Genomic DNA, 40,975 nt, shown 5'->3' with positions numbered 1-40,975 from the left:
TCCTCGTCGTACCTCTTCGCCATGATGCGAACAACCTTCCCTCGAAAGAAGGTGTGCATCAAACCCGGGGTGGTTCACCTACCTTCGAGGCGTCGTCGGAAAAGCACCCCGACATCGTCTACGCCAAGGTGGACACCGAAGCCGAGCAGGAGCTGGCCGCTGCCGCTCAGATCCAATCGATCCCGACGTTGATGGCGTTCAAGAAGGGCAAGTTGCTGTTCAACCAGGCGGGGGCCCTGCCGCCGGCGGCTCTGGAGAGCCTGGTGCAGCAGCTCAGGGACTTCGACGTGGACGCCGCGCAACCCAGAGAGGTCTGAGGAGAGGATTCGGAGGACCTTCCGTAACCTTGCAGGGTGAGTTTGGTCCTTCTGGAATACCCACGGCCCGAGATCGCGCTGATCACCCTCAACCGGCCGGAGCGGATGAACTCCATGGCGTTCGACGTCATGGTGCCCCTCAAGGAGACGCTGGAACAGGTCACATACGACAACTCCGTGCGTGTGGTGGTGCTCACCGGAGCCGGTCGCGGCTTCTCCTCGGGCGCAGACCACAAGTCGGCGGGCACGGTGCCACACGTCGAAGACCTGACGCGCCCGACCTACGCGCTGCGCTCCATGGAGTTGCTCGACGACGTCATCCTGGCGCTGCGCCGGCTGCACCAACCGGTGATCGCCGCGGTCAACGGCCCGGCCATCGGTGGCGGGTTGTGCCTGGCGCTCGCTGCCGACATCCGAGTGGCCTCGACCACCGCCTACTTCCGCGCCGCCGGCATCAACAACGGCCTGACGGCCAGCGAGCTGGGGCTCAGCTATTTGCTGCCCCGTGCGATCGGCTCGTCGCGGGCATTCGAGATCATGCTGACCGGCCGCGACGTCAGCGCCGAGGAAGCCGAGCGGATCGGTTTGGTTTCCTGTCAGGTGCCGGAAGCCCAGCTGCTCGACACCTGCTACGCGATCGCCGCACGCATGGCGGCGTTCTCGCGGCCGGGAATCGAGTTGACCAAACGCACTCTGTGGAGTGGACTGGATGCTTCCAGCCTGGAGGGCCACATGCAGGCCGAGGGGTTGGGGCAGCTGTTCGTGCGGTTGCTCACAGCGAACTTCGAAGAAGCCGTGGCGGCCCGCGCCGAGAAGCGGCCGCCGGTCTTCACCGACGACAAGTAATCCGACAAAAGGGGAGCGAATGTGATCACGGCTACGGACCTCGAGGTCCGCGCTGGTGCGCGCATCCTGCTCTCACCTGACGGACCCGACCTGCGGGTGCAACCGGGCGACCGCATTGGGTTGGTCGGACGCAACGGCGCGGGTAAGACGACCACCCTGCGCATCCTGGCGGGGGAGACCCAGCCCTATGCCGGATCGGTGGTCCGCAAGGGCGAGATCGGCTATCTGCCCCAGGATCCCAAAGAGGGCGACCTCGATGTCTTGGCGCGCGACCGGGTGCTGTCGGCCCGCGGCCTCGACACGCTGCTGACCGAATTGGAAAAGCAGCAGGCGTTGATGGCCGAAGTGGCCGACGACGAGGCGCGCGACCGAGCGATCCGCCGCTACGGCCAACTCGAGGAGCGCTTCGTGGCGCTGGGCGGCTACGGCGCCGAAAGCGAGGCGGGCCGGATTTGTGCCAGCCTCGGGTTGCCCGACCGGGTCCTGACGCAGCAGTTGCGCACCCTGTCGGGTGGGCAGCGGCGCCGGGTGGAGCTGGCGCGCATCCTGTTCGCCGCCTCGGACACCGGCGCCGGCTCGTCCACCACCCTGTTGCTTGACGAGCCCACCAACCACCTCGACGCCGACTCGGTCGGTTGGCTGCGGGATTTCCTGCGCGCCCACACCGGCGGGTTGGTGATGATCAGCCACAACGTGGACCTGATATCCGACGTCGTCAATCGCGTGTGGTTCCTCGACGCCGTACGCGGCGAGATGGACGTCTACAACATGGGCTGGCAGAAGTACCTGGACGCCCGGGCCACCGACGAGCAGCGTCGCCGTCGGGAACGCGCCAACGCCGAACGCAAAGCCGCCGCGCTGCGCAGCCAGGCCGCCAAGCTCGGCGCCAAGGCCACCAAAGCCGTTGCGGCGCAGAATATGTTGCGCCGCGCGGATCGGATGATGGCGGCACTCGACGCCGAGCGCGTCGCCGACAAGGTGGCCCGGATCAAATTTCCCACCCCCGCCCCGTGCGGTCGAACACCGTTGGTGGCCAAGGGCTTGACCAAGAATTACGGATCCCTTGAGGTGTTCTCCGGTGTCGATCTGGCCATCGACCGCGGCTCCCGCGTCGTCGTGCTGGGGCTCAACGGCGCCGGCAAGACGACACTGTTGCGACTACTGGCCGGAGTGGAGAAACCCGACGCCGGGGGCCTGGAACCCGGACACGGTTTGCGCATCGGCTATTTCGCGCAGGAGCACGACACGCTCGACAACGACGCGACGGTCTGGGAGAACATCCGCCACGCCGCTCCCGATTCCGGGGAGCAGGAGCTGCGCGGCCTGCTCGGGGCGTTCATGTTCACCGGGCCGCAGCTGGAACAACCCGCGGGGACGCTGTCCGGTGGCGAGAAGACCCGGCTCGCGCTGGCCGGGCTGGTGGCCTCCACCGCCAACGTGTTGCTGCTCGACGAGCCGACCAACAACCTCGACCCGGCCTCACGCGAGCAGGTGCTCGACGCGCTGCGCAGCTACCAGGGCGCGGTGGTGCTGGTGACCCACGACCCGGGTGCCGCCGAGGCGCTGGACCCGCAGCGCGTCGTGCTGCTGCCGGACGGCACCGAGGACCATTGGTCTGACGACTACCGGGATCTGATCGAACTGGCCTGACCATCAACCCGATGTCTGCGGCTGTCTGGCGGCTTCTCGGGCGAGTTGGACGCGCGACGAGAGCCCGAGTTTGGCGTAGACGTGCGTGAGGTGGGTTTCGACGGTACGTGGCGAGATGAAAAGCCTAGTGGCGATGTCCTTGTTGCCCAGGCCCTCGCTGACGAGCCGGACGACGTCAAGTTCGGCTGGGGTCAATGAGCCCCAGCCAGTGGCCGGACGTTTGCGTTCGCCGCGACCGCGCTGGGCGTAGGCGATCGCTTCTGCCGTGGACAGCACAGCGCCCTCGGCCCAAGCTGCCTCGAAGTCGTTCTCGCCCATGGCATCTCGTAGTGCGGCGACCGACTCCGCGTAGTTTGCTTGGTGGACTACGTAGCGCACTTCGCCGGTGCGCTGTCGAATGCCCTCCGCTGCACCGAAGAGGCGGGCCGCTTCAGTGTGGCTCGCCGCTCGGGCGGCCAGGCCGGCGAGACATTCCAAGACGTCGGGCACGCTGAGCTGTGCCCCGATAGCGGCCGCGCAGGCCAGCGCTTCGTGCGCGTAACGCTCGGCCGCTTCAACGCCTTCCGGGCCTTCTGCTTCGGCAAGGGCCACGCGGGCACGAGTAGTCAATGCGAAGGTCCGAAAATATCCAGCGGTTGCCAGCACCCCCTGTTCGGCCCAGAGCCGGGCCGCGGCGACATCTCCTGCCGCGAGCTCGGTTTCGGCTCTCCACATCAGGTTCGTCGCAGCAAACCCGGCGTCCGGTATACGGCCATATGCCTTCGCGAGAGCGTCTCTGGCGCCCGCCACATCTCCCGCAGCCAGGCGTGCCCAACCCAACGCGAGGTAGCCGAGTCCCTCGATCGCCGCGCCGAGTTCGGGGGCAGACTCGAGTGCCATTTCGGCGGCGGCGAGCGCCACGGTCGTCTGGCCATGTCTCCCGTGTACAAAGCTCCGCGCCATCAGGGCGTTGAACCTGGTCAACAAGTCGCCGGCCGCCTCGGCGTCGGCGAGTAAGTCTGCTAACTCGTCCTCGGCGCCTTGGAGTTCGCCGCGAAGCGTCATACCTCCGGCGATACCCCACAGGCGGCACTGACCCGAGGCGACTCGGTCACCGATCGAGTCGGCAAGGTCGCGCCCGTCGGCGGCCGCGCGCTCGGGGATTGCGCCACCGGCGATCGTGGCGGCGTAGGCCTGGAAGCCGAGCAACTGGCTTAATCTCCATTTGTCGCCCAGGGCGCGCGCCAACTCTATGGCCTCGGCGAAATATGTTGCCGCCTGCTCGGGGTCAAACGCGGCCGTACCAAGGCAACCGGTGAGGGCTCGGACCAACAGCGCAGGGTCTTCGAGTTGACGAGCGATTGTCAGCGCTTCGGCTGCTTGTTCCCGTCGCGCCGGCACGCCGAGCCATCCGTCGAATAGGGCTGCGTCGGACAGTGCCCGTGCCAGCACTGCCGGCGCCACGTCGCCATTGGCGGTGTCTTTGACCAGATCAAAGTCGGCCAGTGCCTCATCTATCCAACTCATTCCTTCGCGTACGCGGCCGCGTGTGAGCCACAGCGGCTGAAGCGACGATGCGAGTTGCAATGCCGACTCGATGTCATCGTTTTCTCGGCTCCAAGCGAACGCCGCGCGCAGGTTGTCGATTTCGGCTTCTATTTGCTCGACACGTTGCTGGTGTCCGGTTTCCGCCGGGGCGTCGAGCTGGGCGGCCATCGACTCGTAGTAGTCGCGGTGGCGCGCACGAATGGCATCAGCTTCACCGGACTCGCCGAGCTTTTCCAAGGCGTATTGACGCACCGTCTCCAGTAGCCGATAGCGCATTCGGCCTCCCGTGTCGTCGGCCACCAGCAGCGATTTGTCCACGAGCAGGGTGAGTTGGTCGAGGACCTGGTAGCGCTCGACCTCGGTGCCGCCCGCGACGGCGCGTGCAGCGGCGAGGTCGAATCCGCCCAGGAACGGTGCCAGCCGGCGAAACAGGACCCGCTCGGGCTCGGTCAGCAGTGCATGCGACCAGTCCACGGATGCACGCAATGTTTGCTGGCGCCGCACTGCGGTGCGCCGCCCGCCGGTCAGCAGCCGAAACCGGTCATGCAGACTGTCGACGATCTCTTCGAGCGACAACGCCCGCGCCCGGGCCGCAGCCAGTTCGATGGCGAGCGGCATCCCGTCGAGGCGTCGGCAGATTTCCCGCACCGCCTCGGTGTCGTCGTCGGCCAGCCTGAAGTTGGACCGTGCGCGCCGGGCCCGGTCGACGAACAGCTCGACGGCGTCGTCGTCTACTGAGAGGGACGGCACCCGCCAGGTCACTTCGCCGGCCACGCCGAGCGGCTCACGACTTGTCGTCAACAGTGTCAGTTCCGGGCAGCCGCTCAACAGCGTGGTGCTCAGCGCGGCGGTCGCATCAAGGAGGTGCTCGCAGTTGTCCAGCAGCACCAACATCCGACGGTCTCCCACGAATCGGACGATCGTGTCCATGGTGGAGCGGCTCGGCTGATCCGCCAGGTGCAAAGCGCCCGCCGTCGCCACCGCTACGAGGTCGGGATCGGCGATCGGCGCCAGGTCGACGTACCAGACCCCGTCACCGAAGTCGGCTGCCGCCTGGCCCGCGACTTCTATGGCCAGACGGGTCTTACCGGCCCCGCCAGCGCCGGTCAGGGTGGTAAGGCGGTTGGCGGCGAGGGTATGCCGCAGATCGTCGACCTCCGCGCCGCGGCCGATGAAATTGGTGAGCTGCACCGGCAATTGCGAAGTGGCAACGGATTTCGAAGTCCGAAGCGGCGGGAAATCGTTGCGGATGTCTGGGTGACACAACTGCACCACGCGTTCGGGACGGGCGACACCGCGCAGTTCGTGCCGGCCGAGATCGGTCAGCCACGCGTCGGCCGGGAGGGTATCGGCTACCAAGTCCTCGCTAGTGCCCGAGAGCACCGTCTGGCCACCGTGGGCGAGATCGCGCAACCGCGCCGCCCGATTGATTGCCGGGCCAACGTAATTGCCCTCTCCACCGGTGTTGCTGCGCAACGAAACCTCGCCGGTATGCACACCGATGCGCAACCGGACCGGCGCCAGCGGCGCCCGCTGTAACTCCAAGGCACAGGCAACGGCCTCGGTCGCGCGGGCGAACGCGACCACGAAGCTGTCGCCCTCACCTTGCTCGACGGGCCGTACCCCGCCGTGGGCGGCGAGCAGGTCGGTCAGCGCGTGGTCCAAGCGTTCGATGGCGGCCGTCATCTCCTTCGGCTGGCTTTCCCACAGCCGCGTCGAGCCCTCGATGTCGGCGAGCAGCAGTGTCACCGTCCCTGTCGGTAGCTCGCCCACGCCCAACTCACCCCAGTTCACCGGCGCAAGGTTTGCGCGCGGATCGGTTTCGGTCATGCTAGCCAGCATCTCTGTGCCCGTGACCGCATACATCAGGGAAATCCCGTATGCGGGCCTGGGTGCAGTGCGGGGCAAGCGCGTTCACTCTGCGCTCAGGGCGGCACCTTCTCGTACTTCTCCGCCCTAGCCGCAGAGTCAACGGTGCCTTATTACCGTGTTCTCCCCGATTTTTTGTGGCGTCCGGAAGTCGATAGTCGGTTGGACGAGACCCGACCAAGGAGGACCACCGTGACCGCGACGATCGACTGCCCCAACGTCTTCGAAGCCGGCTTACCGACGATCGACTACGGAAGCGCTCAGCATCCCGACGAAGCTCACGCAATCATCAGACAGGCTCGCGAGAAGGCGCCGATCGCGATCGGGCCGTACGGCCCGGAGCTGCTGACCTACGATCTGGTGCGCACCGCCCTTCGTGACCCGCGATTCCGGGTGCCGCAGGGGATGTTCCTTGCCGCGCAAGGAATCACCGACGGTCCGGTGTGGGACCGTGTGGCCACCCTCATCATCAGCCTTGACGGCGCGGCGCATCACCGGTTGCGCCGGTTGGTGTCGAAAGCCTTTATGCCCAAGGCGGCTACGCGCCTGCGTGCGACGATGATCGATGTCATCACCGGCCTGGTTGACCGGCACAGCGCGCGCGGGCACTGCGACGTCGTCAACGACATCGCGCGCCAGTACCCCATTCCGGTCATCTGCGCGCTCCTCGGTGCCCCGCCCGAAGACTGGGAGTTGTTCTCCGATTGGACGGACGACATCCTGAAGGCCTTCGGCTGGAACGTCGCCAATGACACCCCGACCATCTTGACGGCCTGGGACGCACTCGACACCTACGTCGACGACATGCTCGCGCGCCGACGCCATGCGTTGACCGACGACCTGATCTCCGAGCTGATCCGTGCGGAGGACGACGGCGACAGGTTGAGCGTCGACGAACTCCGCATGCTGGTCATCTCCTTGCTGATGGCGGGCACCGACACCACCCGCCACCAGTTGGGTGCGGCGGTGCACATGCTGTGCGATCACCCCGACCAATGGGCGCTGCTGGGCCGCGAGCCGGAGTTGGCCGGTAATGCGGTCGAGGAGCTCATTCGGCATTCACCGTTGACGTTCGTGACCCTGCGGGTAGCCCTCGAGACGGTCGCGTTGGGCGGCGTCCAAATACCCGCCGGCACAATAGTCGTCGTCAACACCGGAGCGGCCAATCGCGATCCGTCCGTCTACGACGACCCCGACCGCCTCGACATCACGCGCGTGGGCGCCCCGCCGATCCAGACGTTCGGCAGCGGCGTGCACTACTGCCTCGGCGCCAATCTGGCCCGCCTTGAATTGGCCGAAGCCCTGACGGTCATGACACGACGCATGCCCACTGCCCGCCGCACCGGTCCCGCTCCCTGGGGCCCGGTGAACACACTTGGCGGACCGATCACCCTGCCCATCGCATTCGAGCCCAATGTTTTTGTTTGAGCGAAACCCTCGCATCGGTGACGGCGGGTTCTACGCTAAGGGGCGGGGACGCGTTTCATGTGGAGGTACCCATGCGGAAGTCAAAGAAGACCCGCGACCAGTTGTTGAGCGAGTTGCGCGACGCCTACGAGGGCGGAGCCAGTATCCGCAACTTGGCGGCCACGACCGGCCGGTCGTACGGGTCCGTGCACAGCCTGCTGCTCCAGTCGGGTACCACGATGCGCAGTCGGGGCGGCCCCAACCACGTCTCCAAGGCGCGGGCGGCGGCGCGGACGTAACTTCGCGGCGCGCTCGTCGCGCTAACGAGCGTGTCCCGCGCAAATCAGTTGCGGCGCACCGAGTTTTCCACCAAGTCGAGCACGGCGGCCAGCCGTTGCGGGTCTTCGCCGGCCGCCAGCCGCGCGACCAGTCCGTCCAGCACCAACTCGAGGTAGGACTGCAGCACATCACCGGGCACGTCGTCGCGCACCCGGTGTGCCTCCTTCTGTCGCTGCAACCGTTCGTGTGTCGCCGCCGCCAGTTCGGCGGAGCGCTCCGCCCACCCCCGGTTGAACGCGGGATCGTTGCGCAGCTTCCGAGCGATTTCCAACCGGGTTGCCAGCCAGTCGAATTCGTCAGGAGCGGCCAGCATGTCGCGCATCACCTGGATGAGACCCTCGCGCGACGCGACGTCGGCCATGCGTTCGGCGTCCTCATGCGCCAGCGCAAAAAACAGCGCGTCCTTGTCGCGGAAGTGGTGAAAGATCGCACCGCGCGACATCCCGATCGCCTGTTCCAAACGACGAACCGTCGCCCTGTCGTAGCCGTGTTCGGCGAAGCAGCGGCGAGCGCCGTCGAGGATCTGGCGGCGGCGAGCCGCCAGATGGTCCTCGCTGACCTTGGGCACGAGTAGGTGCTAGTTCGACTTCAGCATGTTGCGCAGCACGTACTGCAGGATGCCGCCGTTGCGGTAGTAGTCGGCCTCACCGGGGGTGTCGATGCGCACCACCGCGTCGAACTCGACCGGGTCCGCACCGTCTTTGGTGGCCTTGACCTTCACCGTCTTCGGCGTCTTGCCCTCGTTGAGCACCTCGATGCCGGTGATGTCGAAGGTCTCGGTCCCGTCGAGCCCGAGCGACTCCGCGTTTTCCCCTTCGGGGAACTGCAGTGGGATCACGCCCATGCCGATCAGGTTGGACCGGTGGATGCGCTCGAACGACTCGGTGATCACCGCACGCACACCCAGCAACCGGGTGCCCTTGGCGGCCCAGTCACGTGATGAGCCCGATCCGTACTCCTTGCCGCCCAGCACGACCAGCGGAATGCCTTTCTCCGCATAGTTTTGCGCCGCGTCATAGATGAACGCCTGCGGGGCACCTTCCTGGGTGAAGTCGCGGGTGTAGCCGCCGGAGACGTCGTCCAGCAACTGGTTGCGCAACCGGATGTTGGCGAAGGTGCCGCGAATCATCACCTCGTGGTTGCCGCGTCGGGAACCGAAGGAGTTGTAGTCCTTGCGGGCCACACCGTGCTCGTCAAGGTACTTCGCCGCGGGCGTCTCGGGCTTGATGGCGCCGGCGGGGGAGATGTGGTCGGTGGTCACCGAGTCGCCCAGTAGTGCCAAGACCCGCGCGCCGTGGATGTCGCTGACCGACTCCGGCTCTTTGGACATGCCGTCGAAGTACGGGGGCTTGCGCACGTAGGTCGACTCTTGGTCCCACTCGAAGGTGTCGCCGCTGGGCGTCGGCAGGTTCTGCCAGCGCTCGTCGCCCTTGAACACGTCGGCGTAGTTCTTGGTGAACATCTCCCGGCTGATCGCCGAGGCGATGGTGTCGGCAACGTCCTTCTGCGACGGCCAGATGTCCTTGAGGAAGACGTCGTTGCCGTCTTGGTCCTTGCCGAGTGGGTCGGTCTCGAAGTCAAAGTCCATCGACCCGGCCAGCGCGTAAGCGACCACCAGCGGGGGCGAGGCGAGGTAGTTCATCTTCACGTCGGGGTTGATCCGGCCCTCGAAGTTGCGGTTGCCCGACAGCACGGCCGCGACGGCAAGGTCGTTGTCGTTCACCGCCTTTGAGATTTCCTCCGGCAGCGGCCCGGAGTTGCCGATGCAGGTGGTGCAGCCGTAACCGACCAGGTAGAAGCCGAGCTTCTCCAGATACGGCCACAGGCCGGCCTTCTCGTAGTAGTCGTTGACCACCTGCGAGCCGGGGGCCATCGTGGTCTTCACCCAAGGCTTGGAGGCCAGCCCCTTTTCGACGGCGTTGCGAGCCAGCAGCGCGGCTCCCAGCATCACCTCGGGGTTGGAGGTGTTGGTACACGACGTGATCGCCGCGATCACCACCGCGCCGTGGTCGAGCACGAATTCGCCGTACTCGTCGGACTTGACCGACACCGGGTTGCTAACCCTGCCTTGGGAATTCGTGGCAGCCGAGATCACCTGGGGGACGTCGTCGGCGTGCCCGTTGTCCGGTGACCCCGGATCGCTGGCCGGGAACGACTCGTCGACCGTCTCGTCCAGCTTCGAGTACGGCTGTTCGGGGTGGTCGCCGACGTAGTTGCCGATCTGCTCGCGGAAGGTTTTCTTGGCGTCGGACAACGCAATTCGGTCCTGCGGGCGCTTCGGGCCGGCGATCGACGGCACCACCGTGGACAGGTCGAGCTCGAGGTACTCCGAGAACTTCGGCTCGTGCTCGGGATCGTGCCACAGGCCTTGCTCCTTGGCGTAGGCCTCCACCAGAGCCACCTGCTCCTCGCTGCGCCCGGTGAAGCGCAGGTATGAGATGGTCTCGTCGTCGATCGGGAAAATCGCTGCGGTGGAACCGAATTCTGGGCTCATGTTGCCCAGCGTGGCGCGGTTGGCCAGCGGCACCTCGGCGACCCCCTCGCCGTAGAACTCGACGAACTTGCCGACGACGCCGTGCTTGCGCAGCATCTCGGTGACGGTGAGCACTACGTCGGTGGCGGTGACGCCCGGCTGGATTTCGCCGGTGAGCTTGAACCCGACGACCCGGGGGATCAGCATCGAAACCGGCTGGCCCAGCATGGCCGCCTCGGCCTCGATGCCGCCCACACCCCAGCCCAGCACGCCAAGGCCGTTGACCATGGTGGTGTGTGAGTCGGTGCCCACACAGGTGTCCGGGTAGGCCAGACCGTCACGGGTCATCACCACGTGCGCGAGGTATTCGATGTTGACCTGGTGCACGATGCCGGTGCCCGGTGGAACCACTTTGAAGTCCTGGAACGCGCCCTGGCCCCAGCGCAGGAACTGGTAGCGCTCGCCGTTGCGCTGATATTCGATCTCGACGTTGCGCTCAAAGGCGTCGGCTCGGCCGAACAGGTCGGCAATCACGGAGTGGTCGATCACCAGGTCGGCGGGGGCCAACGGGTTGACCTTCTCGGGGTTGCCGCCCAGATCGGCGATGGCCTCGCGCATGGTGGCCAGGTCGACGATGCACGGCACGCCGGTGAAGTCCTGCATCACGACGCGGGCGGGCGTGTACTGAATCTCGACGCTGGGCTCGGCGTCGGGGTCCCAGTTCGCGATGGCCTCGATGTGGTCCTTGGTGATGTTGCTGCCGTCTTCGTTGCGGAGCAGGTTCTCGGCCAGCACCTTGAGGCTGTAGGGGAGTTTCTTGGTTTGGGGGACGGCATCGAGACGGTAGATCTCGTAACTCTTGTCGCCCACCGTGAGGGTGTTGCGGGCTTCGAACGAATTGACCGAACTCTTGCTAGTCACATCAACTCCCGAGGATTAAGTTCTACCGTCGACGGGCCGTGTCGGCGGTGCGGTGCCACTTTAACAGTACGCTTGTCCTGCAATGAGGGGCCCATCGCTTCCAGTCTTGTCGGGATCGACGCGTGTTGGAAGTCCAATGTCCGAAGTCGCGTACGGTGCTCCTGGTGCAGCACTCGGGAGCTGGGAGAAAGGGGCCACCATGACCGGGCAAGGCATGACCGGGCAAGGACCGCAGACGATCCCGTTCCTGCCGGCCTACATTCCCCAAGACGTCGACATCGACGCTATCAAGACCGAGGTGGCGGCGACGGGTGTCAGTGCGCCACCGGAGGCCAAGCCCGGACTGCTCGAGGTGGTCCATCGCGCCCAGGACGAGCACATCAATCTCAAGATCGTGCTGCTCGACCACAATCCTCCGAACGACACGCCGCTGCGGGACATCTCCACCGTCGTCGGCGCCGACTATCCGGACTCCACCGTGCTGACGCTCAGCCCCAGCTACGTCGGCAGCTACAGTTCCGTGTTTCCACGGGTCACATTGGAAGCCGGGGAGGACCATTCAAAAACCGGCAATCCGGTCCAGTCGGCACAAAATTTCTTGAATGAGCTCAACACGCCCGAGTTTCCTTGGGACGTACTCACCATTGTTTTGCTGATTGGGGTATTCGCGGCGGCCGTCGGAGCCCGGTTCATGCGGCGTCGTAGCCTGCAACCAGCAACGTCAACGGTCACTTCGGAACGGTCGGCCGAAGAGCCCCGGCAGGACGTCTAGCCGCACAAACGCGGCGTCAAACCCGTTGCTGAGTAACGGGTTCATCTCATTTTGGCAAACGCGTCAGGTCACCATTCGGTCACATTAATTCTTCTTACAAGCGTGTAGTTCTAAAGTTTCAATAGCGTCTTGTGTGACGTACGGTGCAAATGATGCTTGTGATGTCTATCCCATTTGCAGCGAAAGCCCTAGTGGCTGGCACCTTGTGTCCGCGTTGAGCCGTAGGAGACCGAAGTCGATGAGACGCACCCCCCGACGCGCTTCGATGCGACCGGCCGCCAGGTTGCTTCGTCCCGTGGTTCCGTCGGTGTTGAGTGCCGTTTTGCTGTTGTGCACGCCCGGGTTGGTCGCCAACGCCGATCCCACGTCGAACACCATCGCGGTTCTGATCGCCAACGTCGCCAAAGCAAACCAGCGGTTGGAAGACCTCGCGGCAGCCGTCCAGGCTGAGCAGGAGGCCGTCAACAAGGCGCTGGTCGCCGTGGAGACCGCCCGGGAAAACGCCGAGGCCGCCCAGCGTGAGCTCGAGGCGAGCCAGCAGGCGGTCCACGACGCCAACGCCGCGATCGCCGCCGCACAACAGAGGTTCAACACCTTCGCGGTGGCCACCTACATGAACGGACCGGCGGACGGCCTGCTGACGGCCGAGAGCCCCGACGATGTCATCGCCGCCGCAACTGCAACCCGGGCCCTGACCGCGAGTTCCGAAGCGGTCATGGCGAACTTGCGGCGGGTCCGGACCGAACAGGTCAACAAGGAATCGGTGGCGCGCGCTGCCAAGCAAAAGGCCGACCAGGCGGCCGCCGACGCGAAGGACAGCCAAGACGCTGCCGCCGCGGCTCTGGTTGACACCCAGCGCAAGTTCGACGCACAGCGCGAGGAAGTCAACCGGGCAGCCGCTGAGCGCGACGAAGCCGAAGCCAAGCTGCACACGGCGCGACTCGTCGCCTGGCAAGCGGCCGGCGGGCAGGGCACGCCACCGGACATGTGGGATTCCGGAAACGGCCCGGGCGGCGGTCGCCGGTGGGACGGCTGGGACCCGACCCTGCCGCAGATTCCCAGTGCCAACATCCCGGGCGACCCGATCGCCGTGGTGAACCAGGTGCTGGGCTACTCGGCGACGTCGGCGCAGGTCACCGCCCAAATGGGGAAGCAATTCCTACAGTCGCTGGGCATCCTCAAGCCCGACGACACCGGTATCACCAACGCCCCGGCGGGTGCCTACCGCACCCGGATTCCGCGGGTTTACGGGCGGCAGGCATCCGAGTACGTGATCCGCCGCGGCATGTCCCAGATCGGGGTGCCCTACTCCTGGGGTGGCGGCAACGCCGCAGGCCCTAGTAAAGGGATCGACTCCGGCGCCGGCATCGTCGGCTTCGACTGCTCGGGTCTGGTCTTGTACTCGTTCGCCGGGGTGGGCATCAAGCTGCCGCACTACTCGGGTTCGCAGTACAACATGGGCCGCAAGATCCCGAGCTCGCAGATGCGCCGCGGCGACGTGATCTTCTACGGCCCGGGCGGAAGTCAGCACGTGACGATCTACCTCGGCGACGGTCAGATGCTCGAGGCGCCAGACATCGGATTGAAGGTGCGCGTTGCGCCGGTGCGCACCAGCGGCATGACGCCCTTCGTGGTCCGCTATATCGAGTATTGAACGAGGGGCTATGCGCCACAAGCGATTTCGACTAGTCAGCCTGGCCTGGATCACCGCCCTGGTGACCGGGCTGCTGGCATCTCTGGCCGCTCCCGCCGGGGCGGACCCCGGCGAGTGGGACCCCACCCTGCCGGCAGCCATCAGTGCGGGCGCTCCTGGCGACCCGCTCGCGGTGGCCAACGCCTCGTTGCAGGCCACCGCTCAGGCCACCCAGACGACGCTCGATCTGGGTAAGCAGTTTCTCAGCGGGCTGGGCATCAACCTGGGCGGCACGGCCGCGCCAGCCGCCGCGGCCGGCAACACCAGCCCCAGCCGAATCCCCCGGGCCAACGCGCCACAGGCCATCGAGTACGTGATTCGCCGGGCGGGATCACAAATGGGCGTCCCGTACTCGTGGGGCGGCGGATCGCTGGACGGCCCCAGCAAGGGCGTCGATTCGGGGGCGAACACCGTCGGCTTCGACTGCTCGGGGCTGATGCGGTACGCCTTTGCCGGGGTCGGCGTGTTGATCCCGAGGTTCTCCGGAGACCAGTACAACTTCGGCAAGCACGTTCCGCCCTCCCAGGCCAGGCGTGGCGATCTGATCTTCTACGGGCCTAACGGCAGTCAGCACGTCACGTTGTACCTGGGCAATGGCCAAATGTTGGAGGCGTCTGGAAGCGCTGGCAAAGTCACCATCAGTCCGGTTCGCAAAGGCGGAATGACGCCTTTCGTGACTAGGATCATCGACTACTAGGGCAGGTCCGGGCTTCGGTTGCGGGCGACCGCAACGTCGACGGAACCCAGGACTCCTGGAATAGTTGAACGCGGGCACGTCGCTGCCCCGCGATTTTGAGCGTCAAGCAGTCGTGTCTGATCGAGCGTGGAGGGTTGTTGATGACAACAGCAGGTGGCGGTTACCCGGGTCCGGGTGGGCATGCAGCCCCTCCGACCCAGGAGGCGCATGTAGGTAGCGCCGACGGGTTGGCTGCCGAGGTACACACCCTCGAGCGGGCGATCTTCGAGGTCAAACGGATCATCGTGGGCCAGGACCAGCTCGTGGAGCGGATGCTCGTGGGGTTGCTGGCCAAGGGCCACGTGCTTCTCGAGGGTGTTCCCGGTGTGGCCAAGACGCTGGCTGTGGAGACCTTTGCCCGCGTGGTCGGCGGCACGTTTGCTCGTATCCAGTTCACGCCTGACCTGGTGCCCACCGACATCATCGGTACCCGCATCTACCGGCAGGGTAAAGAAGAGTTCGACACCGAACTCGGACCGGTGGTGGTCAACTTCCTGCTCGCCGACGAGATCAACCGCGCGCCGGCCAAGGTGCAGTCGGCCCTGCTCGAGGTCATGGCCGAACGTCACGTGTCCATCGGCGGCAAGACGTTCCCGCTGCCCAACCCCTTCCTGGTCATGGCCACCCAGAACCCGATCGAGCAGGAGGGCGTTTACCCGCTGCCGGAAGCCCAGCGTGACCGCTTCCTGTTCAAGATCAACGTCGGCTACCCCTCGCCCGAGGAGGAGCGCGAGATCATCTACCGCATGGGCGTCACCCCGCCCACGGCCAAGCAGATCCTGAACACCGGCGACCTGCTGCGCCTGCAGAACGTCGCGGCCAACAGCTTCGTGCACCACGCGCTGGTCGACTACGTGGTGCGTGTCGTCACCGCGACCCGTCACCCCGAGCAGTTGGGCATGAACGACGTCAAGAGCTGGATCGCGTTCGGCGCGTCACCGCGTGCCTCCCTGGGCATCATCGCGGCCTCCCGCGCGCTGGCCCTGGTACGCGGGCGCGACTATGTCATTCCGCAGGACATCATCGACGTCATTCCCGACGTGCTGCGCCACCGCCTGGTGCTCACCTACGACGCCCTCGCCGACGAGATCACCGCGGAGACCGTGATCAACCGCGTCATGCAGACGGTCGCCTTGCCTCAGGTGAATGCCGTTCCGCAGCAAGGGCATTCGGTTGCTCCGGTGATGCAGGGTGCCACGGCGGGCCGGTGACAGAAACTGGTCCTCCCGCGGGGAACCCCGCGGCTACAATCCCTCCGCCGTCGATGTTGCGCGGCAACATCGACGACCCCAAGCTGTCTGCGGCACTGCGGACTTTGGACTTGACGGTCCGGCACAAACTCGACGGCATTCTGCACGGCGATCACCTGGGCCTGATCCCAGGACCCGGTTCGGAGCCGGGGGAGTCGCGGCTTTACCAGCCTGGCGACGACGTCCGCCGGATGGACTGGGCGGTCACCGCGCGCACCACCCACCCACACGTCCGGCAGATGATCGCCGACCGGGAGTTGGAGACGTGGCTGGTGGTCGACATGTCGGCCAGCCTGGACTTCGGCACCGCCGTCTGTGAGAAACGAGACCTGGCGGTGGCGGCCGCGGCGGCCATCTCGGTGCTGAACGTCGGTGGCGGCAACCGGCTGGGCGCGCTGGTCTCCAACGGCGCCATCACAACCCGGGTGCCGGCGCGCTCTGGCCGTCAGCATGTGCACACGATGTTGCGCACCATCGCGACCACACCCCAGGCGCCGACCGGTGTGCGCGGCGATCTGGCGGCGACCATCGACGCGCTGCGCCGGCCGGAGCGCCGTCGTGGGATGGCGGTGATCATCAGCGACTTCCTCGGGCCGATCAACTGGATGCGTCCGCTGCGCGCGATCTCTGCCCGCCATGAAGTGCTGGCCATCGAGGTGCTCGACCCCCGCGACGTCGAGCTGCCGGACATCGGCGATGTGGTACTGCAGGACGCCGAGTCCGGGGTGACCCGCGAGTTCACCATCGACGAGCAGCTGCAGGCTGACTTCGCCAAGGCCGCGGCAGCGCACCGCGCCGAGGTCGCGCGCACCATCCGAGGTTGCGGCGCATCCCTCATGTCGCTGCGGACCGACCGCGACTGGATTGGCGACATCGTGCGCTTCGTCGCTTCCCGCCGGCGCGGAGCAATGGCGGGGCGCCGATGAACTTGCCGCTGCTCGGGCCGATGACGCTGTCCGGCTTCGAACACTCCTGGTTCTTCCTTTTCCTGCTGGTCATCGTCGCGCTCATCATCCTGTACGTGGTGCTGCAGCTGTCGCGCCAGAAGCGGATGCTGCGGTTCGCCAACATGGAGTTGCTGGAAAGCGTTGCGCCCAAGCGACCTTCGCGGTGGCGGCACATTCCGGCGATCCTGCTGACGCTGTCGCTGGTGCTGTTCACCATCGCGATGGCCGGCCCTACCAACGACGTCCGCATCCCACGCAACCGTGCGGTGGTGATGCTGGTGATCGACGTCTCGCAGTCGATGCGTGCCACCGACGTCGCGCCCAACCGGATGGCGGCCGCGCAGGAAGCCGCCAAACAGTTCGCCGACGAGCTGACCCCCGGCATCAACCTCGGCTTGATCGCTTACGCGGGTACCGCGACGGTGTTGGTGTCACCGACTACCAATCGAGAGGCGACCAAGGCCGCCCTGGACAAGTTGCAGTTCGCCGACCGGACGGCCACTGGCGAGGCCATCTTCACGGCACTGCAAGCCATCGCCACCGTCGGCGCGGTGATCGGCGGGGGCGACACTCCGCCGCCGGCGCGCATCGTGCTGTTCTCCGACGGCAAAGAAACGATGCCGACCAACCCGGACAACCCCAAGGGCGCCTACACCGCCGCGCGCACCGCCAAGGACCAGGGCGTGCCCATCTCGACCATTTCATTCGGCACCCCGTACGGCTACGTCGAGATCAACGACCAACGCCAGCCGGTGCCCGTCGACGACGAAACGATGAAAAAGGTCGCCCAGCTCTCCGGAGGGAACTCCTACAACGCCGCCACGCTGGCGGAGTTGAAGGCCGTCTACTCGTCGCTGCAACAGCAGATCGGCTACGAGACCATCAAGGGTGATGCGAGCACCGGTTGGCTGCGGCTGGGTGCGGTGGTCCTGGCCCTGGCGGGCATCGCGGCGTTGCTGATCAACCGCCGGCTGCCTACCTAGCGGGTCGACGCTCCGCGGCCGCGCCGCAAGCTGTCGTTTGCACCTAGCTTCCCCTGATGCTCCCGACCCTTGAGCCGTGACCGTCAGTCGCGGGCGATGACCGCCGAGGGCGGATACGACGCCGGAATGGGGTTGAGATTCAGCACGATCGGCGAGCCCGGTGGGACCGGGAGCACCCTGCTGAGGGTGAACCGCGCGCCGCGCGCCAGGTCTTGGGAATTGCACATGAACTCCGGCGTGGTCCGCAGCCGCCAGCGGTCCTGAGTCAGACACGCGCGCTTGCCGTCACGGCTGATGGCTAACGCCAGTGCCAGCGCGTCGGCCCACGATTCGTCGGTGCGCGTCTCCAACAGGATCGGCCGGCCGTGCGCGTGGGCGTTCAGGTAGGTCAGGGCCGCGGGGACCCCGGCGAGGTCATCGTGGTCCCGGTGCAGGGCCGGGGAGGTAGAGGCCATCCAGAGCCCGACGACGAGAGCCGACGCGGCCGCGACGACCGGTAGGCGCCGCAGCCACACCTGACGTTGCGCCGAAATGAGGACCACCAGCGCCGACGAGCCGAGCATGAGCAATGCCAGCGGCAGCGCGAAGGAGAAGGTTCCGATATATGAGGCATGGAGCTGGTCCACCCCGTACCAGGAGTAGAAACCGAACAAGCCGGTCCCCGCGACGGTCACCCACCAGAGGCGACGGCCGTAGTCGCGCGCTTGAGCCTTCGGCAGGGCGCGGACCAGCAGGAAAGTCCCGGCAAACAAGGCGATCATGAAGGCGGTGCCCGGCAGGGGCTTGGTGCCCCAGAACTGGACGACAAACCGTGCCGCGTCCAGCGGTGGGTTCGGGGCGCGGTGGCCGTAGGTGATGTACTTCGCGATCTCGCCCGGCCAGTGCAGGATCTCGTTGAGCACGATCGGTGTGAGGAACAACGCCAGCACACCCGTCGCGATCAGTACCTCACGGCGATGAGACAGCAGGTTGCGCCGCTGCGGAATCAGTACGGCTAAGGCCAGTACCGGGACCAGGACCAGAAACTCCGCGTGCCCATGTACCAGCAGGCTGCCGGCCAACACCATGATCCACAGGTGCCGCAGCCGGCCGGCGGCGACCGAGGCCCCTGCGAAGAGCAGTAGCAGGAACGGCGCGAAGCACGCGTGCGGTATCCAGGTCGAGCAGACCAGCTGGCTGTGCTCGGCGAGGAAGATAAGCATCACCCCGGCCGCGGCCAGCACGGCCGTCGCCGACCGAAGCCAGGAATAGAGGACCGTCAGTGCGCCCGCGAGCAGCGCCGCGTTGAGCGCCATGATCGCGATCACCTGCCCGTTGTAGGCAGCCGGAACGATGTGCAGGACGTCGTGGAACAACCACTCACCGACGGCCTGGATATAGAAGTACGCCGGGCCCGGGTGGTGGAACCCGACCCGGGAGTAGTGCCCCGTCAGCAGCTCGAAGTGCTTGGCCTCAATGGTGAGCATCGAGTTCGAGGCGGGGTCCCCGGCCTCGTAGATCGCCCGGGTAAACAGGTCCCGGTTACGCAGTAGGAGCAGCACGAACAGGCCCGCTCCGCAAGCTGCGAACAGCGTTGCGACGCGCGACTGCAATGTCCGAAGACGCGTCGACAAATCCCCCATTGAGTTTCAATCCTAGGGAGCGGAGCCGATTGCAGTGAAATCCCGATGAGGCGATAGGTTGGCGGGGTGACTGAATCAGCCACTGAAGCAACTACCGACGCCGCCGCAAAGAACGGCGGCAAACCCGCATTCGTATCCCGTTCAGTGCTGGTCACCGGTGGAAACCGGGGGATCGGGCTGGCGATCGCACAGCGGCTCGCCGCGGACGGCCACAAGGTGGCCGTGACGCACCGCGGCTCCGGGGCGCCGGATGGGCTGTTCGGCGTCGTGTGCGACGTCACAGACACCGAAGCCGTCGACCGCGCCTTCAAGGAGGTCGAAGAGCATCAGGGCCCGGTCGAGGTGCTGGTGTCCAACGCGGGCATCTCGGCGGACGCGTTTCTCATCCGGATGACCGAGGAGCGGTTCCAGAAGGTCATCGACGCGAACCTGACGGGGGCGTTCCGGGTGACCCAGCGCGCCTCGCGCAGCATGCAGCGCCGGCGCTTCGGCCGCATCATCTACGTCGGTTCGGTCTCGGGCATGTGGGGCATCGGCAACCAGGCCAACTACGCCGCCTCCAAGGCCGGACTGATCGGCATGGCTCGCTCGATCTCCCGAGAATTGTCCAAGGCCGGTGTGACCGCGAACGTGGTGGCGCCGGGTTACATCGACACCGAGATGACCCGCGCACTGGACGAGCGGATTCAGGCCGGGGCGCTGGAGTTCATCCCCGCCAAGCGGGTCGGCACCGCGGAGGAGGTCGCCGGTGTAGTCAGCTTCCTCGCATCCGAGGACGCGAGCTATATCGCCGGCGCGGTGATCCCGGTGGACGGCGGCATGGGCATGGGCCACTAACCAGAAGATTGGGACGGATAAAGGTATGGCAGGACTGCTAGAGGGCAAACGGATCCTGGTCACCGGGATCATCACCGACTCGTCGATCGCGTTCCACATCGCCCGCGTGGCGCAGGAGCAGGGCGCCCAACTGGTGCTGACGGGGTTTGACCGGCTGCGACTGATCCAGCGCATTGTGGACCGGTTGCCGGAGAAGGCGCCGCTGCTCGAGCTCGACGTGCAGAACCAAGAACACCTGGACACCTTGGCTCAGCGGGTCACCGACGTGATCGGTGAAGGCAACAAGCTCGACGGTGTGGTGCACTCGATCGGCTTCATGCCGCAAACCGGGATGGGCATCAACCCGTTCTTCGATGCGCCCTACGAGGACGTCTCCAAGGGCATTCACATTTCGGCGTATTCGTATGCGTCGCTGGCCAAGGCGCTGCTGCCGATCATGAATCCCGGTGGCTCGATCGTCGGCATGGACTTCGACCCCAGCCGCGCCATGCCGGCCTACAACTGGATGACGGTCGCCAAGAGCGCGCTGGAATCGGTGAACCGGTTCGTGGCCCGCGAAGCCGGGAAGGTCGGGGTGCGCTCGAATCTTGTTGCAGCTGGCCCCATTCGGACATTGGCCATGGCCGCCATCGTCGGCGGCGCGCTCGGCGAGGAGGCCGGCGCCCAGATCCAGCTTCTTGAAGAAGGCTGGGATCAGCGCGCTCCGATCGGCTGGAACATGAAGGATCCGACGCCGGTGGCCAAGACAGTGTGTGCACTGCTGTCCGATTGGCTGCCGGCCACCACGGGCGACATCATCTTCGCCGACGGCGGAGCCCACACCCAGTTGCTGTAGCGGTGCGTCACGGCGCAATGGAGTTCAGTGATATTTGACGCCATCCTGCTGTTGTCATTCGGGGGGCCAGAGGGACCCGAGCAGGTACGACCGTTTCTGGAGAACGTCACCCGGGGTCGCGGTGTGCCACCGGAACGGCTCGATGCCGTCGCCGAGCACTACCTGCACTTCGGTGGGGTGTCACCGATCAACGGCATCAACCGCGCACTGATCGCTCAGTTGGAGGCCGAGCAGGATCTGCCGGTGTATTTCGGCAACCGCAACTGGGAGCCGTACGTGGAAGATGCCGTTATAGCTATGCGCGACAACGGTATTCAACGTGCCGCTGTCTTCGCCACGTCGGCGTGGGGTGGGTACTCCAGCTGCACCCAATACGTCGAGGACATCGCGCGGGCGCGCCGTGCGGCCGGGCCGAACGCGCCCGAGTTGGTCAAACTTCGCACCTACTTCGACCACCCGCTGTTCGTGGAGATGTTCGCCGACGCCGTCGCGGCGGCCGCCCGCGAACTGCCCGCCGGGCAGAAAGATGTGGCCCGGTTGGTGTTCACCGCCCATTCCATCCCGGTGGCCGCCGACGCCCGCTGCGGCCCGAACCTGTACAGCCGCCAAGTCGCTTATGCCGCAAGGCTTGTCGCGACAGCTGCCGGTTACTCCGATTACGACCTGGTGTGGCAGTCGCGCTCGGGTCCGCCGCAGGTGCCCTGGTTGGAGCCCGACGTGGGCGACCATCTGACGACTCTTGCCGACAAAGGTGTCAAGGCGGTGATCGTCTGCCCGATCGGGTTCGTCGCCGACCATATCGAGGTGGTGTGGGACCTCGACGAGGAATTGCGAACCCAGGCCGAGGCTGCCGGCATCGCCCTGGCCCGCGCCAGTACTCCCAATGCCGATCGGCGTTTCGCCCGGCTGGCCGCAAGTTTGATCGACGAACTCCGTTGCGGCCGTGCGCCAGACAGGGTCCCCGACCCCGACCCGACCCCGGGATGTCTGGCCAGCGTCAACGGGGAGCCTTGTCGTCCGCCGCACTGTGCGCGGCGAGATGCCGTCTGACGAGGATCGTCAGTCCGACCATGCCGAGTGCAGGATCGCGCTGACCGCGGCCATGCGCGCCGAACGCACCACCCCCGCCAGCGGTCGCAGCGCGTCCGTGGCAAGTTCGGCTTCGGACAGCGACCGGGTTCCCACCGGGAGCTGACTCATCCCGGCGCTGACCGCCATGATCGCGTCCACGTGTGCGGCGTTCTCTAACACCCGCAGCGCGCGCGACGGCGCGTGGTCGGGGATCCGGTGCTGCCGCAGCGATTCCAGCATCTGCTCAACCAAGCCGCGCGGGTTGTCGATACCGCCTCCGGCCGAGCCCAGACCCAGTGCGCTCAATGCATCGGCGGCCGAACGCACCGCTGACCGCAACGCGAATTCGGCATCCCCGAGTTCGTGGTGGACCAGCACCGGCACGCCGGGCAGCGAGTACACCATCCAAGTCAGCGCACACAGTTCGGGTGACGCCGCGTCATCAGTATCGACGGTCTCGTCCGCGTCGACGTCGCTGTAGGAGAACTCCGGAACCAGACCGATCGCGGTGCTGGGGTCGGCCTGATTGGCGATGATCACCGCCTCGCCCGCAGCGAGTGCGTCCTGTTCGAACTGTGTTCCCGCGCATAGTCCGCGCACGTCGCCAGGTACGGGCAGCACCACATTGATCGCCCCAAATGCCGACGACGGCGGTCGCCCGACCGCCGCTCTCAGGGTCTGCAAGAGTGAAACCGTTCCGGCGTCGTTGACATCGGGCCACGGCAGCCCGGTGTGCCCCGCGGCGACCGCGTCGTAGGCGGCGACCGATTGCCTTGGCGCCCAGAGTGATAACGCATCCAGGACGTCGTCGGGCGCGGCCTTGCCCGCGAGCCAGGCATTGGCCCACATCGACAGCGAAACACTCGGACACCACATGATGTCGCAGTGTAGTTGTTCGCCGACGTTGTGGCGGATCACGCGTATTCTGTGCCCATGCCCGTGGCGCTGATCTGGCTGATCGCAGCGTTGGTGCTTGCCGGCGCTGAGGCACTCACCGGCGACATGTTCCTGTTGATGCTCAGCGGCGGCGCGCTGGCCGCGGCCGGCAGCAGCTGGCTGTTGGATTGGCCGCCGTGGGCCGACGGTGTGGTCTTTCTCATCGTGTCGGTTCTGATGCTGACGTTGGTCCGCCCGCCATTGCGGCACCGACTCTCCGGCAAGGGCGCGGTGATGGGTATCAAGGCGCTCGAAGGTAAGAGCGCGTTGGTACTCGACCGGGTCGCCCGCGACGAGGGCCAGGTGAAGCTCGACGGTCAGATCTGGACGGCCCGGCCGCTCAACGAAGGTGATGTCTACGAGCCTGGCGAGTCGGTCACCGTCGTGCATATCGACGGTGCCACCGCGGTGGTGTTCAGGAACGGTTAGCAGTCATCCAAGCGCCATAACGGCTCGAGAAAGGAATCCCGGTGGAAGGTGCGGTTGCGGGCTTAGTTTTGCTGGCCATCGTCGTGATATTCGCGATCATCGTGGTGGCCAAGTCGGTTGCCTTGATCCCGCAGGCTGAGGCCGCGGTGATCGAGCGGCTGGGTCGCTACAGCCGCACCGTCAGCGGGCAACTGACGTTGTTGGTGCCGTTCTTTGATCGCGTCCGCGCCCGGGTGGACCTGCGTGAACGCGTCGTGTCGTTTCCACCGCAACCGGTGATCACCGAGGACAACTTGACCCTCAACATCGACACCGTCGTCTACTTTCAGGTCACCAATCCGCAGGCGGCGGTGTACGAGATCAGCAACTACATCGTCGGGGTCGAGCAGCTGACCACCACCACGCTGCGCAATGTGGTGGGCGGCATGACCCTCGAGCAGACCTTGACTTCGCGTGACCAGATCAACGCCCAGTTGCGTGGCGTGCTCGACGAAGCGACCGGCCGGTGGGGGCTGCGGGTGGCGCGGGTGGAACTGCGCAGCATCGACCCGCCGCCGTCCATCCAGGCTTCGATGGAAAAGCAGATGAAGGCGGACCGGGAGAAGCGGGCAATGATCCTGACCGCCGAGGGCACCCGCGAAGCGCAGATCAAGCAGGCCGAGGGGCAGAAGCAAGCCCAGATTCTGGCCGCCGAGGGCGCCAAGCAGGCCGCGATCCTGTCCGCCGAGGCCGACCGCCAGTCCCGGATGCTGCGCGCCCAGGGTGAGCGCGCCGCGGCTTACCTGCGCGCGCAGGGTGAGGCCAAGGCCATCGAGAAGACGTTCGCCGCGATCAAGGCCGGCCGTCCGACCCCGGAGCTGCTGGCCTACCAGTATCTGCAGACGCTGCCCGAGATGGCGCGCGGCGACGCCAACAAGGTCTGGGTCGTTCCCAGCGATTTCAACGCCGCACTACAAGGGTTCACTCGCCTTTTGGGCAAGCCCGGCGAAGACGGCGTGTTCCGCTTCGAGCCGTCCCCGGTCGAAGACGTGCCGAAGCACTCGGCCGCCGAAGACGACGCCGATGTCGCCGACTGGTTCTCCACCGAGAGCGACCCGACCATCGCCCAAGCGGTGGCCAAGGCCGAGGCGATAGCCCGCCAACCGGTGGACGGCCCGCTGGCAGTCCCGCCCAGCCCGGCGAGTCCGCCGAGCCCAAGCCCGGCGGTTCGGGCGCCGAGCCCGGCCAGCCCGCCGAGCCCGCCCAGCCCGCAGGGCCCGCCGAGCTCCTACGGTGCGCATGGTGCGCAGCCAGGGCGTCCGGCGCAGCCGGGACAGCCAGGGCCGTACGGTCCGCCGCAGGGCCTGAATCGGTAGGTTTTCGATATGAGCGCTCTAACGTCACCGAAGACCTATGCAGCGCTGGCGGCGTTTCAGGCCGGCGACGCCGTGGCGTGTGCGATCCCGCTGACTCCGATCAAAGACCTTCTCGATCGACTGGACGTGCCCGAGACCGTGCGCCCGGTCATGCCGGTGGCCAAGGCTGCGTCGGCGATCGGGTTGCTGTCGGTCTATCGTTTCCCCGCCTTGGCGCGATTGACGACGGCGATGTTGACCTTGTACTTCGTCCTGGCGGTCGCGGCGCACGTCCGCGCTCGGGATTTCACGGTCACCGCGCTTCCGGCGGCGTCGTTCCTTGCGTTGTTCACGGTCATGACCGTGAAGGGACCGGACCAGACCTAGAGCAGACGCGGCCGCCGCGGCCGCGATGCTTCGCGACCGCGGCGGGACCGTGCGGTGGTTACCTCGGCGGGGCCGGTGACGGGCTAGGCGATGGCGATGCCGGCGTCTGGCCCGGCCCACCCTGCTGCGGGGCCCCCGGCGCACCGGGCCCACCCTGCGGGCCGCCCTGCGGTGGGGGACCGCCCGGGAACTGCGGCGGCGGGAACCCGCGGTGGCCTGGACCCATGGGCCCCATGCCTAAGCCCGGCCCGTTGGGACCCACCATCGGCCCAGGCGGGGGTCCCGGCGGACCGAAGCCGAGATGAGCGGCCGGTCCACCGGGTCCATGGTGTGGCGGCGGCCCGGGCGGGCCGGCGAAAGTGAAGAAGAACACGGCAGCCGCCGCGGTGAACAGCGAACCTACGAGACCGCCCACCAGTCCGGCGCCGACCACGATGCCGGTGGAATGACGGCGCTTGGCGGTCGGTTGGGCTGTCACCGGCTCAGCGGTAGCGACGGGTGCCGCGGGCGCCGAGTCGGGAGCGGTCTTGGATTCGTCGGAGGTCATACGGCTCCTCACGTCGTTGGTTGATGACAACCGCGAAGGTAGGAGCCTTAGTTGAAGAAAAGCTGAAGATTTCAGGGGGTCTCAGGGGATGGGTGGCGGCGCTGGCGGCGGTGGCACCGTGATCGCGGGGCTCGACGTGGGCGTTGGTTGGTTGCAGGCCGCGGTGGGTGGGGCCGGGAGGTTGGACGGCGGAGGTGTCGACAGCGACGCCGGGTAGGGCGGCGGGGGAAGTTCGACGCGGAATTTGAAGGTGACCCCGGTGACCGCGAAAACGGCGAGTGCGCCAATTGCCAAGCCTCCCACTGCCGCAGCGATCACGACACCGGTGGAATGGCGCGGCCCAGGCGCGGGTGGTGGCGACGGATCGGTGGTTCGGGCAGTGGTCATTCGAAGAAACTAGCGCGCTTACGCGTGATTCGGGGCTACACGTTGAAGAATGAGGTCATGAGCCGCGCCGCTCAGTTCAGTGTGGGAACACCGCGGGTGCTGGTGGTCGAGGACTCCGAGACCATCCGCGAAATGGTCAGCGAAGCCTTGACCGACGTCGGATACCACACCGAAACCCGTTGCGACGGAGAGCGATTGGAAGAAGATCTGGACGGTTTCCGGCCTGATCTGGTGGTGCTGGACGTGATGCTCCCGGGGCGTGACGGCTTTGCGCTCATTGACGTGATCCGCGGGTGGGGTGACATTGGCATCGTCATGATCACCGCCCGCGACGGCCTGCCAGACCGGTTGCGCGGACTGGACAGCGGAGCTGACGACTATGTGGTCAAGCCGTTCGAACTCGCCGAACTGGTGTCCCGGGTGGGCGCGGTGTTGCGTCGTAGGGGGCGGATGCCACGGGCGGTTCAGGTTGGCGACCTGATGCTGGACGTGGATGCCGGTGTGGCGACACGCGCCGGACATCCGTTGGGGCTGACCGCGACTGAATTGCGGCTGCTGGATTTCCTTGTGCAGCAACGTGGTCGGATCGTCAGTGCGTCTCAGATCCTCAACGCCGTGTGGGGCTATGACGCCTACGATCCCAACCTGGTGCAGGTGCACATCAGCGGGTTGCGACGCAAGCTTGAGGCCCACGGGCCGAGGATTCTGCACACCGTCCGCGGCATCGGCTATCGACTGCAACCGCAACTGTCATGACAACACCTGACGAGGGCTCGACGACGCCGACGCCGTCGCTGCAGTGGCGGGTGACGCTGCTGGTGGTGGCCCTACTGGCGGTGTTGCTGGTGGTACTGGGCGTCGTCATCGACGTCAGCCTGGGTCTGCAGGCCCGCAGGAGTCTGCACGATCGACTCGTCGCCGCCACGTCCCGCGCTGACGCGCTGGCCGCAGCCGACACGCCGCCCGAGTTGCTTGCCGCCGAACTCAACGGCGGCAGTGTGCGCGCGCTGCTCGTGATGGCCGACGGCACGACATACGGCGATTTGTCGATCAGCCCGGACACCCAGGCGGGGCCCACGGTTCCGCCGCCGCCCGCGTATCCACGCCCGGGCCCCCATCACGGTCCCGGTCCTGGTCCCGGTCCCGGTCCCGGTCCTGGTCCCGGTCCGGTCCCGGGCCTTCGTCCGCCGCCGCCCCCACCGCCGATGAACGGCACCGCGACGGTGGTCGTGCACCCGTTGCCGGACGGTGCCCGGTTGATTCTGGTCGCCGATACCACCCAGACCACCCAGGTGACCCGCCAGTTGCGTCAACTGATGATCGGTGCCGGACTGGCGACCTTGGTGGTCGCCGCGGTGTTGCTGATCGCGGTCAGCCGGGCGGCGTTGCGTCCACTGGACCGGCTCACGGCGTTGGCCAGAGACATCGCGGTCGGCGATCGTGGCCGCCGCCTGCGACCCCAGCGCGCCGATACCGAACTTGGCCGCGCCGCAAGCGCTTTCGACGAAATGCTGGATGCCTTGGAGGCGTCGGAATTGAAGGCGCGGCAGGCAGCGGAAGCGGCACAGCGCGCCGAGGAGGCGACCCGACAGTTCCTGGTCGATGCCGCCCACGAGCTGCGCACCCCGATCGCGGGCATCCAGGTCGCCGCGGAACAACTCGTCAACAGCGCCAACCAGCACGACGCCGACCCGGCGGCGCGCGGACAGTACCGCCGCGCCAGCCTGCTGCTGTCCGACGCCCGACGCGCGGGACGACTGGTCGCCGACATGCTGGACCTGAGCCGGATCGACGCCGGACTTCCGCTGGATCGCCAGATCACGGATCTAGCGGCCCTCGTGGACGCCGAAGTCCAGCGGACGGCGATGTTGGCACCGCAGGTGACGGTGACTCGGACCGGTCCGGACGCACTGGCCGCCGTGGTCGACTCGACCAGGGTGGAGCAGATCCTGTCCAACCTGCTCGACAACGCCCGCCGGCATACGCCCGAGGGGGGCTCGATCACCGTCGACCTCAGTGCCGATCGCGGCGTTGCCGCGGTGACGGTCACCGACACCGGCCCCGGCGTGCCCGACGACGAGCGCGTGCGCATCTTTGAACGGCTGGTGCGCCTGGACGCCGCACGGGCCCGCGACCACGGCGGCGCCGGGCTGGGTTTGCCCATCGCCCGCGCGCTGGCCCGGGCACACGGCGGTGAGCTGGTATGTCTGGCGCACGACGGTGGTGCGCGATTCCAGCTGACCTTGCCCCTGGGCTGACACCACGTCAGCAACCGCCGCGGACCTGCAGGATTACCGGCTCGTCGTTGGTGGGTGGGGACGGGCGGCGCCAAATGGGCCTGGCCGTCCTCGCTGCGGGTGCTGACCGCAACCATGGCCGCAATCTCGGCGCTGGTGCCTTATCGAGATTGCCGTGGTGGCTGTGCTTCGGGTGCTGACCGCAACCGTGGCCGCAATCTCGGCGCTGGTGCCTTATCGAGATTGCCGTGGTGGTTGTGCTTCGGGTGCTGACCGCAACCGTGGCGGCAATGTCGGCGTCGGTGCCCATCGAGATTGCCGTGGTGGCTGTGCTTCGGGTGCTGACCGCAACCATGGCGGCAATCTCGCCGGCCGGCGTCCATCGAGATTGCCGTGGCGGCTGTGCTGTGGGTGCTGACCGCAACCATGGCGGCAATCTCGCCGGCCGGTGCCCATCGAGATTGCCGTACCGGCTCGCGCCTCACGGCGACGCCAGCGTGAGTCCCCACGCGTCGAGCCACGGTTGCACCAGCTCCGCGACCGAGAAAGTGGCCGGAATCGAGCACCCGGGATTGGGGTCGTTGGGCCGCCCGCCGCGAATGTGAATGCCGACCGCGACCACGCTGCCGTCATCCTGAATGAGGTAGACGGGTCCGCCGGAATCCCCACACTGGCTGCCCGCCAAGAACACCACCTTGCTCTCGGTGATATCGGTGATCTGTCCGCACAAGGCCTGGCCGGACTTCATGCCGAACTTGCACAGCTGCTGGCCGATACGCAGGTCGCGCACTACACCAGCGACGGGTAGCGAACCGGTGATGGCCGAGGTCCGCGGGACTTTGTCGGAGTCGAGCACGACGAGGCCGATATCGTGATCTTCGCCGCGCGCGCCCTCGCTGACCGTCTGGTTGAACGTGCCAACCGTCGGATAGGAATCCGAACCCGCATTCATGCTCACCGTGCTGGCCTGACCGGGCTTGTTGCAGTGACCGGCGGTGAGCACGCCCGTCTGACCGGCATTCGTGCGCACCAGGAAGCCCGCGGTGCAGCCCATGCCGCCGCTGCCGTCGGCGTAGGTCACCGCGATGGCGGTGCCGGGTCCGATGGCGTTGGCCGGGGGCAGTTCGACGGGGGGCCGTACGGGTTTGACGAGCCTGGCCGGCAGCCAAAGGGCCGCGACAAAGCCGGCCGCGCAGAACAGCGCCACGACGGACAGTCGCCAGCTGTAGGTGCTCCGAGTAGCGCGGCGTCGGGCCAGCAACGGCCATGCCGCTACCACCAGGCACAACGCCGCCCCGATCACAAGCATGGCCACGCGGGCCGGCGCCGGTTGGGAATCCAAGCCGCTCAGCCAGCGGGTTGACGGCGATAATGCCGCATTTCGAATAGCAGGCCCGCGAACCCGAGTGCCCCGGTGCACACCGACACCACAAGAAGCCGTGGGTCGACGGCGCCGGTGAGCGCATCGCCGAGGATCACCACCGCCGCGGTTCCCGGCACCAGGCCGGCGAAGGTGGCCAGCAGGTACGGAGTAACCCGGACCGCGGATGCACCGGCCGCGTAGTTGATCGCGGAGAACGGCACGGCCGGGATCAATCGCAGTGACAGGACGGCCGGCCAGCCCCGCTCACGCAGTCGCTGGTCGAGTGCGTGCACCGCGTGGTGGCGCGTCAGGCTGTGCAACCGCCACCCGGCGACCCGCACCAGCAGCATCGCGATCACCGCGCTCGCGGTACTGGCGCCCACCGCGATCGCTATACCCAGTGCCGGGCCGAAGAGCAATCCGGCGGCCAGGGTGAATGCCGTGCGGGGCACCGGCACTACGGTCACGACGATGTGCGCCCCGAGAAACGCCAGCGGGAACCATGGGCCCACCGCTTTCGCCCAGTCGCGCATCTGCACTGCCGTAGGCAGCGGAACCAGCAACGCCACCGCGACCAAGGCTGTGATTCCTACCACGAAGCCCGCCACCCGTGGCCGGGAGACCTGACGCGCCGCCACACCGAGGGCGCCAGCGAACTCGCGCGCCCGACCGGTGGCTTTGCACAGGACAGGGGCAGTCACGGCATTCAAGGGTACGGGGCGAAAATGAATGTGTTGTGTCCTTAGGCTGGCGTTTCTTGTCACACCGCGGCGTCGGGACGCCAGGCGGGGCGGTAAATTCCGGGTGCGCAATCAACTAGCCTTATTAGTAAATTGCAGGCCGGAAGCAACGTGTCCTTGCTGCGAAAATAGGAGCAGTCGGTGTCCATTGATGTACCCGAACTCGCCGACCTAGAACAGGTTCGCGGGCGTTGGCGCAGTGCGGTAGCTGGGGTGCTGGCCAAGAGCACTCGTACCGACCCAGCCGAACTGGGCGACGAGCCCGAACAGCGTCTCAACACCCCCACGTATGACGGCTTTTCCATCCGGCCGCTCTACACGGTCTTCGATGAGCTGCCCGAAGCGCCGCTGCCGGGCGAATGGCCCTTCGTGCGCGGCGGCGACGCATTGCGCGACGTCAAGTCCGGCTGGAAAGTCGTCGAGGCGTTCCCGCTGCCCGGGCTGGCTACGGCCGAAGCAAACGACGCATTGCTGGCCGCGCTCAACGAAGGCGTGAGCGGGCTGCTCATCCGAGTGGGGGACTCCGGTGTGGCTCCCGATCAACTCGGGGCCCTGCTCCAAGGCGTGTACCTGAGCATGGCGCCGGTGATCCTGGACGCGGGCGCCCACTACCCGCAGGCCGCTGACGTTCTGCTGGCCCTGGCCGGTGAGGTGGACGCCGACCAGCGCGCGAAGGTGTCGATCGACCTGGGCGCCGACCCCCTGACGGCGACATTCAGCGACCGCGACGCCCCGTCCATCGAGGACGTGGTCGCCGTCGCCGCCCGCGCGGCCGGCCAGCAAGGGGTGCGGGCCATCACCGTCGACGGACCCGCTTTCCACAATCTCGGCGCCACAGCGGCGTGGGAGCTCGGGGCCACCATCGCGGCCGCGGTGGCCTACGTTCGGCTGCTCATCGAATCCGGACTGCCGCTCGGTGATGCGCTGGGGCAGATCAGCTTCCGGCTGGCCGCCGATGACGACCAGTTCATGACCGTGGCAAAGATGCGTGCGGCTCGTGTGCTGTGGGCGCGCGTCGCCGAGGTGGCGGGAGACGCGGACCGGGGCGCTGCGGTCGTGCACGCCGAAACCTCACTGCCGATGATGACCCAGCGCGACCCCTGGGTGAACATGCTGCGCTGCACGCTGGCGGCGTTCGGGGCGGGAGTCGGTGGTGCCGACACGGTGCTGGTGTACGCGTTCGACGTGGCCATCCCCGGCGGGTGGCCCGGAACCGCGACCAGCTTCGCCCGCCGGATCGCCCGCAATACCCAGCTGCTGCTGCTGGAAGAGTCCCACGTCGGCCGCGTGCTGGACCCGGCCGGTGGGTCATGGTTCGTCGAAGACCTGACCAAAGAGCTCGCCGAGCGGGCCTGGGAGCACTTCCAGGCCATCGAAGCCCGCGGTGGCTTCGCCGAAGCACACGACTGGCTGGCCGGACAGATCGGCGAGATCGCCGCGCGGCGTGCGGACGACATCGCGCATCGGCGCATCGCGGTCACCGGTGTCAACGAGTTCCCGAACCTGGGTGAACCCCCACTGCCGCAGGGCGACTCGTTGGGCCGAGCCGGACACGTGGTGCGCTATGCCGCCGAGTTCGAGGCGCTGCGCGACCGGTCGGACGCCTACCTGGCCAAGGAGGACAAGCGGCCGCAAGTGCTGCTACTGCCGTTGGGCCCACTGGCCGAGCACAACATTCGCGCCACGTTCGCAACAAACCTGTTGGCCTCGGGCGGTATTGAGGCCGTCAACCCCGGCACCGTCGACGCCGCGGGGGTGGCCGATGCCGTCGCGAAAGCCGGCTCTTTGACCGTCGCGGTGATCTGCGGCACCGACAAGCGCTACGCCGACGAGGCGGGCGATGTGGTGCGCGCGGCGCGCAGCGCCGGTGTTGAGCGTGTGTACCTGGCCGGACCGGAGCGGGCACTGGGGGAGGCCCAAGACCGGCCCGACGATTATCTGACCGCGAAAATCAATGCAGTCGAAGCGCTTTCGGAACTGCTGACCCGGTTGGGAGCCTAGATGACCGCCACCGTTCCCTCGATCGGCAGTTTCGCCGACGTACCGCTGCACGGCGAACGCCCCACCAAGCCGCCCACCGAAGAGGCGGTGCAACAGCACGTGGAGGCGGCCGCCAAGGCCAACCTGTACACCCCCGAGGAGTCGGTGTGGCAAACGCCGGAAGGCATTGACGTCAAACCGGTTTACATCGGGGCGGACCGTCGCGCCGTCGAGGCCGAGGGCTACCCGCTGCACACTTTCCCCGGGGAGCCGCCGTTCCTGCGCGGGCCCTACCCGACGATGTACGTCAACCAGCCGTGGACCATTCGGCAATACGCCGGGTTCTCCACCGCTGCGGAGTCCAACGCGTTCTACCGCCGCAACCTGGCCGCGGGTCAGAAGGGCCTTTCCGTGGCCTTCGACCTGGCCACCCACCGGGGTTACGACTCGGACCATCCGCGGGTGCAAGGCGACGTCGGAATGGCCGGTGTGGCAATCGATTCCATTCTGGACATGCGGCAATTGTTCGACGGGATCGACCTGTCCTCGGTGTCGGTGTCGATGACCATGAACGGCGCCGTGCTGCCAATTCTGGCGTTGTACGTGGTCGCCGCCGAGGAGCAGGGTGTGCCGCCGGAGAAACTGGCTGGGACCATCCAGAACGACATCCTCAAAGAGTTCATGGTCCGCAACACCTACATCTATCCGCCCAAGCCCTCCATGCGGATCATCTCCGACATCTTCGCCTACACCAGCGCCAAGATGCCGAAGTTCAACTCCATTTCGATCTCTGGCTACCACATCCAAGAGGCCGGTGCCACAGCCGATTTGGAGTTGGCCTACACGCTGGCCGACGGCGTCGAATACATCAAGGCCGGTCTGGACGCCGGATTGGACATCGACAAGTTCGCCCCACGGCTGTCGTTCTTCTGGGGCATCGGGATGAACTTCTTCATGGAGGTCGCCAAGCTGCGGGCCGGGCGGCTGTTGTGGAGCGAACTGGTGGCCAAGTTCAACCCCAAGAGCCCCAAATCGCTTTCGCTGCGCACACATTCGCAAACCTCGGGTTGGTCGCTGACGGCACAGGACGTGTTCAACAACGTGGCACGCACCTGCATCGAGGCCATGGCCGCCACCCAGGGGCACACCCAGTCTTTGCACACCAACGCGCTCGACGAGGCATTGGCGTTGCCCACCGACTTCTCCGCTCGCATCGCGCGCAACACGCAGTTGCTGCTGCAGCAGGAATCCGGCACCACCCGGCCGATCGACCCGTGGGCGGGTTCCTACTACGTCGAGTGGTTGACGCATCGGCTCGCGCAGCAGGCCCGCGCCCACATCGAGGAGGTCGCCGAGCACGGCGGCATGGCCCAGGCGATCAGCGAGGGCATTCCCAAGCTGCGCATCGAGGAAGCGGCCGCGCGCACCCAGGCCCGCATCGACTCAGGCCAGCAGCCGGTGATCGGGGTCAACAAGTACCAGGTCGAAGAGGACCACGAGATCGAGGTGCTCAAGGTCGAGAACAGCCGGGTGCGCGCCGAGCAGCTGGCCAAGCTCAAAGAGCTGCGGGAAAGCCGGGACAACGCGGCGGTCGAGGCCGCCCTGGCCGAGCTGAGTCGCGCTGCGGCGGCGCACGGCCCCGCCGGCGAGGATGGTCTGGGCAATAATCTGATGGCCCTGGCCATCAACGCGGCCCGGCAGAAGGCGACGGTCGGCGAGATCTCCGACGCGCTGGAGCGGGTCTGGGGCCGGCACCAGGCGGAGATCCGTACCATCGCCGGCGTCTACCGCGACGAAATCCAGGGAGGCGCCAACATCACCCCGCTCTCCAAAGCGACCGAACTGGTCGAGAAGTTCGCCGAGGCCGACGGCCGCCGGCCGCGCATCCTGGTCGCCAAGATGGGCCAGGACGGTCACGACCGCGGGCAGAAGGTGATTGCGACGGCCTTCGCCGACATCGGCTTCGACGTCGACGTCGGGTCGCTGTTCTCCACACCAGAGGAGGTGGCCCGCCAAGCGGCGGACAACGACGTGCACGTGGTCGGGGTGTCGTCACTGGCCGCCGGTCACCTGACCCTGGTTCCCGCGCTGCGCGACGCCCTGGCGGAGGTGGGCCGGCCCGACATCATGATCGTGGTCGGCGGGGTCATCCCGCCCGGTGACTTCGACGAGTTGTACGAGGCCGGGGCTGCGGCCATCTACCCGCCGGGGACGGTGATCGCCGACGCCGCGATCGGCCTGCTGCACAAGCTGGCCGAGCAGCTGGGATACACCCTGGGCTGATGCATACGGCGTTGACTCTGCGGCTATGGCGACAAAATGCGGGTAGGGCGCGCCCTGAGCGCAGAGTCAACATCCGATGACGTCGAAAAACTTGGCCGACGCTATCCGCGCTGGTGATCGCGCGGCCCTACCGCGGGCCATCACGATGCTCGAATCGACGCGCGCCGACCACCGCGAGCGGGCCCAGCAACTGCTGCTGGAGCTGCTGCCGGATTCCGGCAACGCCCACCGGGTGGGCATCACCGGGGTGCCGGGGGTGGGCAAGTCCACCAGCATCGAAGCGCTCGGCATGCACCTGATCGAGCAAGGGCACAAGGTGGCGGTGCTGGCCGTCGACCCCTCCTCGACGCGCACCGGCGGTTCGATCTTGGGTGACAAGACCCGGATGGCCAGGCTGGCGACCCACCCGGACGCCTACATCCGCCCGTCTCCGACTTCGGGAACGTTGGGCGGGGTGGCGAAGGCCACCAGGGAAACGGTGGTGTTATTGGAGGCCGCCGGGTTCGACATCATCCTGATCGAGACGGTCGGTGTCGGCCAATCCGAGGTCGCGGTGGCCAAAATGGTCGACACCTTCGTGCTGCTGACCCTGGCCCGCACCGGTGATCAGTTGCAAGGCATCAAGAAGGGCGTGCTGGAACTCGCTGACATCGTCGTGGTGAACAAGGCCGACGGCGACCACCTGCGGGAGGCGCGACTGGCCGCGCGCGAGCTGTCCGCGGCCATCAGGTTGATCTACCCGCGCGAAACGCTCTGGCGGCCACCGGTTCTCACCATGAGCGCGGTGGAGGGCAGTGGACTGGCCGAGCTGTGGGAGACCATCGAGCGGCACCGCAAGGTGCTCACCGACGCAGGCGAGTTCGAAGCCCGTCGGCGTGATCAGCAAGTGGACTGGACCTGGCAGATGGTTCGTGACGAGGTCCTGGACCGGGTGCTGTCTCACCCAGAAGTGCGCAAGATACGTGCCGAGGTGGAGCGTCAGGTCCGGGCGGGGGAATTGACGCCGGCGCTCGCTGCTCAGCAAATTCTGTCAGTCGCGACGCAATAACGGAAAGGTAAATTAATCATTGTTTGCCAGCGCTTATCTGAAACTCCTAGTAAATTCGACGCTGTGACGGTAGACATCGGAGTCAATCGCCGCGCGGACCCTTACCACGGTGCTCCTGACGCAGGGCATGGTGTGTTTGGCGCTGCGGACTCGCACTTTGCTTGCGTCGTTCGTGCCTTTTCCACCATGTTCCCCGGGCACCGGTTCGGCGGCGGGGCTCTGGCGGTCTATCTCGACGGCCAACCCGTCGTCGATATCTGGAAAGGGTGGGCTGACCGGGACGGGGAGGTGCCCTGGTCGGCAGACAGCGCGCCCATGGTGTTCTCGGCGACCAAGGGTATGGCCGCCACCGTCATCCATCGCCTCGCCGATCGGGGGCTGATCGACTACGACGCTCCAGTTGCCGAGTACTGGCACGAGTTCGGGGCCAATGGCAAATCGGAGATGACGGTTCGCGATGTCATGCGACACCAGGCCGGCCTGTCCGGGCTGCGCGGCGCGACTCAAGAAGACTTGCTGAATCACGTTGTTATGGAGGAGCGACTTGCCGCAGCGCCTCCCGGCCGCCATCTAGGCAAACCCGCCTATCACGCGCTGACGTTCGGCTGGCTGATGTCGGGCTTGGCCAGGGCGGTCACCGGCAAGGACATGCGGGTGCTGTTCCGCGAGGAGCTTGCCGAACCGTTGGGCACCGACGGCATCCATCTCGGGCGCCCGCCGGCGAACGCCCCCACTCGGGCGACCCAGATCATCATGCCGCAGGACATTGCCGCCAATCCGGTCCTGACCTCCGCCGTTCGAAAAATCGCCCATCAGTTCTCCAGCGGCTACCGGTCCATGTACTTCCCGGGCGTCATCGAGAGCGTCCAAGGCGACACGCCCATGCTGGATGCGGAGATACCGGCGGCCAACGGCGTCGTGACGGCCCGGGCGTTGGCGCGCATGTACGGCGCGCTGGCCAACGGCGGCGAGATCGACGGCACCCGGTTCCTGTCGCGGCGATTGGTGACGGGGCTGACCGGCGAGCGGATGATTCAACGGGATCGCAACCTCGTCGTACCGCTGAATTTCCACCTGGGTTATCACAGCTTGCCGTTCGGCAACGCCATGCCGGGCTTCGGTCACGTCGGAATGGGCGGCTCGGTCGGCTGGAACGACCCGTCGACCGGAGTGGGTTTCGCGGTGGTGCACAACCGGTTGCTGACACCGTTCGTGGTGAGCGACCATGCCGCCTTCGTTGCCCTCTACCGGCTGGTCCGGGAGGCCGTGGCCAAGGCGCGCAAGCGCGGTTACAGCCCGGTGCACGGTATCGGGGCGCCGTTCTCCGAGCCGGACGAGGCGGTCGGTTAGACCTGCGAGCTCAGGTCGCGAAGTCGCCGAATGTGGGACTTACTTGTCCGCGAGCTATGTTGCTGCTGGCAACGTACCCACCTCGGCTTGTTGTTCGTCACCTGACGTCTCTCGACCGTCGATCTTGCAGAGCACATCGAGCAAGCCTTGCAGGCCACGTGCTCAAAGTAACTGAGGCACCAACACCGGCCACGCGCTCAAATCATGTGGGCGCCCTGCCCATCTTCTGTAAGATTTTCTAGATCTGGGTTAGTATCTAGGCGCGATAAGCCCTTTGTCGTTCGCGGGGCGGTCGCGGGAACGTCTGAAGGTTGGGCTCATTGTGCCGTGGAACGTGTTGCCGACCGCGCACGAAGAGCAGGCACTCATTACCCGCTCCCCTCGGCCGTGATCGCGACGGCGCGACTCAAGAGGTAGCTGCCAAACGTCGATCCATCTCTGCTGCTAGCGGGCTCATGGATCCTCTTCGTGGAGGTTCTGCGCGTGCTTTTCATGCATGAAGTACACAAGGTGCGGGCGTGCGCCAAGGGCGCTTTCCAGGCGCTGTTTCGCGAAGGCTGGATGCCGATGCTGGGCGCCAGCGACGACGCCAGGTTGCTATGGTACGCCGACCAAATATGCGGCAGCGGACCAAACAGTAGCGTCACGACGATCACTGCGATTCAGGATGGAGTCGCATGGGACCACCTTTGTCGGCGGATCCAAAATGGTGACTTGAACAAGTGGATTCGCGAGATCGACCAGCTTCGCCATGAGGTCGAAGCCAAGCTGCTCGTACCGCTGCCCTGGTCGCCGTTGCGGGACGTCGCGCTTGACAAGGTCCCGATCGGCGGGGTGCAGCATGCCTCGAGTATCTACATCGAAGAGACTTTGTGGCCTTACCGGAATGCCTTACCGGCATGCGTCGAACGTTGCGGCGAGTTGTATGCCAGCAGCCTGGAGGGTCCGTCTTCCATGTGTAATATGCGCGCCGCGTTTCAGCCCGCGCTGGTCAGCCAGCTGCAAAATGAGGTAACGCTGATTCAGCGTATTCAGCGGCCGGACGCGCTATTTGATCTGTTGCGTACCCGGACGCCCGGGGAGTGTCGCACTCCTGGAGCTTGGATGCATGATGCGTTGGACCTGCGCGAGTGGACGCGTCGGCTGTTGCGCACCTCTACGTGGTCACCCATGTGGTAACAGGGGCTCGGTGTTGCGCGTGGTCTCTATCTCTATGCTGGTCGGCCCGTCCGGTCCTGGCGGCGACAAGGCAGGACTACCTGGAAGAAGTTCTAGGAAAAAACTGGAATTTCTTCTATAGTCTACTCGATGGATCGCATGCATGCTTTTTCGAACGACCTTCTCGCAGATCACGATGCGATGACGCTTGCGGTCCTGGTCAGGGACGGTCATGTCAGTCCAACTGAGCTGGTGGCAGCAGTGCGCCAACGTGCACGACGCGTCGCCGACCTGGCGCCAATTGCGTTTGAAACATTCGATGGGTCGGCTCCCTCAACGGCCGGGCCGTTCTTTGGTGTCGCAACGTTCGTCAAAGACAACTTGGATGTGGCCGGAATGCCGAGTGGCCACGGTAGCGAAGCTTTTACTGCCAAGCCAGCCAAGTCTGACGATCCGTACGTTAAGCAATTGCGGGCAACGGGGCTGGCGTTGGTTGGTAAGAGTCGGCTTCCCGAGTTCGGATTCAATGCGACAGCCGAGTATCGGACCGGGTTGCCGGTGCGTAATCCGTGGAACCCGGAGTACTCGGCTGGGGGCTCCTCGGGCGGGGCCGCAGCACTCGTGGCAAGTGGAGTGGTTCCTATTGCGCATGCCAATGACGGTGGCGGGTCAATCCGTATCCCCGCCGCATGTACCGGACTGGTCGGGCTCAAGCCGACCCGGGGCCGTCATGTGCGTACCTCGATGGAGGCAGTCTTTCCGGTGAAAGTGGTCTCGGAAGGTGTCTTGACCCGCACCGTGCGTGACACTGCGGAATTCCATGCCGCCATGGCGAGAGTCTGGAGTAATCCGCATCTGCCACCATTAGGCCGTGTCGAAGGGCCGGGTTCCCGATGCCTGCGCATCGGCGTCACCGTCGCAGATGCTGACGGCGTCGAGGTGCACCCGCAGATCAGGGACGCTGTCGAACGTGTCGCCAAGGTGCTTGAGTCGCACGGCCACATTCTCGAGCCTGTCGCTACAGTAGGGGATCGACAGTTCACCGACGATTTCACCATGTATTGGGGTTTGCTTGCCACGATGTCAGCGGCCGGCGGCCCGATCGCCTTCGGCCGAGACTTCGACGTCAGGAAAATTGACGGCCTTACAGAAGGACTGCGGCGCCACTTTGCCCGCAACATCCGCAAGGCCCCTGGCGCAATACGGCGCCTACGCAAGCTCGCGAGGTCCCGCTTCCGTCACATCACCGACTGCGATGTGGTCCTGTCGCCCGTGGTCGCACACGCTGTGCCACCGCTGGGACATCTGAGTCCGACGACGCCATTCGACGTCCTGCGGACGAGACTCTTGCAGTTCGCGGCTTTCACTGCGCCGAATAACGTCGATGGCACACCGGCGATATCACTGCCTGTTGCACTCTCCCGAGAAGGGCTGCCCATTGGGGTGCAACTCGCCGGCCAATTCGGCGGCGAGCAGACACTACTTGAACTCGCTTATCTGATCGAGGCCGAGTGTCCACGCCCCCGAATTGAAGAGACCCGCACGCATGGGCGGATCTAAGACATACGAATACTCGTTCACGAACGCGGTGCTCACCGACGGGACTTGATCGACGTGCCGGGTATGAACCGAACGCTCGATGTTGACGACCAATCGGTGCTGCTCGCAGCTAAGCGGGTATTTCCCGGCCGGCGTCACTGCGCTCGAACGAATTGCCACTCGCCAACGGAACAGCGCCGAGGGCCCACGGCTTGCGCAACGGGCACCAGGCCTGCGCGCGTCTGGCGCAAGCATTTATCGCACCTACGGTAAGAGGCACACGGTCGCAGTCGTGCTGCTTCGCCGGTTGCGAAGGGCTCCGGTCAGGTTTAAGGAATCCCTAAGAATCTGGAAACTCTTCTATCTATTATCTGGAAGAAGTTCTACAGTCTGTAACTGGTTCGTCCCGAGTGAGTTCCAGATCTCGTCTCCGGGGCTGCATTGCGGCGTTGATTGCGGCGCTGTATCGGCAGGTGAGGCGCTTCGGGCGGGCTTCCATAACCAGTCTGAGTAGGGGTAGCCGATGTCATTTGTGACGATTTTGCCTGAGGCGCTAACCGCAGCCTTGACCGATATAAGCGGGATTGGCTCATCGATCCAAGCCGCTAATGCGGCTGCGGCCGCTTCGACGACGCAGATGGCGGCTGCGGCTCACGATGAGGTGTCCCTGGCACTCTCTGAACTGTTTGCCGCCCACGGTCGGCAATATCAAACGGTCAGCGAGCAGGCAAGCCTGTTTCACCAGCAATTCGTACAAGCTTTGCGCGGGAGTGCCGAGGCCTTTGCAACCGCCGAAACGCTGAACGCGTCGCCCCTGCAAACGGTTGAGCAACAGCTGTTGGGACTGGTTAATGCGCCCACAAATGCGATTTTCGGACGGCCACTTATCGGTAACGGTGCCGATGGCGCACCCGGCACGGGACAGGCCGGTGGGGCGGGTGGCATCTTGTTCGGCAATGGCGGCAATGGCGGCAGCGGCGCAGCCGGGGTCAATGGTGGGGCCGGCGGATCTGCCGGACTGTTTGGTCATGGAGGCAACGGCGGGGCCGGCGGCGTCGGGGCCAACGGCGGGGCCGGCGGGTCCGGTGGCCTGTTCTACGGAAACGGCGGGTTGGGTGATATCGGCCGTGTGAACTTGGGGTTGGGCAATGTCGGTGACGGG

34 protein-coding genes and 1 pseudogene are annotated in these 40,975 nt (G+C 66.1%); 26 read left to right on the top strand and 9 right to left on the bottom strand.

All coding sequences use genetic code 11. The features are described from left to right. From BST27_RS19900 to BST27_RS19890, 3 genes are all read left to right on the top strand, one after another. A partial coding sequence (locus BST27_RS19900; RefSeq protein ID WP_249025709.1) for a thioredoxin domain-containing protein occupies window positions 1–317 on the top strand: 317 nt, incomplete at its 5' end. Window positions 318–353: 36 nt separating this feature from the next. After that, the gene (locus BST27_RS19895; RefSeq protein ID WP_069421709.1) at window positions 354–1,163 is read left to right on the top strand and encodes an enoyl-CoA hydratase; all 810 of its coding nucleotides are present in this window, start codon (window positions 354–356) and stop codon (window positions 1,161–1,163) included. Window positions 1,164–1,184: 21 nt separating this feature from the next. Further along, window positions 1,185–2,813: an ABC-F family ATP-binding cassette domain-containing protein gene (locus tag BST27_RS19890; RefSeq protein WP_069421710.1), complete on the top strand. Its 1,629-nt coding sequence runs from the start codon at window positions 1,185–1,187 to the stop codon at window positions 2,811–2,813. 3 nt (window positions 2,814–2,816) lie between these two features. Here BST27_RS19890 and BST27_RS19885 read toward each other — a convergent pair whose 3' ends face one another. After that, window positions 2,817–6,170: a helix-turn-helix transcriptional regulator gene (locus tag BST27_RS19885; protein ID WP_276015424.1), complete on the bottom strand. Its 3,354-nt coding sequence runs from the start codon at window positions 6,168–6,170 to the stop codon at window positions 2,817–2,819. Window positions 6,171–6,401: 231 nt separating this feature from the next. Here BST27_RS19885 and BST27_RS19880 point away from each other — a divergent pair, with 231 nt between their 5' ends. Continuing rightward, window positions 6,402–7,637 carry a cytochrome P450 gene (locus tag BST27_RS19880; RefSeq protein WP_069421711.1) on the top strand — a complete coding sequence of 412 codons (1,236 nt, stop codon included), beginning with the start codon at window positions 6,402–6,404 and terminating at the stop codon, window positions 7,635–7,637. A 71-nt stretch (window positions 7,638–7,708) separates the two neighbouring features. Then, a complete protein-coding gene (locus BST27_RS19875; protein WP_069421735.1) occupies window positions 7,709–7,915 on the top strand; it encodes a helix-turn-helix domain-containing protein in 207 nt (68 codons plus the stop codon). Between the two features lie 44 nt (window positions 7,916–7,959). Here BST27_RS19875 and BST27_RS19870 read toward each other — a convergent pair whose 3' ends face one another. Together BST27_RS19870 and BST27_RS19865 are read right to left on the bottom strand one after the other, a co-directional pair. Continuing rightward, window positions 7,960–8,523 carry a TetR/AcrR family transcriptional regulator gene (locus BST27_RS19870; RefSeq protein WP_069421712.1) on the bottom strand — a complete coding sequence of 188 codons (564 nt, stop codon included), beginning with the start codon at window positions 8,521–8,523 and terminating at the stop codon, window positions 7,960–7,962. Between the two features lie 9 nt (window positions 8,524–8,532). After that, window positions 8,533–11,349 carry an aconitate hydratase gene (locus tag BST27_RS19865; RefSeq protein WP_069421713.1) on the bottom strand — a complete coding sequence of 939 codons (2,817 nt, stop codon included), beginning with the start codon at window positions 11,347–11,349 and terminating at the stop codon, window positions 8,533–8,535. 214 nt (window positions 11,350–11,563) lie between these two features. Here BST27_RS19865 and BST27_RS19860 point away from each other — a divergent pair, with 214 nt between their 5' ends. From BST27_RS19860 to BST27_RS19835, 6 genes are all read left to right on the top strand, one after another. Next, complete coding sequence (locus BST27_RS19860; protein ID WP_139805258.1) at window positions 11,564–12,121, top strand: Rv1476 family membrane protein; 558 nt, start codon at window positions 11,564–11,566, stop codon at window positions 12,119–12,121. Between the two features lie 238 nt (window positions 12,122–12,359). Next, window positions 12,360–13,775 (top strand): NlpC/P60 family peptidoglycan endopeptidase RipA, encoded by a 1,416-nt coding sequence (ripA, locus tag BST27_RS19855; protein ID WP_079220003.1) that lies wholly within the window; start codon window positions 12,360–12,362, stop codon window positions 13,773–13,775. A gap of 10 nt (window positions 13,776–13,785) precedes the next feature. Then, window positions 13,786–14,511: an NlpC/P60 family peptidoglycan endopeptidase RipB gene (ripB, locus tag BST27_RS19850; RefSeq protein WP_069421715.1), complete on the top strand. Its 726-nt coding sequence runs from the start codon at window positions 13,786–13,788 to the stop codon at window positions 14,509–14,511. 140 nt (window positions 14,512–14,651) lie between these two features. Beyond that, a complete protein-coding gene (moxR1, locus tag BST27_RS19845; RefSeq protein ID WP_069421737.1) occupies window positions 14,652–15,761 on the top strand; it encodes a chaperone MoxR1 in 1,110 nt (369 codons plus the stop codon). A 53-nt stretch (window positions 15,762–15,814) separates the two neighbouring features. Beyond that, window positions 15,815–16,726, top strand: a complete 912-nt coding sequence (locus tag BST27_RS19840; protein ID WP_069421716.1) for a DUF58 domain-containing protein — start codon at window positions 15,815–15,817, stop codon at window positions 16,724–16,726. Continuing rightward, window positions 16,723–17,730 (top strand): VWA domain-containing protein, encoded by a 1,008-nt coding sequence (locus BST27_RS19835; RefSeq protein ID WP_069421717.1) that lies wholly within the window; start codon window positions 16,723–16,725, stop codon window positions 17,728–17,730. Before BST27_RS19840 ends, BST27_RS19835 begins: the two co-directional genes overlap by 4 nt. Window positions 17,731–17,813: 83 nt before the next feature. Here BST27_RS19835 and BST27_RS19830 read toward each other — a convergent pair whose 3' ends face one another. Further along, a complete protein-coding gene (locus BST27_RS19830) occupies window positions 17,814–19,352 on the bottom strand; it encodes a hypothetical protein (RefSeq protein WP_069421718.1) in 1,539 nt (512 codons plus the stop codon). A 66-nt stretch (window positions 19,353–19,418) separates the two neighbouring features. Between BST27_RS19830 and fabG1 the strand changes: the two genes are divergently transcribed. From fabG1 to BST27_RS19815, 3 genes and pseudogenes are all read left to right on the top strand, one after another. Then, on the top strand, window positions 19,419–20,189 hold the full coding sequence (gene fabG1, locus BST27_RS19825; RefSeq protein WP_069421719.1) for a 3-oxoacyl-ACP reductase FabG1: 771 nt from the start codon (window positions 19,419–19,421) through the stop codon (window positions 20,187–20,189). 25 nt (window positions 20,190–20,214) lie between these two features. Next, a complete protein-coding gene (gene inhA, locus BST27_RS19820) occupies window positions 20,215–21,024 on the top strand; it encodes an NADH-dependent enoyl-ACP reductase InhA (protein WP_069421720.1) in 810 nt (269 codons plus the stop codon). A gap of 27 nt (window positions 21,025–21,051) precedes the next feature. After that, window positions 21,052–22,118 (top strand): annotated as a pseudogene (locus BST27_RS19815) (ferrochelatase). Here the strand turns inward: BST27_RS19815 and BST27_RS19810 are convergent. Beyond that, on the bottom strand, window positions 22,084–22,971 hold the full coding sequence (locus tag BST27_RS19810) for a hypothetical protein (protein WP_069421738.1): 888 nt from the start codon (window positions 22,969–22,971) through the stop codon (window positions 22,084–22,086). The pseudogene BST27_RS19815 and the gene BST27_RS19810 sit on opposite strands and share 35 nt — an antisense overlap. A 57-nt stretch (window positions 22,972–23,028) precedes the next feature. Between BST27_RS19810 and BST27_RS19805 the strand changes: the two genes are divergently transcribed. Genes BST27_RS19805 through BST27_RS19795 form a run of 3 tightly spaced genes read left to right on the top strand, consistent with a single transcriptional unit; the run spans window position 23,029 to window position 25,181 of the window. Next, window positions 23,029–23,460, top strand: a complete 432-nt coding sequence (locus BST27_RS19805) for an NfeD family protein (protein WP_069421722.1) — start codon at window positions 23,029–23,031, stop codon at window positions 23,458–23,460. A 41-nt stretch (window positions 23,461–23,501) separates the two neighbouring features. Next, window positions 23,502–24,815 (top strand): SPFH domain-containing protein, encoded by a 1,314-nt coding sequence (locus BST27_RS19800; RefSeq protein WP_079220004.1) that lies wholly within the window; start codon window positions 23,502–23,504, stop codon window positions 24,813–24,815. 9 nt (window positions 24,816–24,824) lie between these two features. Further along, complete coding sequence (locus tag BST27_RS19795; RefSeq protein WP_069421723.1) at window positions 24,825–25,181, top strand: DoxX family protein; 357 nt, start codon at window positions 24,825–24,827, stop codon at window positions 25,179–25,181. Window positions 25,182–25,239: 58 nt separating this feature from the next. Here the strand turns inward: BST27_RS19795 and BST27_RS19790 are convergent, their stop codons facing one another. Together BST27_RS19790 and BST27_RS31510 are read right to left on the bottom strand one after the other, a co-directional pair. After that, on the bottom strand, window positions 25,240–25,728 hold the full coding sequence (locus BST27_RS19790) for a hypothetical protein (RefSeq protein ID WP_232007414.1): 489 nt from the start codon (window positions 25,726–25,728) through the stop codon (window positions 25,240–25,242). An 81-nt stretch (window positions 25,729–25,809) separates the two neighbouring features. Continuing rightward, the gene (locus BST27_RS31510; RefSeq protein ID WP_139805257.1) at window positions 25,810–26,115 is read right to left on the bottom strand and encodes a hypothetical protein; all 306 of its coding nucleotides are present in this window, start codon (window positions 26,113–26,115) and stop codon (window positions 25,810–25,812) included. Window positions 26,116–26,172: 57 nt separating this feature from the next. On the opposite strand from BST27_RS31510, the gene BST27_RS19785 reads away from it, so the two are divergent. Together BST27_RS19785 and BST27_RS19780 are read left to right on the top strand one after the other, a co-directional pair. Then, window positions 26,173–26,871 carry a response regulator transcription factor gene (locus BST27_RS19785; protein ID WP_069421739.1) on the top strand — a complete coding sequence of 233 codons (699 nt, stop codon included), beginning with the start codon at window positions 26,173–26,175 and terminating at the stop codon, window positions 26,869–26,871. Next, window positions 26,868–28,373 carry a sensor histidine kinase gene (locus tag BST27_RS19780; protein ID WP_069421724.1) on the top strand — a complete coding sequence of 502 codons (1,506 nt, stop codon included), beginning with the start codon at window positions 26,868–26,870 and terminating at the stop codon, window positions 28,371–28,373. The genes BST27_RS19785 and BST27_RS19780 overlap by 4 nt, the downstream gene beginning before the upstream one ends. 460 nt (window positions 28,374–28,833) lie before the next feature. On the opposite strand, the gene BST27_RS19775 is transcribed toward BST27_RS19780, so the two are convergent. Together BST27_RS19775 and BST27_RS19770 are read right to left on the bottom strand one after the other, a co-directional pair. Beyond that, window positions 28,834–29,661 carry a S1 family peptidase gene (locus BST27_RS19775; protein WP_232007416.1) on the bottom strand — a complete coding sequence of 276 codons (828 nt, stop codon included), beginning with the start codon at window positions 29,659–29,661 and terminating at the stop codon, window positions 28,834–28,836. Between the two features lie 38 nt (window positions 29,662–29,699). Then, window positions 29,700–30,416, bottom strand: coding sequence for a TVP38/TMEM64 family protein (locus BST27_RS19770; RefSeq protein WP_069421725.1), 717 nt, complete (start codon window positions 30,414–30,416; stop codon window positions 29,700–29,702). A 180-nt stretch (window positions 30,417–30,596) separates the two neighbouring features. Between BST27_RS19770 and mutA the strand changes: the two genes are divergently transcribed. The 7 genes from mutA to BST27_RS19735 all read left to right on the top strand — a co-directional run. After that, a complete protein-coding gene (mutA, locus tag BST27_RS19765; protein ID WP_069421726.1) occupies window positions 30,597–32,456 on the top strand; it encodes a methylmalonyl-CoA mutase small subunit in 1,860 nt (619 codons plus the stop codon). Next, a complete protein-coding gene (scpA, locus tag BST27_RS19760; RefSeq protein ID WP_069421727.1) occupies window positions 32,457–34,718 on the top strand; it encodes a methylmalonyl-CoA mutase in 2,262 nt (753 codons plus the stop codon). 76 nt (window positions 34,719–34,794) lie between these two features. Continuing rightward, window positions 34,795–35,766, top strand: a complete 972-nt coding sequence (gene meaB, locus BST27_RS19755; protein ID WP_069421728.1) for a methylmalonyl Co-A mutase-associated GTPase MeaB — start codon at window positions 34,795–34,797, stop codon at window positions 35,764–35,766. Window positions 35,767–35,829: 63 nt separating this feature from the next. Further along, entirely contained in the window at window positions 35,830–37,116 is a 1,287-nt protein-coding gene (lipL, locus tag BST27_RS19750; RefSeq protein WP_069421729.1) for an esterase/beta-lactamase LipL, read from the top strand. 468 nt (window positions 37,117–37,584) lie between these two features. After that, a complete protein-coding gene (locus tag BST27_RS19745) occupies window positions 37,585–38,295 on the top strand; it encodes a hypothetical protein (protein WP_232007415.1) in 711 nt (236 codons plus the stop codon). A gap of 129 nt (window positions 38,296–38,424) precedes the next feature. Further along, window positions 38,425–39,834, top strand: coding sequence for an amidase (locus tag BST27_RS19740; protein WP_069421730.1), 1,410 nt, complete (start codon window positions 38,425–38,427; stop codon window positions 39,832–39,834). Window positions 39,835–40,336: 502 nt separating this feature from the next. Continuing rightward, window positions 40,337–40,975, top strand: a 639-nt coding sequence (locus tag BST27_RS19735; protein ID WP_139805256.1) for a PE family protein, incomplete at its 3' end; no start/stop codon positions are given.

This window comes from Mycobacterium intermedium (assembly GCF_002086275.1).
GTDB classification, from domain to species: domain Bacteria; phylum Actinomycetota; class Actinomycetes; order Mycobacteriales; family Mycobacteriaceae; genus Mycobacterium; species Mycobacterium intermedium.
The sequence above is the reverse complement of the archived record's forward strand: the minus strand, read 5'-3'. Positions and strand labels throughout refer to the sequence as shown.

What these genes read in the sequence shown, in the direction of transcription:
- moxR1 (WP_069421737.1), top strand. Translation starts at nt 14,652, where the DNA reads ATGACAACAGCAGGTGGCGGTTACCCGGGTCCGGGTGGGCATGCAGCC.
- BST27_RS19830 (WP_069421718.1), bottom strand. Translation starts at nt 19,352, where the DNA reads ATGGGGGATTTGTCGACGCGTCTTCGGACATTGCAGTCGCGCGTCGCA.
- meaB (WP_069421728.1), top strand. Translation starts at nt 34,795, where the DNA reads ATGACGTCGAAAAACTTGGCCGACGCTATCCGCGCTGGTGATCGCGCG.
- scpA (WP_069421727.1), top strand. Translation starts at nt 32,457, where the DNA reads ATGACCGCCACCGTTCCCTCGATCGGCAGTTTCGCCGACGTACCGCTG.
- inhA (WP_069421720.1), top strand. Translation starts at nt 20,215, where the DNA reads ATGGCAGGACTGCTAGAGGGCAAACGGATCCTGGTCACCGGGATCATC.
- BST27_RS19790 (WP_232007414.1), bottom strand. Translation starts at nt 25,728, where the DNA reads ATGACCTCCGACGAATCCAAGACCGCTCCCGACTCGGCGCCCGCGGCA.
- BST27_RS19860 (WP_139805258.1), top strand. Translation starts at nt 11,564, where the DNA reads ATGACCGGGCAAGGACCGCAGACGATCCCGTTCCTGCCGGCCTACATT.
- BST27_RS19795 (WP_069421723.1), top strand. Translation starts at nt 24,825, where the DNA reads ATGAGCGCTCTAACGTCACCGAAGACCTATGCAGCGCTGGCGGCGTTT.
- BST27_RS19840 (WP_069421716.1), top strand. Translation starts at nt 15,815, where the DNA reads ATGTTGCGCGGCAACATCGACGACCCCAAGCTGTCTGCGGCACTGCGG.
- BST27_RS19780 (WP_069421724.1), top strand. Translation starts at nt 26,868, where the DNA reads ATGACAACACCTGACGAGGGCTCGACGACGCCGACGCCGTCGCTGCAG.
- BST27_RS19740 (WP_069421730.1), top strand. Translation starts at nt 38,425, where the DNA reads ATGGATCGCATGCATGCTTTTTCGAACGACCTTCTCGCAGATCACGAT.
- BST27_RS19785 (WP_069421739.1), top strand. Translation starts at nt 26,173, where the DNA reads ATGAGCCGCGCCGCTCAGTTCAGTGTGGGAACACCGCGGGTGCTGGTG.
- ripB (WP_069421715.1), top strand. Translation starts at nt 13,786, where the DNA reads ATGCGCCACAAGCGATTTCGACTAGTCAGCCTGGCCTGGATCACCGCC.
- ripA (WP_079220003.1), top strand. Translation starts at nt 12,360, where the DNA reads ATGAGACGCACCCCCCGACGCGCTTCGATGCGACCGGCCGCCAGGTTG.
- BST27_RS19805 (WP_069421722.1), top strand. Translation starts at nt 23,029, where the DNA reads ATGCCCGTGGCGCTGATCTGGCTGATCGCAGCGTTGGTGCTTGCCGGC.
- BST27_RS19885 (WP_276015424.1), bottom strand. Translation starts at nt 6,170, where the DNA reads ATGACCGAAACCGATCCGCGCGCAAACCTTGCGCCGGTGAACTGGGGT.
- BST27_RS19875 (WP_069421735.1), top strand. Translation starts at nt 7,709, where the DNA reads ATGCGGAAGTCAAAGAAGACCCGCGACCAGTTGTTGAGCGAGTTGCGC.
- BST27_RS19810 (WP_069421738.1), bottom strand. Translation starts at nt 22,971, where the DNA reads ATGTGGTGTCCGAGTGTTTCGCTGTCGATGTGGGCCAATGCCTGGCTC.
- BST27_RS19775 (WP_232007416.1), bottom strand. Translation starts at nt 29,661, where the DNA reads ATGCTTGTGATCGGGGCGGCGTTGTGCCTGGTGGTAGCGGCATGGCCG.
- BST27_RS19835 (WP_069421717.1), top strand. Translation starts at nt 16,723, where the DNA reads ATGAACTTGCCGCTGCTCGGGCCGATGACGCTGTCCGGCTTCGAACAC.
- BST27_RS31510 (WP_139805257.1), bottom strand. Translation starts at nt 26,115, where the DNA reads ATGACCACTGCCCGAACCACCGATCCGTCGCCACCACCCGCGCCTGGG.